At 45.2% G+C, this 40,968-nt stretch carries 34 protein-coding genes; 18 read left to right on the top strand and 16 right to left on the bottom strand.

Annotated elements, in window-relative coordinates; translation table 11 throughout:
- Positions 1-175: 175 nt before the first annotated feature.
- Positions 176-1,102, bottom strand: coding sequence for a LysR family transcriptional regulator (locus tag AC4IE7_RS00495; RefSeq protein WP_490774837.1), 927 nt, complete (start codon positions 1,100-1,102; stop codon positions 176-178).
- Between the two features lie 183 nt (positions 1,103-1,285).
- Here AC4IE7_RS00495 and AC4IE7_RS00500 point away from each other — a divergent pair, with 183 nt between their 5' ends.
- The 4 genes from AC4IE7_RS00500 (at position 1,286) to AC4IE7_RS00515 (ending at position 4,027) form a co-directional block, all read left to right on the top strand.
- Complete coding sequence (locus tag AC4IE7_RS00500) at positions 1,286-2,131, top strand: pirin family protein (protein ID WP_490774838.1); 846 nt, start codon at positions 1,286-1,288, stop codon at positions 2,129-2,131.
- A complete protein-coding gene (locus AC4IE7_RS00505) occupies positions 2,131-2,736 on the top strand; it encodes a cytochrome b (protein ID WP_490774839.1) in 606 nt (201 codons plus the stop codon). The genes AC4IE7_RS00500 and AC4IE7_RS00505 overlap by 1 nt, the downstream gene beginning before the upstream one ends.
- On the top strand, positions 2,733-3,332 hold the full coding sequence (locus AC4IE7_RS00510) for a flavodoxin family protein (protein WP_490774840.1): 600 nt from the start codon (positions 2,733-2,735) through the stop codon (positions 3,330-3,332). The genes AC4IE7_RS00505 and AC4IE7_RS00510 overlap by 4 nt, the downstream gene beginning before the upstream one ends.
- A 119-nt stretch (positions 3,333-3,451) precedes the next feature.
- Positions 3,452-4,027, top strand: coding sequence for a YceI family protein (locus AC4IE7_RS00515; protein ID WP_490774841.1), 576 nt, complete (start codon positions 3,452-3,454; stop codon positions 4,025-4,027).
- A 57-nt stretch (positions 4,028-4,084) separates the two neighbouring features.
- Here the strand turns inward: AC4IE7_RS00515 and leuA are convergent, their stop codons facing one another.
- A complete protein-coding gene (leuA, locus tag AC4IE7_RS00520; protein WP_490774842.1) occupies positions 4,085-5,752 on the bottom strand; it encodes a 2-isopropylmalate synthase in 1,668 nt (555 codons plus the stop codon).
- Between the two features lie 351 nt (positions 5,753-6,103).
- On the opposite strand from leuA, the gene AC4IE7_RS00525 reads away from it, so the two are divergent.
- On the top strand, positions 6,104-6,565 hold the full coding sequence (locus AC4IE7_RS00525; RefSeq protein ID WP_490774843.1) for an Lrp/AsnC family transcriptional regulator: 462 nt from the start codon (positions 6,104-6,106) through the stop codon (positions 6,563-6,565).
- 12 nt (positions 6,566-6,577) lie between these two features.
- Here the strand turns inward: AC4IE7_RS00525 and AC4IE7_RS00530 are convergent, their stop codons facing one another.
- Complete coding sequence (locus AC4IE7_RS00530; protein WP_490774844.1) at positions 6,578-6,973, bottom strand: SpoIIAA family protein; 396 nt, start codon at positions 6,971-6,973, stop codon at positions 6,578-6,580.
- Between the two features lie 214 nt (positions 6,974-7,187).
- Between AC4IE7_RS00530 and tfpB the strand changes: the two genes are divergently transcribed.
- From tfpB to AC4IE7_RS00545, 3 genes are all read left to right on the top strand, one after another.
- Positions 7,188-8,972 carry a type IV pilus assembly ATPase TfpB gene (tfpB, locus tag AC4IE7_RS00535; RefSeq protein WP_490774845.1) on the top strand — a complete coding sequence of 595 codons (1,785 nt, stop codon included), beginning with the start codon at positions 7,188-7,190 and terminating at the stop codon, positions 8,970-8,972.
- A gap of 370 nt (positions 8,973-9,342) precedes the next feature.
- The gene (locus AC4IE7_RS00540; protein WP_490774846.1) at positions 9,343-10,158 is read left to right on the top strand and encodes a DUF5666 domain-containing protein; all 816 of its coding nucleotides are present in this window, start codon (positions 9,343-9,345) and stop codon (positions 10,156-10,158) included.
- 237 nt (positions 10,159-10,395) lie between these two features.
- Positions 10,396-11,508, top strand: a complete 1,113-nt coding sequence (locus tag AC4IE7_RS00545) for a GGDEF domain-containing protein (protein WP_490774847.1) — start codon at positions 10,396-10,398, stop codon at positions 11,506-11,508.
- Between the two features lie 116 nt (positions 11,509-11,624).
- Here the strand turns inward: AC4IE7_RS00545 and AC4IE7_RS00550 are convergent, their stop codons facing one another.
- The 3 genes from AC4IE7_RS00550 to argE form a co-directional block, all read right to left on the bottom strand.
- Entirely contained in the window at positions 11,625-12,086 is a 462-nt protein-coding gene (locus tag AC4IE7_RS00550) for a bacteriohemerythrin (protein ID WP_490774848.1), read from the bottom strand.
- 778 nt (positions 12,087-12,864) lie between these two features.
- Positions 12,865-14,196, bottom strand: a complete 1,332-nt coding sequence (gene argA / locus AC4IE7_RS00555; protein WP_490774849.1) for an amino-acid N-acetyltransferase — start codon at positions 14,194-14,196, stop codon at positions 12,865-12,867.
- A 22-nt stretch (positions 14,197-14,218) separates the two neighbouring features.
- On the bottom strand, positions 14,219-15,364 hold the full coding sequence (argE, locus tag AC4IE7_RS00560) for an acetylornithine deacetylase (protein WP_490774850.1): 1,146 nt from the start codon (positions 15,362-15,364) through the stop codon (positions 14,219-14,221).
- A gap of 536 nt (positions 15,365-15,900) precedes the next feature.
- Here argE and AC4IE7_RS00565 point away from each other — a divergent pair.
- Together AC4IE7_RS00565 and trhA are read left to right on the top strand one after the other, a co-directional pair.
- The gene (locus AC4IE7_RS00565; RefSeq protein ID WP_490774851.1) at positions 15,901-16,320 is read left to right on the top strand and encodes a PilZ domain-containing protein; all 420 of its coding nucleotides are present in this window, start codon (positions 15,901-15,903) and stop codon (positions 16,318-16,320) included.
- A 230-nt stretch (positions 16,321-16,550) separates the two neighbouring features.
- The gene (gene trhA, locus AC4IE7_RS00570) at positions 16,551-17,219 is read left to right on the top strand and encodes a PAQR family membrane homeostasis protein TrhA (RefSeq protein WP_490774852.1); all 669 of its coding nucleotides are present in this window, start codon (positions 16,551-16,553) and stop codon (positions 17,217-17,219) included.
- A gap of 8 nt (positions 17,220-17,227) precedes the next feature.
- Here the strand turns inward: trhA and AC4IE7_RS00575 are convergent, their stop codons facing one another.
- Positions 17,228-17,548 (bottom strand): hypothetical protein, encoded by a 321-nt coding sequence (locus AC4IE7_RS00575; RefSeq protein ID WP_490774853.1) that lies wholly within the window; start codon positions 17,546-17,548, stop codon positions 17,228-17,230.
- 391 nt (positions 17,549-17,939) lie between these two features.
- On the opposite strand from AC4IE7_RS00575, the gene AC4IE7_RS00580 reads away from it, so the two are divergent.
- From AC4IE7_RS00580 to AC4IE7_RS00595, 4 genes are all read left to right on the top strand, one after another.
- Entirely contained in the window at positions 17,940-18,329 is a 390-nt protein-coding gene (locus AC4IE7_RS00580) for a DUF302 domain-containing protein (protein ID WP_490774854.1), read from the top strand.
- 236 nt (positions 18,330-18,565) lie between these two features.
- Positions 18,566-19,129 carry an outer membrane beta-barrel protein gene (locus AC4IE7_RS00585; RefSeq protein ID WP_490774855.1) on the top strand — a complete coding sequence of 188 codons (564 nt, stop codon included), beginning with the start codon at positions 18,566-18,568 and terminating at the stop codon, positions 19,127-19,129.
- A 616-nt stretch (positions 19,130-19,745) separates the two neighbouring features.
- Complete coding sequence (locus AC4IE7_RS00590; protein ID WP_490774856.1) at positions 19,746-20,705, top strand: DUF535 family protein; 960 nt, start codon at positions 19,746-19,748, stop codon at positions 20,703-20,705.
- A 180-nt stretch (positions 20,706-20,885) separates the two neighbouring features.
- On the top strand, positions 20,886-22,214 hold the full coding sequence (locus AC4IE7_RS00595; RefSeq protein ID WP_490774857.1) for a M1 family metallopeptidase: 1,329 nt from the start codon (positions 20,886-20,888) through the stop codon (positions 22,212-22,214).
- 762 nt (positions 22,215-22,976) lie between these two features.
- On the opposite strand, the gene dbpA is transcribed toward AC4IE7_RS00595, so the two are convergent.
- Complete coding sequence (gene dbpA, locus AC4IE7_RS00600) at positions 22,977-24,356, bottom strand: ATP-dependent RNA helicase DbpA (protein ID WP_490774858.1); 1,380 nt, start codon at positions 24,354-24,356, stop codon at positions 22,977-22,979.
- A 151-nt stretch (positions 24,357-24,507) separates the two neighbouring features.
- Positions 24,508-25,179, bottom strand: a complete 672-nt coding sequence (locus tag AC4IE7_RS00605; protein ID WP_490774859.1) for a cysteine hydrolase family protein — start codon at positions 25,177-25,179, stop codon at positions 24,508-24,510.
- A 500-nt stretch (positions 25,180-25,679) separates the two neighbouring features.
- On the opposite strand from AC4IE7_RS00605, the gene AC4IE7_RS00610 reads away from it, so the two are divergent.
- On the top strand, positions 25,680-27,377 hold the full coding sequence (locus AC4IE7_RS00610; RefSeq protein ID WP_490774860.1) for a hypothetical protein: 1,698 nt from the start codon (positions 25,680-25,682) through the stop codon (positions 27,375-27,377).
- Between the two features lie 137 nt (positions 27,378-27,514).
- Complete coding sequence (locus tag AC4IE7_RS00615) at positions 27,515-27,946, top strand: hypothetical protein (protein ID WP_490774861.1); 432 nt, start codon at positions 27,515-27,517, stop codon at positions 27,944-27,946.
- A 138-nt stretch (positions 27,947-28,084) separates the two neighbouring features.
- On the opposite strand, the gene AC4IE7_RS00620 is transcribed toward AC4IE7_RS00615, so the two are convergent.
- A complete protein-coding gene (locus AC4IE7_RS00620) occupies positions 28,085-28,876 on the bottom strand; it encodes an SRPBCC family protein (RefSeq protein ID WP_490774862.1) in 792 nt (263 codons plus the stop codon).
- A 507-nt stretch (positions 28,877-29,383) separates the two neighbouring features.
- Positions 29,384-30,220: a MipA/OmpV family protein gene (locus tag AC4IE7_RS00625; RefSeq protein WP_490774863.1), complete on the bottom strand. Its 837-nt coding sequence runs from the start codon at positions 30,218-30,220 to the stop codon at positions 29,384-29,386.
- Between the two features lie 433 nt (positions 30,221-30,653).
- Between AC4IE7_RS00625 and AC4IE7_RS00630 the strand changes: the two genes are divergently transcribed.
- Positions 30,654-31,625, top strand: coding sequence for a TAXI family TRAP transporter solute-binding subunit (locus AC4IE7_RS00630; RefSeq protein WP_490774864.1), 972 nt, complete (start codon positions 30,654-30,656; stop codon positions 31,623-31,625).
- Between the two features lie 63 nt (positions 31,626-31,688).
- On the top strand, positions 31,689-33,410 hold the full coding sequence (locus tag AC4IE7_RS00635; protein WP_490774865.1) for a TRAP transporter permease: 1,722 nt from the start codon (positions 31,689-31,691) through the stop codon (positions 33,408-33,410).
- A 461-nt stretch (positions 33,411-33,871) separates the two neighbouring features.
- Here the strand turns inward: AC4IE7_RS00635 and AC4IE7_RS00640 are convergent, their stop codons facing one another.
- The 5 genes from AC4IE7_RS00640 to AC4IE7_RS00660 form a co-directional block, all read right to left on the bottom strand.
- On the bottom strand, positions 33,872-34,225 hold the full coding sequence (locus tag AC4IE7_RS00640) for a copper-binding protein (RefSeq protein ID WP_490774866.1): 354 nt from the start codon (positions 34,223-34,225) through the stop codon (positions 33,872-33,874).
- An 11-nt stretch (positions 34,226-34,236) separates the two neighbouring features.
- Positions 34,237-37,428 (bottom strand): efflux RND transporter permease subunit, encoded by a 3,192-nt coding sequence (locus AC4IE7_RS00645; protein ID WP_490774867.1) that lies wholly within the window; start codon positions 37,426-37,428, stop codon positions 34,237-34,239.
- Between the two features lie 30 nt (positions 37,429-37,458).
- On the bottom strand, positions 37,459-39,075 hold the full coding sequence (locus tag AC4IE7_RS00650; protein ID WP_490774868.1) for an efflux RND transporter periplasmic adaptor subunit: 1,617 nt from the start codon (positions 39,073-39,075) through the stop codon (positions 37,459-37,461).
- Complete coding sequence (locus AC4IE7_RS00655; RefSeq protein ID WP_490774869.1) at positions 39,072-40,301, bottom strand: TolC family protein; 1,230 nt, start codon at positions 40,299-40,301, stop codon at positions 39,072-39,074. The genes AC4IE7_RS00650 and AC4IE7_RS00655 overlap by 4 nt, the downstream gene beginning before the upstream one ends.
- Positions 40,302-40,393: 92 nt before the next feature.
- Entirely contained in the window at positions 40,394-40,744 is a 351-nt protein-coding gene (locus AC4IE7_RS00660; protein ID WP_490774870.1) for a hypothetical protein, read from the bottom strand.
- Positions 40,745-40,968 lie beyond the last annotated feature (224 nt).

Consider the following 40,968-nt stretch of genomic DNA (forward strand, 5'->3'; position numbering starts at 1 on the left):
GATTGTCAGTATGGGATCGTGCCACACCACTAACTGATGAGTGATCGTTTAGCTTAATTGGTGGGGCATGGCCCCACCCTACGCCTATACGGTCAGGGGAATGACCCCACCTATACAGTCAGGTAGGATGGGGCCATGCCCCACCATAAATTGCCATGCGTAACCTGTGCAGATGTTAGTCGGAAGTGGTGATCAAACCCTCATCCCAATATGGCCGATCACCAAACTGTTTACGTAAAAACTCTGCCAGTACCCTGACTCGTTGTGGAATGAAACGACGGTTCGGATATATTGCATAAGCATTAACCGGGGGTATGGAGTAATCGGTGAGTATCGGGGTTAATCTGCCATCGAGTACAGCTTGATATGCGATAAATGTAGGAGAAAGAGTGACGCCTTGGCCAGCAATAGCTGCTTCCAACAGAATCTGCCCATTGTTCGCCTGCATGTGGAGCGGTATACGGATCGACTGGGTTCGTCCCGACTCATCAAGGAAATGCCACTTTTGTGGTTCAGGAATATTGCGATAGCAAAGCCCTCGATGTTCTGCCAGTTCATGAGGGGTTTTGGGTCTTCCCTTTTTCTTCAGGTACTCAGGGCTTGCACAGACTACGAAATGTATTGGTGCCAAAGGGCGGGCAACCATGGTGGAGTTTTCAAGTGGACCGATGCGTAGGGCCAGGTCGATTCCTTCCTTTACCAGATCCACCTCACTGTCATTGAGATCAATGTCCAGGATTACCCGTGGATGCTCTTTGTTGAATATGGCCAGGGCAGGGGAGAGGTGTAGAAGACCGAATGACAGTGGAGCGGCGAGGCGGAGGCGTCCGCTGAGTTCCTGTTGTGAACGGGAGACTGACTGTTCCGCTTCATTAAGGTCTTCGAGCACCTGAACTGCTCTTGGATAGAATTCGCGACCAGCGTCTGTAAGCGAGAGCTTTCTTGTTGTGCGTTGTAGCAGGAGCGCACCAAGGTGCTCTTCAAGTTCCGACACACGCCGGCTGATGACAGACTTACCTATGCCAAGTCGCTCTGCAGCAATACTGAATTGCCCGGATTCAACAACAGCAACAAAACTTTCAAGACACTCCAGTCGATTCATGTTTTTTCTACCCTTACTAAGCCTCTGCAGCTCACTTTGAAATAGTCACAGATCCAGTCTGCCATTCGATTGTTGCAGTTTGAGCAACAGTGTTTCTCATATATATACCTTTATATCAAAAAATAACAATCTACAATGGTACATAACCAAGCAGAATTATAGGTATTTGTTAAGGAGGCTCATATGTCAGAAGTAGTCAACAAGGTTCGTTCCGTTCAGCAAACACTGGCCGGTCAAGAGACTGCAGATGGTGCAGGGGTTCGGCTCACACGTCTCATAGGTGGGGGGCAATTACCACAACTTGATCCCTTTCTGTTACTGGATGATTTTCGATCAGACAACCCGGATGACTATATTGGTGGCTTCCCACCCCATCCACATAGAGGTTTCGAGACAGTTTCCTATCTATTGGCAGGTAAGCTTGAGCACCGGGATAACGCGGGTCACACTGGAATTCTCCAGGCCGGTGGCGTGCAGTGGATGACTGCCGGTAGAGGTGTTATCCACTCAGAGATGCCACAGCAGCAGGATGGATTGCTGGCCGGCTTTCAGCTTTGGGTCAATCTGCCGGCAAAACATAAAATGACTGAGCCCCGCTACCAAGAGTTTGAGCAGGAGTTGATCCCTCAAGAGCAACGAAGTGACGGAGTAAAAATAATCGTGGTGGCTGGAGAGACCTCACAGCACACACGTGGTGCGGTGACTGAGTTAATGACACCGGCGCTCTTTTTCGATATCTCACTGGATGCAGGTGCGAAGTTCATTGAGCCGGTTGAAGAGCACTTCAATGCCTTTATCTATCTGCTGCAGGGCAGTATTGATATAGGCAATAGCCCGCTCAAGGGTAGAACCCTTGCCGTGTTGGGTAAGGGCGAATCGATTGAGATAACCGCAGATGAACCAAGTCGCCTGATATTGGTGGCGGGACAACCTCTGGATGAACCCATTGTCAGGGGTGGACCTTTTGTGATGAGCAGTGAGGATGAGTTAAAGCAGGCTTTCAAGGACTATCAAGAGGGACGCTTCTGATGAGAATGTTGAACGATAAGGCTCAATACGGTGCGGTAGCGATCGCTATGCACTGGCTTGTTGCCTTAACAGTCTATGCGCTTTTCGGTTTGGGATTATGGATGCGCAGTCTGGATTATTACGATAGCTGGTACCAGTTAGGGCCCTGGTGGCATAAAGGTATCGGGGTGATGTTGTTTTTAGCGCTGCTGTTCAGGGTGTTGTGGCGTTTTGCTAATTCCAGACCGGATCATCTGCCAACCCATAAACCTTATGAACGGGTCTCAGCATTGTGGGTGCATCTTTTGCTTTATCTGATTCTTTTTGTGCTGATGGTTAGTGGTTATCTGATTTCAACTGCTGATGGTAAGCCACTAGAGGTTTTCGACTGGTTTGTCATACCCGCCACTATCAGCGGTTTGGAACATCAAGAGGATATTGCTGGAAAAGTCCATCTCTATCTGGCTTGGAGCGTGGTGGTGCTTTCGCTATTGCATGCGCTGGCGGCATTTAAACACCACTTTTTCGATCATGACCAGACTTTGCTACGCATGTTGGGTGTGGCGGGGCGGCGTGTGAATTTATCAAAAACAGAACCTATTAACGATGAGGAGAGATACCAATGACAACTGTGGCGATCATTTATCACAGCGGTTTTGGACATACCAAGTTACAGGCCGAAGCTGTAGAGAGAGGTGCGGCGAGTATAGACGACGTTGAAGTAGTTCTATTGACGGCTGAGGAAGCAGGTGCAGATCTGGACCGGCTCGACACTGCTGATGCAATAATTTTTGGTAGCCCGACCTATATGGGCAGCATGTCAGCCGAGATGAAAAAGTTTCTTGAAACTGCGGCGGCCAAATGGTTTACCCAAAGCTGGAAAGACAAGGTTGCAGGTGCTTTTACCAACTCGAGTTCTTTTTCAGGCGACAAAATGAATACCCTGGTTGGGTTGATGATCAATGCAATGCAGCAGGGCATGATCTTTGTGAGTTTAGGTATGCATCCTGCTGCCAGTGACCCTGAATCGATGAATCATATCCAGGGCCCGGGGCCTGAAGTACTCAATCGGCTTGGTTCTTATATCGGGCCGATGGCTGCCAGCTTTCAAGTTGATCCTGGAGATGCACCATCCACTGGGGATCTCGCTACAGCCGAAGCCTATGGTGCTCGGGTTGCCACTATTACACAGCAGTTAGTGCGAGGGCGGGCTGCAGCATAAGTATATTTTTCAAGTTTTCTTTCAATGGGGAAAAACCCCAACTTACTATTCAGGCCATTCTTGTAGCTCTGTGTGTCAAGATTCCAATAGTCTGGATAGTACTACCTTAGGAGTGAGTGATGATGTTAAAAAGATATTTAGTTTTGCTTTTACTTTTATCTGCAGTGGCTCTGCCATTACAGGCTGAAGAGTATGTGATAGACAAAAAGGGAACCCATGCATTTATCCAGTTCAAGATAAAACATTTGGGCTACAGTTGGCTGTTTGGTCGCTTTAATGATTTCAGCGGTCGCTTCAACTATGACGAGAAAAACCCCTCTGCAGCAGATGTGTCTGTAGATATCAATCCAGCGAGTGTGGATAGTAATCATGCGGAACGTGACAAGCACCTGAGAGGAGAGGATTTCCTTTTTGTAGAGAAGTATCCAACGGCTAAATTTGTATCCACCGCTTTCATGGAGCAGGGAGAAGGTAAGGCCACCCTCAAAGGGGATTTGACCTTGCGCGGTGTAACCAAGTCTGTGGAGATTGACGTGGAGCATATTGGCCATGGTAAAGATCCCTGGGGGGGATATCGTCGTGGGTTGTACGGTACTACCGAGATTGCCCTGGCCGACTATGGGATTACATTCAATCTTGGGCCTGCTTCTACAACAGTTCAGCTTGAACTCTCAATTGAAGGAATACGTCAATAGAGATAAGAGATATCGGTGACCTTTTGGTTGTCTGGCTCGGGTCACCGATGTCTGTATCTATGCGGCTTGCTTTTCTGTTCTTGCAAAGTTAAGTGCAGACAATACAGCATTCAGTGAGGCGTTCACCGTATCGCGGCTAATGGCTGCACCAGCAGTGCGTTGTCCCATGTAGTTCATCAAAATATAGGCCGCCGCTTCTGCATCAGCGCCTTCGCCAATGGCATGTTCCACATAATCGATCACCTGTATAGGCAGACCTTCAGCGTTGGAGAGGGCGTCGATAAAAGCTGATATCGCCCCCTTGCCATGACCTTTGATGGTCATCGTCTTTGTACCATGCATCACTTCAGCTTCAATCTTCTCTTCTCCCGATCGATGATCGATTCGATAGCTGGTGAGTTGGTATGGTCCCTGGCCTGTCACGAAATGTTGCTGAAACAAGGTGTGAATAGTCTCGCTGCTGACTTCTCCCAGATGCTGCTCCGATTCACTTTGCACTATGTTGGCGAGTTCCACCTGGAGCCATCGCGGTAACACCAATCCATAGTCCCGCTCCAGGACATAGGCAACGCCGCCTTTCCCGGATTGACTGTTAACTCTGATCACGGCCTGGTAGTCACGACCGATATCCCGTGGATCGATTGGTAGATAAGCTACCTGCCAGGGTTCCCGCTCCTGTTGAAGGTGCAGGCATTTACGAATTGCGTCCTGATGTGAGCCGGAAAAAGCGGTATAGACCAGCTCTCCTACCCAGGGGTGGCGTGGGTGAACCGGCAACCCGGTGCAATCACGATAGATCTGGATGATCTCATCAGGGTTGGATAGATCAAGAGAAGGGTCGACGCCTTGGCTGTAGAGATTCATTGCCAGTGTAATGATGTCCATATTGCCGGTTCTTTCACCATTACCCAGCAGGGTGCCCTCTACCCTGTCGGCACCTGCTAGTAAGGCGAGTTCTGCAGCGGCTACTGCGCTGCCACGATCATTGTGGGTATGCAGAGAGATAATAACCGAGTCTCGCTTGGAGATATGCTGGCAAAAGTACTCCACCTGGTCTGCGAATAGATTGGGTGTGGAGCTCTCTACGGTTGCTGGCAGGTTGATAATGCAAGGGGAGGTTGGCGTGGGTTGCCAGACATCGATGACCGCCTCGCAGACATCCACGGCGTAATCCCACTCTGTATTGGAGAAACTCTCAGGTGAGTATTGAAAAACCCACTCAGTATCAGGATAGCGAGCGGCTTCATTGCGCACTAGCTCAGCGCCTCGAACTGCAATGGACTTGACTCCTTCCATATCACTCTTGAATACCCGCTCTCGCTGTACAGTTGAGGTGGAATTATAGACATGCACAATTGCTCGCCGAACCCCCTTCAAGGCCTGGAAGGTTTTGCTGATCAGCTCCTCCCGAGCTTGCACCAGAACTTGTACAGTGACATCTGAGGGGATCATGTCATCTTCGATCAGTGATCTTACAAAGTCATAGTCGGGTTGACTGGCAGAAGGAAAGCCGACTTCAATCTCTTTCAAACCCAAGTTGACCAGGAGTGTCCAGAGACGACGTTTTTGCGCTACATTCATGGGTTCCAGGAGGGCCTGATTACCATCTCTCAGGTCGACACTGGCCCAGATTGGGGCATTCTCGATGGTGTTGTCCGGCCACTGTCGCCCCGGCATAGGGTGAGCAGGATTGGCTTGGTATTTTCGGTGATCAAAACGCTTCACTGTTTGCTCCTGGTCTTTCAATGTTGGCATAAGCTGTCATTGGTTGTGCTGGCTCTCCATCCTGCCCTTGTGGGGTGGATGGGCCACAGAAACTTGTGGTTTCGTGGTTAACTGACCAGACCATAAGTAGCCTCAGACATTTTTTTAATATTTAACTACGGCTGAGTGTCGGGATGCTTATGGTTTGGTCGCTAGCTTCAGGCTTGTGGCCTATGTTGAAAGAGTAATACAAAGTGCTTGGCAGATGCTTGCGAAATATATCCTAATATTTTAAATAATTAGTAAAATATTGCTATTAATTATAAAAAATTAGTAGAATATATCCATTAAAGTGATTAAGTGGATATTTATGTGACATTAGATAGATATGACAAACATATTCTGCAGGTGCTGCAAATTGATGGGCGTATCAGCAATCAAGAGTTGGCGGAACGCATCGGTCTATCGCCGTCCCCCTGTCTGCGAAGAGTGCGTGCCCTTGAAGAGTCCGGTGTCATAGCCGGATATCGTGCTCATCTGGACAGAAAAAAGCTCGGATTGAATCTCATGGCTCTGGTACATATTTCGATGGATCGTCATACTCCAGAGAGGTTTGATAACTTTGAGAAGCAGATTCATACCATGCCTGAGGTGCTGGAGTGCTTGCTGATAACGGGTCAGGACGCCGATTATCAGGTGAAAGTCGTTGTTAAGGACATGGATGACTATCAGGCGCTACTTTTAAATAAGATCACGAGAATTGAAGGGGTTACAGGAGTTCATTCAAGCTTTGTACTGCGCCGTATTGAAGATAAAACCGCATTGCCCCTGTGAATGAAACCAAGGTTACTCTTCGGCAATAAGTGGTGAAGTTGCGTAATTTTGTTTCAGCCACTCTACAGCTTCATCTTTGTCGTAGAATGATTTGACTTCTATCTCCTTGAAATAGGTACTGGAAGCGATGCGGGTCATCAGAGCATCCCTATGGTTCCGCTCTACAAATGCCACTGCCTTCAAGCGGCTTTTTGTCTGTTGCATCAGGACGATCTGCACCAGTACAGATATTGAGTAGTGGCCTTTACGTTCAATCAATACAGGGATAGGTTCGTTGAATCTATCCAGATAGTCGGTAATCTGTTTTACGTCATCCTTCACCAGCTCGCCATTGGTGTAGATAACCGCTGCGACATAACGATTATCTTCAATCGTGAGGGTCAATTTGCCGGTGTCAAGATCGTGCATACCGTTCAGTATAACTGGCTTTGAGGGAGATCTGTATAGAGGGTTAGACGTTACCCTATAATTTAAAGAAACTAAAATTGGCCGTTAATATATGGGTAACTATTAACTGTGTGAGTTTCAACTATGTCGTTTTAGAGGGGCATATGAAAATCGAACGGTGTCTCATCACTCACCAAGGTAGAGGGATTATGTGGGCAGTAATGGGTAGGGATAAATGATTGTACAAGCAATGAATGACAAGCAGTTGGATTTGAGTGATCTGCTCGACTGGCTAGTGGAAGATGGATTAATCCAGAAGCAACTGGCAAAAACGGTACAGGCTGTCAATCAAGGGACGAAAAGAACCTCCCACCCACTGGTGATGATCGCTGAGCACAAGTGGCCGGATCAGCGCAATCCCCAAGCGATTTTGGATCTTGATCTGCTGACAGCCTGGCTGGCAAAAAGGGTTAACCTGCCTCTGGTTCATATCGATCCGCTGAAAATCAATGTGCCCGCAATCACTTCAGTAATGTCGTACGCCTATGCTAAACGTTTCAACATCATTGCACTTGAAGTCAAGCCGGATGAAGTTGTGATCGCAACAGCAGAGCCTTTTTTCAATGAATGGGAGGTGGAACTCACACCTATTCTTAATAAAGCGATCACCAGAGTGATTGCTGACCCAATAGAAATCGAACGGTATCTGGTCGAATTTTATAGCCTTTCCCGGTCGGTGCGGGCAGCACATGACGACAGTCAGGAAGCAGGCCCCTCTGGTGTTCAGAATCTTGAGCAGCTGATGGAGTTGGGGCGTAGCGGTAAGCTTGATGTTGACGATCAGCATGTGGTGAATATCGTCGATTGGTTGCTGCAGTATGCCTACAGTCAACGTGCCAGTGATATCCATATTGAGCCTACCCGTATTCAAACCAATATTCGCTTTCGCATTGATGGCGTCATGCAGATGGTCTACCAGATTCCTCCCTCAGTTGGAACTGCGGTGACCTCAAGAATAAAGATTCTGGGTCGTATGGATGTTTCTGAAAAACGTCGTCCGCAGGACGGTCGCTTAAAGACCCGAGGCAATATGGGAGCAGAGGTTGAGTTACGGCTCTCCACCATGCCTACTGCCTTTGGTGAAAAACTGGTAATGAGAATTTTTGATCCGGAAGTGCTGGTCAAAGATTATCGCGCATTAGGCTTTTCTCAGGCTGAGACAAGTCAATGGGGCGATATGATAAGTCGTCCTAACGGAATTATATTGGTTACCGGCCCGACAGGTTCCGGTAAGACCACGACACTCTATACCACGCTCAAGGAGTTGGCTAAACCGGAAGTGAATGTTTGTACCGTTGAAGATCCCATTGAATTGGTGGAACCAAGCTTCAACCAGATGCAGGTACAGCATAACATCAATCTGGATTTTGCCAGTGGAGTGAGAACTCTGTTGCGGCAGGATCCGGATATCATCATGATCGGCGAGATTCGAGATAGAGAAACAGCAGATATGGCGGTACAGGCCTCGCTTACCGGTCACCTGGTTTTTTCGACCCTGCATACCAATGACGCACCCTCTGCAATAACTCGATTGTTGGAGATAGGTGTTCCGCCCTACCTGCTCAAAGCAACGCTGCTCGGTGTATTGGGTCAGCGGCTTACTCGAACCCTCTGCCCACACTGTAAAGAGCGGGTACCCCTCAATGAAGAGTTGTGGGATACCATGATTACACCACTGCGTGCCAAGACCAGTCCCAAGACAGTTTGTCAGCCGGTGGGTTGTTTGGAGTGTCGCCAGACAGGGTTCTACGGTCGAGTGGGTATATACGAGATGATGGTTGTTTCCCTGGCAATAAAGCGGTTGATAACCGCTGATTGTGATACTAATCAGTTGCGCCGACAGGCCATAAGTGAAGGTATGCGTCCACTGCGGCTGAGTGGCGCACAAAAGGTAATGAAAGGGCTTACAACAATCGAAGAGGTCTTAAAAGTTGCACCGCCAGAGAGTATAGAGATCTAGTGTGGGCCTTGTTAATGGGGCAACCATTGACAAGGGCTGTGCCTTGACTTGAGTCATTTGTGGGTCTCTAAAAACGTCAAACAATATAGGACACTGCACTAAGCCTGTTAACAGGCCCTGGTTAAGCTTATTCGCTTCTGTCATGGATCGACTATTCAGGAATCCTCCTTCCGTCAGTGATTTAATCTCGATTCTTTTGTATTTACTGTGTTATCAATAGCTTAGTAGTTAATTATTTGAGAGATTTTGAGCTTGAAGAATTGCTGAGGGAAGCTATAATTACAAAAAATGGGCATAAATTCCCAAATACTCCAGAATATCCCGGAATTCTTAGCAGTAACCATCTGGAACCTCACAGATAGGTGAAGAGATGAAGCAAACACTAAAAACCTCATGCCTGAGTATTGTACTTGCCGTATTTGTGAGTTCATTTGGGGATGAGATGAGTTATGGCCCCTCACTGACCTCTCATGAGGGTGGGAATTGGTTGGCAAGTGCAACTGCGGGAGGCGTCGAATATAATTCTGATCGGGTGCGACAGCAACATATTGGAGATCAAAAACTTGATAGTGGTTCTCAAGGGGAGGAGACCTTTGAGCATGCCAGCGGGCGGGTTATTGGTGATCGTAGTACAACAGATGTGGATCATGTTCTGTATGACGGTGATCTGGAGGGACCGGTCAGTGGTGGGAGTCTTAGGATAGGCAGGCATAGTGCTACATTTAATATCCTGGGTATGACGGTTCGGGCAGATACCGACAAAACTGTCTACAAAAACGGCGCCAGCTATGAAGGATTGGCAGAGGGGCAGGAGTTGAAAATCAGCGGGCTTTTTGACGGTAACCAGATTGTGGCCTCCCTTATCGAACTGCAATCTGATGGTAAGGACGATTACGAAATAATGGGAACTGTAGCTGCTTATGATAGTGATGGCGTTGCCTTAGTTCTGCAGAATGGTGTAATTGCCGGGCCATATCCTTTGAGCAACAGGGTTGTGTTGCACATACCACCAGATCCGGTGGGTTTATTCGTGGAAATGGAACTTGAAAACCGTGGTGGCACTGTTCAAGTGGTGCATATTGAAAGTGATTCAGGGCGTCGTCCTGGGAGTATAGGTGGGGCGAGGTATTCATACAGTGCCGTGACGTCGTATCACCATGCATGGCTCGTAAGTCAGAAGTATTGAACTATCTGCAATGAGTTGAAAAAAAATCTTACTTATAATTATCAAAGATAACTATTGATAGGTAGAGAAAACTACTATTTCTTGGCTGGCACAAAAAATAAACCATAAAACTACAGAATCTATGACGAGGTACAGTAGTGTATACTATACTGATCTGAGTACCTTGGATGGTTATAATAAATGTCTCTAATCCAATCTTATATTAAGCATCTTGGAGTCAATTCGCGCATATATTCAATGCAGGAATTGGATGACCTGCTCTCTGCTGAAGATCACCCGGACTACATGCGCAAGCACCGAGCGATTTTACTTGGTGATCGAGTTAGATTTGTAGCTTCACTTTTTACGCTTCTGATGCCGCTGTGGATTGTAGTTGATTATTTACTACTTCCAATGGAGACACTGCTTCCCATTCTTGCTGTACGATTGGTTTCTACAGGTCACTTTTTCTATCTGTCACGTCACCAGACTGAAGATCAGGACCTCAGGAAAAGCATATTTTTATTGGGTGGGATGTTGATCAACCTGCCACTTACCTTTTTTATATCAGCACATTTTTTAACAATGGCATCGGTAGATGGGCTGGATCCGCTGGTTATGCAGCTCTACACCTTGTTGCCTTATGTTGCTATCGGCTTGATTGGTTTGTTTCCCATGACGCTTTTAGAGGGCATGTCAGTAGCCTTTTTACTGGTGATGTTGACAGTAACTGGTTGGAGTTACTATTCAGCTATCCCGATGGATCAACTGCTTCCAATGCTGTGGTTGCTCTGTATTATTGTTAGCGTGGTAATATTTGCATCGACTCTACAGCTGCAATACATGATTACTTTGATTACCCGCGTAGATCATGATCCTGTTACAGGGGCTCAGACAAGAAAGTCGGGCATGCAAAGTCTAGCAAAATCCTTCCAGCAAGCGCATATATTGAACGAAAATATAAGTGTTGTTTTAATCGATCTTGATAACACAGAAAACATAATTACTGAATTCGATTACGCAACTTACGACCATGTAGTGCAAGAGGCCGCTGACATTTTGCAAGATGACCTTCGGCATAATGATATGTTGGTAAGATGGGGTGAAAAGGTATTTTTGCTGATACTGCCTGGCACCGATTGCAAGGGTGCAGAGATTACAGTGAAACGAATCTACACTAATGGTTTGGGTACCCTGCCAGATGGCAGTCCGGTAACTGCAAGTATCAGTGTAAGTGAGCGTGTAGCTGATAATATCGAAGAGTGGTCAAGAATGCTGGAGGTGGTGAATATTCGAAGAGATGGTGCGAAAAAACAGGGCAAAGATCGCTACCTGCTTTGTGGGGATAAGGTTCTGGATCAGGTCTCCTGAAATGTTACATGTTAGAACTAAACCTGACGGTAGCAAATAGTACCTTTAGCTCTCTGAGGGCAGATAGTTTATTGGATAAGCCTGCTTCTGGATTTTAGTGAGTTATCTAGTTCACTTCATTTAAAAAATTTCTTAAATGACTTTGCTAGCCAGCCATTCTTTTTATCATCGCTGGTCATTGAGATTATATTGTTTTTAACCGCCTTAACGTAGGCCGCGTCATCATTGCGTATATGGTTGAAAAGCCAACGTGCCAGAAGGTCATGCAGCTCTTCAGAAATATCCTCACCTTTCTTGAAACGTTCCTGAAATTCAGAAACTCGCCGTATGAATAGTTCATGGACTTTTTTATGGGGGCGGACAAATTCATATCCAGCATCTTCTATGAGCGCTTCTTCAAAACTGAAATGAGAGAGAGTGTAGTCAACGGTTGCATCAATAATATCCGAGATTGCAGCCTTGTCTTTGTTGATTCTGGCGTCGTGGAGTTTGTTGATATAGTCGACGATGCGTTCGTGTTGACCATCAATGACTTTAATTCCTGTCTCTAAATCGGCCGTCCATAGTAAACGTCCCATATGAATCCTCCCTTAGAGAATCTCCGATAAATTATTCCTGCAAATTTATAATAATCATACTTTGTTCAAAAAGCTAGATGGTGATAAGAAGTAATAGTATTGAATTGTTAACAGCAGATAATGATTATTTTAATTTCAATCAGCTTATTAACCCGGGGACTAAGTATGTTGTCTTCAGCCGAAGTGTGCCTGCCTGCGGTCCGGAATAAATTCAAGCGAAATCGTAGGGTGTGGCCCTGCCGCACCATGCCCAATAGAAACAGGGCCGCTTGATGAGCCGGTTAATATCAGCTCCTATGGTGCGGCAGGGTCACACCATAGATCACACATCTAATATCCCGGTGATCTAATAGTAATCGTTGAGGGGCTGGTACTGTGAAGTTGCATCGTCTTCTCAAATTGGTGTCCAGCAGAGACAGTCTACTGTCTAAAAATATTTTTTTTAGATTGAATCTTATGCTTTGTTTAAGAAAGAGCTTTTAGTAAAGCCTTAAAAATTCAGGTATCAGCAGAGGATTACCTGACAATACACTGATATGACTGATCGCTAACACAATAAACCCTAGTGCCAATAGGGAGTACCCAGCTATTTGTTGAGCATCCAAGTGTAAACAGTTCATGTTCCATTCCTCACTATTTAGTGACTCCTGGTTACATTATTAGCAGACAGGCCAGATGAAAAACAGAGTAAAATAGTAAGGATATTGGAAGTGTGCTGTTATACCCCGGAGCTGACCCTATTATTGGCCAGGCAACATAGTATGAGCATGTAGTTTGCTCAGAGTTGTTTGATAAAGACCTTGGAGTTTCTGCGGTAGTTATAGAGATCTCTCTTCAGCATTGGGATATCTCTTAGATCCGCCAGGGTGAATCCCCGTTCTTTGAACCATTGTGCAGACTGGGTAGTAAGAATGAAGAGTCTCTCTATACCAAGCTCTCTTGCTACATTTTCCATGTGACTCAGCAGCCGATCACCCCGGTCATCGCCCCGATATTCGGGATGAACCACGACACAGGCAAGTTCCGCCATTGATTCCTCAGGATAGGGATAGAAGGCGGCGCAGGCGACTACCATGCCGTCTCTTTCCACAAGGGTGAAGCTCTCAATTTCAGTCTCGATCAGCTCCCTTGATCTTCTTACCAGTACGCCATTCTGTTCCAGAGGTTCGATCAAGTTGAGAAGGCCGCCGACATCATCAATACATGCGGTACGTGTCTCTTCGTAAGGTTCAGCAGAGATAAGTGTGCCAATACCATCTCTTGTAAACAGCTCTTTGAGTAGGCCGCCATCCATTTGCCGATTGATTAAATGGCAGCGTTTAACGCCGCTTCGAGTAGCAGATACTGCAGCGTTGAGGTTTTGTTTGAGCTCATCAGGCAGACGTTTGCGTTTTTCCAGTAAGGTGTCTACTTCCCGTGGTGTGAGGCTGGTAATCAGCCGCTTACGTGAATCGGTTACACCTTTAGCCTCAATAAGGCAGATTAATTTGTCCGCGCCAAGTGTGGTGGCCACTGATGCAGCAACATCTGCAGCACTGAGATTAAAAACTTCACCAGTTGGAGAGTATCCAAGAGGAGGCACTATGGCGATTGCACCCGATTCAAGACGTTGCTCAATGGCCCCAGCATCTACTCTGCGGACTACGCCTGTATGGCAATAATCTATTCCCTCTTTGACGCCGATTGGTTTTGCGGTAACAAAATTTCCAGAGGCGGCTCTAATGCGTACTCCAGCCATAGGGGAGTTAGCAAGCCCCATGGAGAGTAACGCTTCAATCTCTACCCGAGCAGCACCCGCAGCCTCTTTAACGCATGTCAGTGCGGCATCATCTGTAATCCGTAACCCCTTTACGAACTGGGTCTCTACGTTTCTTGTTTTTAGTCGTTCCTCTATTTGAGGACGAGCGCCGTGAACCAGCACCACTCTTATTCCAAGTCCATGTAGCAGCGCAATATCATGAATCAGATTGGCGAAGTGGCTGTCAGCCACAGCTTCACCGCCAAAGGTGATGACAAAAGTACGTCCGCGATGTGCGTGAATATATGGTGATGAACCACGAAACCATTCAACAAAATTGTCCGGTAGCTTTTGATCGTGTTTTTTCATCATGGGATAAGCCACTTTCTAGGCACTAATAACAAAACTCCTTAACCACGGACTGTATCAGGTTAATCGCAGGTTGAATATGCTCTAGGGGTATATACTCATCTGGTTGGTGAGCTTGATCGATACTACCTGGACCGCATATTACTGTTTGCATGCCCATGCTATTCAAATAGGGGCCTTCTGTACCAAATGCCACTGCACCGGCCTCAACTCCGGTAAATTTTTCTACTGCCCTGACTATCTTGGCATCTCTTGCTGTCTCCATTGCAGGAATACCGTCAAATACCGGGACACTCTCCCAACTCAGGTCGGTCTTAGAGAGCGCGCGAGCAACTCTTTCATGCAGTTCGTCTCTTAGAGACTTTAAACTCATTCCCGGCAATGGTCTTAGATCAAACTGCAGTTCACATTTTCCACAGATACGGTTGGGGTTGTCTCCACCATGGATGTGGCCCAAATTAAGTGTTGGTACATCGATCTCAAAAGCTGGATTCTGATACCGATTTTGTAAGTCTGAGCGCCAATTGAGTATTTCTCCGATCACCAGGTGCATGCCGTCCAGGGCATTGATGCCAAGGGATGGATTACTGGAGTGTCCCGATTTACCGGTAAGTTTGACCGACTCCATTGAAACTCCCTTATGCATCCGAATTGGTTTCAGGCTGGTCGGTTCACCGATCATGGCATGGCGGCCTAATTGGCGATGCAGTTCTGTGAGGGATTTTGCACCACACATGTCGCTCTCCTCATCTGCCGTTGCGATGATCACAAGAGGGTGTTTAAGTTGATCTAGAGGTAATTCTCGAATCGCTTCGATAACAACTGCGAAAAAGCCCTTCATGTCAGTGGTGCCGATACCGTATAGACGGTTCTCCTTTTGTTGTAGTTTCAAAGGATCTGAACTCCATTTCTCTTCATCAAATGGCACTGTGTCTGTGTGTCCTGAGAGTACTAGGCCGTCACTACCTTGGCCGTAGGAGGCAATTAGATTCATCTTTCCTGGACGACCTGGTATCTGTTGTATCTCAGTGTCAAAACCTAAGGAGCTGAACCAGTTGTTCAGTAGCTCAATAACCTCGCCATTACCCATATCCCAGGTGGGATTTACACTACTTACAGAGGCTGCGCCCACAAGACGGGTTAACATTTCTATATAATTTGGAATTTTCATAGATCAGATTTTGTGGCTATAGCCTGGAACAAGCAAGCTGAACGTCTTTTAATATTTAACTATTCTGAGATTTCGAAAGTAACTAATGCTATCTATTTTGCAGATAAGCAGATTCACCCACTGCTTTTATTAACCCGGCGACTAAGTATGTTGTCTTCAGCCGGAGTGTGCCTGCCTGCGGCAAGGCATCAAAACGCCGCTGTAGCTCTCCTACAGCAAGTTTTGATAATGCAGTCTGCAGGCAGGCACACTTCGGCCTCTCTTTTAAAAATCATATTGTTAGGGGGGCAAGCCTGCTCTTGCTCGGTGTTGCGGCTCTTGGCAAGGGAACAACCATTGCCTGCACCCCAAGGGCGCTTCCTGCGGGGCGCGAGCCGCGCCTTGATCAAGGGCAGGCTTGAAACCCTGAAGACGACATACTTAGTCGCCGGGTTAATAGATGCTATGATGTTAAGATATTAGTCAAATTAATCCTGTAAGTTCTGATACCTCTAGCGATATAAGTGCTCTGAGATTACTGAGTAACCGATAAATCAATGCGTCTATACATCAGACATCCTACCGACGTCCCCATCGATTTTCAGTTGGGTGGCCGGGCATCGGCTCACAGAAAAATGTTGACCAATTATAGCGAAGGGGGTCTTTGCTTTCTTGCCGATGATGAAATAGAGGCCGGTACAGAAATCCACATTGCAATCCCTATTACGCCTCCGCAATTTCATGCGACAGGTGTGGTTGTCTGGTGTCGACAGGAAGATAATTGTTTTCTGGTTGGTGTAAAGTTTGTGGAAGAGCAGACGGCTTATGCAGTACGCATGATTGAGCAGCTCTGTTATATCGAACACTACAAGCAGACAATAAAAACAAGGGAAGGGCGGATGCTTTCCGGGGAAGAGGCTGCGCTTGAGTGGATTGAGAAATATGCAGGGGATTTTCCAGTTCAAACAGAAGATTAAGCTTGGTTTTACTAAATAGTGATCAGTAGTTTTCTATGATATTCTCAGTGTCCGGTGATTTAAAAAGTTATTAAATGATATTCCTGCTTTATACGGAAAATCCTCATTAAATCCATATAATACATATACTTAATATTTAACATGCATGGGATTTGTGTTCTATAACTCTGCATGAATGCTGGGGTATGATTTGAGTGCCAGATATACGCGTAGTTTCTAGGAGACCTGCTATGCAGACCGAATTTGCAGGAAATCGGTACACACTGGGCGAGGAGATAGCCCATGCTGTAACCCATGGTATAGGCATTCTGTTGAGTGTTGCAGGGTTGGCGTTGCTGGTGACATTTGCTTCACTGTATGGAGATGTCTGGCATATCACCAGTTGCAGCATTTACGGTGCTACGCTGATCTTGTTATACACCGCCTCCACCCTATATCACGGTATTCCCTATCCAAAGGCTAAAAGCCTGCTACAGCGTTTTGATCATGCTGCCATTTTCTTGCTCATTGCGGGCACCTATACTCCCTTCACGCTCGTAAATTTGCGTGGTAGTTGGGGCTGGACGCTATTTGGTCTGGTGTGGGGAATAGCCCTTGTCGGTGTTCTGCTGGAGATATTTCGCTACAACCGGCTAAAGTGGCTCTCTCTTACACTCTATTTGGGATTGGGCTGGCTGGTAGTTATCGCGATCAAGCCGTTGATTGATTCAGTTGAAACTGGAGGAGTAGCGCTGCTGCTCGCCGGAGGTCTTTGTTACTCCTTAGGTGTGATCTTCTACATATGGAGGCGTTTGGCCTATCACCACGCAGTTTGGCATCTGTTTGTCATGGCAGGGAGCGTATTGCACTTTTTCTCAGTATTTTTCTACGTCGTACCATCTGCGTCTGGTGCCTCCTGATTTCTATCTCATGCCATATAGTAACCTGCAGCTGCTGAGCATAGTCCCAAAATAAAGAAGATTGTTGCCGAAGACTTCCACATTGTGTAGTTGAGGGTCAGGGCATTTTTATTGTGCAGTGCAATAGTTAGAATGCCGGAAACGAAAAATATAACGCTGGCTACATAAGCAATAATTTGAAGATACTCAATTTTTACCTTGCTTGATCCCTGCACGCCTCCTCCAATAGTCTCGAATTTATTGGCCAATAGGGGATCACTCAGCAGCAGTAGAGTGAAAAGTAGTATCAGAGGGATCCAGGGTAGAATATTTTTCGATTGCGGTTTCATTGTCCTCTTCTCTCAGAGCTGCCAAAACCTCTGACTATATATATAGGCCAAAACCTCTGACTATATATATAGGTCTGTTTAAAGTAGCCCTCCCTGTTTTAAAGCCTCCTGCTGACGTGTGGACGCCAAACATAGAAGTATTTCCATGTAAATAATGATATTTATAGTGAGTTTATCGACAGTTAGCCATTTTTATTGAGTTTTTTGGTGTCATGCTCAATAAGCTTGAGATGATTACGCTACTTGAGAGGCATCTGTTGGTCTGATTTTACTTATTAACCCGGCGACTAAGTCAATAATCAGGATACTCAAGCCTATAGATATTGTGTCAGAATAGGGCACAAATACCGATATGTGTCGGTGACTATAAGAACAGTTAGGAGATTGCCCGATGTATAGTTTTAAATCACGTCTCGATGGTGACATTGAAGCCATTGAGCAACGTGTTGTAGAGGCACTGAAAGTTGAAGGTTTTGGCGTTCTGACAGAAATTGATGTCAAGGCTACTTTAAAAGCAAAGCTTGGTGTTGAAAAGAGGCCGTACAAGATTCTGGGGGCCTGTAGTCCACCTTTAGCAAATCAAGCGATAGATGCTGAGCCCGATATCGGCTTGCTTTTGCCCTGTAATGTGGTCATCCGGGAGGAGGAGGATGGATCAGTGGTGGTGGCTTTTATGGATCCTGTAGCTGTATTGAAATTGGTTGAACAACCTATGATTGGTGACCTGGCCGTAGATGTGAGGCAACGCTTGGAGCGTGTGCGTGATGCAATAGAGAGATAACATTGTGATAAGGTGTCTTTAAACTGCTGATAAATCAGTTTATTAGTAAGAAATACGCCGCTACTGGCTTGTGTATGATCACAGTAGCGGCCTCTCTTGTGGGGCTGTGATCACTACCCATAGACCTCTATTTGATATAGACAATTAATTATTGACGAATAATTCACAAAATATCTGCACGTATTCATATATTATCGTCGGGTTTGATTATTAAGTAACTATTTCGGGAAGAAATTATGAAAAAATCTATCATAGGATTGATAGCGGTCGCTGGATTTATCTCTACAACCCCACAGGCTTGGGCAGATAGTGACTGGAATTTTTTACCAGTAATGAGTGATGGTTTTAATCCTGACCTAACGCTCTCGGTCACTGGTGGCATCATGGATCCGCAAACTCATGGTTTGGACACCGATTTGGTGTTTGGATTAGAGTTGTCGATGAACTGTCTATTACTCGATCCTCCTCTAGGAACGATTCGTCAACAATTCAGCTTTTCCCACTATGATGATGGTGGTCTGGAAATTACAAGCTTTGAGATGAATCCTCACTACTTATATAAGGTCGACAACAAATTTTCTATTGGCTTTGGCCCAGGTATTGGCTATGTAGATGCCGATGGACGGAATGTAAATGAAGGTACGCTGGCTTTACAGGGTGGCATTAGTCTTCACTATAAAATGAGTGATCAAATCTTTCTGGGCGCGGAAGCTCGTTATCAATGGACAAAAGATCTTGACGATACCAAAGACGATCTAAAGAACGCACGTATATTCGGAAAAGTTGGCTATCGTTTTTAAGCTTGTTTAACTCCAGAGTGCCCCCTTCTATCAAGAGAGGGGCATTTAAAAATATTCTTTTGGAATAGTTTAAAGATATTAGTTCTAAGGTGATTTATTTTCGTTAATTTCATTTTCTTTCGTGAATCCTTCTTCTTTACTATTATTTAATATAAATTCTCAACGTTCCCCATTAATTTCGATCATTATCGTGTTAACTGCTTTCCTTTGCCAAAGAGTTACGAGTAATAAAAAGGACTATACAGCAGAAAATAAGAGGGCTAAAAATACAAATCATCAGAGTGTCATATAAGATTTAATTTCTCCAAATGTATGACACTCACCCTCTCCCCAGCCCTTCTCCCATCAAGGGCGGGATGGGTTAAGGCTGATTGTTGAGGAAAGGTGTTTTATCGGGGTGGCGACGATAAATTCTAGAAATATTAGAGTTATATTATGTGTTCGGATATACAGTAATGTAGCTGATAATTTAGTAATTTGGATTTAATTTAAAATGATTATCTAAGTCGCATGTGGATTGACAGAAATAATTAGGTAGTAATTTAAATATTAACCTAATTAAATAGTAAGTGTTTTTTCTTGTGCATGGACTTAAATAAATGGAGCTATATCGTTGTTGGATAAGTTAAATTTAATTATTAAAATATCTAATGCTATGACTGTTGACCCGGAAAATAGAAAGTCACAGTTGAGTCCGATAAAGTATGACTACATTAAAGGCCGAGTCGCATATTATATAATGGTGTTACTCAACGCTAAAGAAATCGCACGTCTGTCCAAAGATGATCTGGTTCAGCTTGAATATTTATTTATTAACCATCAAGAAGCGCTTCCAAGTGTGTTTTGGCCATATCAGCACTCAGAGTGGGGTCTTAAAAAACGTCTAAACGCTTTATATAATCATTTCAGAACGCAGTTATTGGTAAATGATATATTTATCATTGAAAGATATAGTAGTAAGACTATTGCTTCACTGAGCGAATTTTATGATGGAATGGATCTGGTAGTAGACCGTAACGGTATCTTTTTAAGGGAGGGGATGATTACGCTCAGTATCAATATATATGATGAAAGAATATTTTCAATTGCTTTTTCATTAATGGAAGATGAGCTATCCAATCTGGTTTCTATAGTCGGTGCAATTCAAGGTCGAAGGATGGTTGATATTAACCCACTATATCATGACATCACAAAAAAAATGTTCGGTATAAGGCCACGCGATCTTACGGTTGAATTATTTCAAATGATTTGCAGAGCGACAGGAATCAATAAGATTTATGCAATATCTGAGATATATCGTCAACAGATGCACTACTTTTACAGCCTTAAAGACAAAGAAGATTTTTTGAAGTTAAATTATGATGAGGTATGGTCTGAAAGAGGTGGTGAATGTTGTAAAAAAGGATTTTATGAAATTCCTGTTCACCCAAAGAGAAGAGCAATTGAAAGTATTGTCGCTAAAAAAAGGTCTATGTATAAAAAAAGATATGAGCTCTTAAGTCGTGTTGAGAAAAAAATAGCAGAAGATATGAATGAAGGGTATGACAGTATCAGTTTAAGTGAAGTTATTGGCTGATATTTTATAGTTTATATTTTATAAAATTAGACAGTATATTCAATGTAGAGTAGAGTTTTTGTAACGTCCTGTTTAGGATTGGGTAGGAATTTATAGTTAAAATATCATTATAGATATTTTAAATCTGTAGAATGTGCTATTAAGGGTAATAAATCATTAATTAGATCAAATGGAATTTATATGAATTCAGGCCGTCTCTACTATTCGGAATCTGGTATAGGATGTCTGTTGTTTATATTTGTATTACTAACTGGATGCAATAGTAATTCTGATTCGTCATCAAAAGATAATTACTCTGACCGGAATAGAAATATACATTTCAATGATATCGCTCTTGATATACAGAAGAGGCGAGGAGAGGCGCAACTTACAGTAGCAGGTTCATATGTTAGTCAGGGAATCTCATTGGATGTAGGGGATCTTCTGATTGATGAGGTGTTAGTAAATGGAAGCGAACCTGATTACCATATTAGTGTTGACCGCTTAGATATTAGACTACCTAAAACAAGCCAAGACGTCGTTGTTTCTGTAAGTTATACTTTTCAATACCACGAAAAATTTAATGGTGTGAGTAGTGCTGGTCACTCATTTACCTGGCCTTATTATTGCGGGAATGTTTTTCCGTGTCATACAAATCCTTCCGGTGGCAGTAAATATAAATTGAAGATAAGTGGAGTACCTGATGGTTTACAGGCAGTCTATCCTATCGAAATAAATACTGAAGCTCCTTCATATATGCTTGGTTTTTCTATTGATGACTACAGTTACTTGAATCTTGGAATAACTGAGCATGGCACTGAAGTAGGTGTCTACTATCGATCAGAAGAGTATTCAGAAGCAGTTCAAGGAACACTCGATCTTAAAGAGATTATTAACTGGTTTGAGCAGAATGTTGGTGCGTATGCATTCGGTGATCATATGGCCAGTGTATCTGTGGCCTGGAAAGATGGGGGTTACGGTGGTATGGAACATCACCCATATTGGCATATCAGTAATACAGCACTCGCGAATCTATCTGTTCATGTGCATGAAGCGATACATGGATGGTTTGGTAATAGCGTTAGAATATCGTGTTGGGAAGAATTGGTTTTATCGGAAGGTATAGCTTCGTACCTTACAGCCAGAGCTATTAAAGAGATAGTAGGCGAAGCTGAAGCAGATACTGTCTGGAGTAAATACTACACACAACTGCAAAACCTTCAAAATAGTAGTGATAATAAAATAGCTTGGCCTGACGGGTGCGGTAAACTCGACATATTCGAAGATGAGCTTTTTGGTGTAGCTCCATATATGAAAGGTGCGTTTTTTCTTAAAGATCTGGAAGGTGTAATCGGGACAGAGTTATTAGATCAATCACTGCGAACACTCTACATGACAAAAAGAGGGCAGGCCGTTCGTTTCTCGGAATTTCTCGATATAATAGATCGTGAAACAGGATTTGATCCCAGGAATTGTGCATATGGGTGGTTAAGGTCAGAGTCACTGCCTGAGAATAATAACTGTGGATAGCTATCATTACCAGGCAACGAATATCCCAACTTGTTGGGTGCAATACTGCCGCTTCGTACAGGAATTTCTATCAGAGGTTCTCTAAATAGATGAGAACTCAATGTAATTCCTGCCACCTTCTTTGGCTTTATAAAGAAGTTTGTCACTTGTATGAATTACTCTTCTATATCTGAGTCAAGATCGGGGTATGTAGTAACTAGTCCAATAGATAAGCTAATAGTATTACTGATCGGTGAATTAGGGTTTGGTATTTCTAACTTTCGAATATCATCCATAGTTCAGTAGTAGAGTGACACGGGTACTCTAAAATAAAATTCAGATCTTTTATTATCGATTATTTCTTGAATAATATCAGCCAGAGAGATAATGTTATTATCACCATCGATACTACAACTCTCAATATATTTAACACCAATCCACTCTTTCTGACTGGGTATGCCATTATTTATTCCAAAATCAATCCAGCTTTAATTTACATAGACGATCACGCCACTCTGATCAAGCACGGCAATATGATCAGGAATGGTATTTAAAATGGAAATGTGAAAATTACTTGTTTGACTCATGTTTTTAGAATTAAAGACTACGTCATCATGTAAAGTTCAGTTGTTAGAATAGGTATATTTACTACCATATTCTTGCAGTTTAGTACGTATTTATACTGCCAATTGAGTGGTATTACCCTAAATATTGTCATATTTTGCTTCGGTGTATAAAGTTACTGAAGCACATGGAGATTGATTCTAGAGTGATACTTTAGGATTAGCTAATCATACGTACCTTGAAGCGTCTACCCTTGATTTTGTCTTTTGAAAGTGTTCTGAGGGCAATCTTTCGGATACTTCGGTCAATCGCTACATAAGCAATATGGTCGAAGATATCTATCTTTCCTACCTTGTTTGACGGGATGGTCTTATCTGCTGTAAGTGCGCCAAGAATATCGCCAGGGCGTAACTTTTCTTTTCGACCGCCATCAATACAAAGCGTAATATTCTTTGCGTTTAAGCTGAAGCCCTCTGGTAGTTCAAGAGCTGGGGACTGTTCCAGTCTAATATCACTCTCTAAATAGTTTTCGATAGCATTAACCCTACTTGCTTCAGAAGAGATAAACAGGCTAAGCGCAAGTCCCTTGCTGCCTGCTCGCCCGGTTCGGCCGATTCTATGGACGTAGATTTCAGGATCACGTGGTAATTCATAGTTAATTACTGCGCCAAGTTCCTTGATATCAAGTCCTCGGGCAGCGACATCGGTTGCAACCAGGACAGGCACACTACCGTTAGCGAACCTTACAAGAACCATGTCACGATCTTTTTGATCAAGATCGCCATGTAAGGCAAGTGCTTGAATCCCGCTCTGTTGTAATATTTCAGATACCTCCTGGCATTGGAGCCTAGTCTGACAAAAAACAACGGTAGAAGCGGGTTTGTGATGTGCTAGCAGTGAACTAAGTGTTTGATTACGTTTTCCTTTTCCTACCTCATAGAAGAGTTGTGTAATCTTAAGATCTGTATGATGAGTGTCAATAGTGACCTCAACAGGATCAACTTGAAACGACGAACTTATATCCGCTATTGATTCCGGATAAGTTGCAGAAAATAAAAGTGTTTGTCGTTGTGAACGAGTATGTTTGATGACCTCTGTAATGTCATCATTGAAGCCCATGTCGAGCATTCTGTCCGCTTCATCGAGTACGACACATCGAATACTTCCAAGGGATAGTGTGCCTTTGGATAGGTGTTTAAGAATTCGCCCTGGGGTACCGACAATAATTTGCGCTCCATGTTGTAGAGAGCTGATCTGTGGCCCGAAGGGTTTCCCGCCGCAAAGTGTGATTATTTTTGTATTTGCATTCGTTCGAGCGAGGCGTCTTAACTCCTTTGCAACCTGGTCGGCTAGTTCGCGTGTTGGGCAGAGAACAATTCCTTGTGCATTGTAGGTACTTTGATTAAGCGCATTGAGTAAACCAAGCCCAAAAGCGACTGTTTTTCCACTACCTGTCTTGGCACGGGCAATGAGATCCTTACCGGCAAGAATATGGGGCAAGCTGGCAGCCTGAATGGGGGTCATTTGGTGATAACCGAGAGACTCTAGATTACTTAATAAAGAAGAGTTTAGGCTCAAGGTGGAAAATCTATTTGTCATGGGTTGATGGTCTGGTAGTCAAAAAGGCGGAATAAATCGTTGACACTCTATTGTAACATCTAAGCAGCTCGATTTATGTATTAGTATTAGAACTAGGAAAATTAAAAGTGGCTCGAAGGATTAATCGCAACACGGATTAGAAATTGTATAGTTACAATTTCATGATCTCGAATAATTCTGAACTTGACACTACATGACAATATATCATGTTAATTATTTCAAGCTCTCTGTAATGAAGTTCATCAGTCCCTGCAGCGCAGCAATCTTCCACAACGATAACATTAAAGCTCTCGTCAGCGAGGCTTCTTACAGTTGAAGAGACGCATTGGTCAGTAAATATGCCACATAGAACAACATTCTCAATGCCCATATTCTGAAGAATAAGTCTAAGATTAGTACCTGTTAGTGCACTGTCAGTGGTTTTAGTAACAACAATTTCATCTTTGATCGGTTTTAGTTCAGGAACAATCTGCGAGTCATTACTATCCTTAGGTAGCAGTAGGTAGTTCCAGCCAGGTTTCTTCTGACTGAGTGAGCGGTCACGGCCGTCTGGAAGCTGGCAGGCAATTCGTGCATGTATTACGTCAATATCATGCTGACGAAAACGTTTCTGTATATCCTGGGTAGTAGGGATGACAATCTCACGCATGCGCTTTTGAAATGGTGCCCATCGCTTATATTCAATCGGATCTTTTGAGGGTTGAATATATGTGTTTTGTATGTCGATCGTTAATAGCGCAGTTTTATGGTATTCAAGGTTGAGGTCTTCAGGTTCAGGAGCGCCCTGGTAGTAGAAAGAGCGATAAGCATTTTTCCAGTTCATTGATATGCCTTAATGTTGCCTATAGACAAAGAAGAGCCGAGCAAGGCTACCAGTCAATGTCAACTATGTGGAATTTTAGACCTATTTTCATATATCTGTTTATATTAAAGAGTCGTAATTTAATATGACGACAGTATGGCCATAGAGAGTCAACTAAAAAAGTAAATATGGTGACTTGTCAAAACGCTTAATAGTGGCTCTGGTGTCGTGAAATCCTACATCTGCTCACGTGTGCTAAATGCATCTATAGTTGTTCGTTCGAAATAGTAGCATCATCAGTCTCAAATACGAAGTAATCGATCTAATAAATGCCTGTTATACAGTGACTTGTATATAGTGCAAAGTGCCACTCTAGAATGTCGGTTTTAGCTATATTGAGTGTTATAGTGGTTGGTTTTGGTAGTGTAGCAATAACTTCATCCAGGGTGGGGTATGTGTCAGTGGAAAGTCGCTTTGTATTACACATATACTATTTATGTCCAATTAGAATAGAATTAACTATGAAAAATATAATCTTACTGAAACGACAATTCCATCTGCCTTATCTGCTGACTGCCGTGATGCTACTCACTACACAGTCATTTGCTGAAGATAGTGCTGTAGAGCCGCTTACAGAAGATAGTGGAGAGAAGGCTACTCTTACAACACTTAGGGATCTTGTAAAACTACAGGCTAATCTCAAGAGTGATATTACAAGTCTCAGTAAGGAGGTCAATGCCTCATCGAATTCTGATGCAGATAAGAAACGATTGCTCAAAGAGTTGGAAAAACTAGAAAATGACCTCAAGACAACAGGCGCAAATCTTGAAAATATCGCAGCTGGTGTTGATCTAAGTACTCTTCGAGAACAGGAAGATATCAAATTCAACATACAGGAGGAGCTTTTTGCACTACTGAAACCAGCGCTTGATGAAATGAAGGAGATGACAGTACGTATTCGTCAGAAATCAGATCTGAAAGAGAAAATTGGATACTATTCTGAGAGGCTGGAAGTCGTAGACACAGCGCTTCACAATATTAATGAATTGCAACAACAAAGCGAATCAAAGAATCTGAAATCTGCACTTGAACAAATAGCAGAGAGGTGGAAGAAAAAACAGGCTTTTATGAAAAGTGAATTGCAGTCGGCACAATTCCAACTTGATAAATTGCTGGCTTCAGAGGCCTCGATTACTGAGGCATCCCAAAGTTACCTTAAATCTTTTTTTCAAAAACGTGGTCTCTATTTGACAGAGGCGTTGCTAACGGTAATTGCTATCATGTTACTGTCTCGTCTCAGCTATAATACCATGCAGCGTTATATCCCAGGTTTTCGAAAAAAACACCGTAGCTTTAGAATTCGAATGCTGGAACTCGTGCATCGGTTTGTGACTATCCTGCTGGTTATCCTTGGTCCGATGATTGTCTTCTACCTGGTTGAAGACTGGGTATTATTCAGTTTAAGTATACTTCTGTTATTAGGTTTGGCTTGGACACTCAGACAAGCTGTTCCGAGATATTGGTATCAGGTTCAGCTTTTTCTCAATATAGGTTCAGTTCGAGAGGGTGAGCGAATAGAGATGGAGGGCATACCTTGGCTGGTTGAACAGATCAATGTCTATTCGACATTGATAAACCCGACAGCAGGCATCAGGCAGCGCGTACCTATCGATAATCTGGTTGGGTTGAAGTCGAGGCCTGGTCACCCAGATGAACCTTGGTTTCCATGCAGAAAAAATGATTGGGTTCTACTCAGTAGTGGCGTTCGAGGTAAGGTATCAGGAATTTCCCACGAAATGGTTCGCCTTATTGAACGGGGTGGGGCACAAGTTACTTATCAAATGTCTGATTTTCTGTCAGGTTCGCCAAGAAATTTGTCAAAAAATTTCCGCCTCAAAGAGATTATAGGGATAAGTTACAATTTACAACAACAGAGTACGTCAGTAATACCCCAAGCTCTTGAAAAACATATACAAAAATGTGTAGAAGAGGAGGGATATGGTGAGCATCTTTTAAACCTGCGTGTAGAGTTTGCGGCAGCTAACAGCTCCTCACTTGATCTGGTGGTAATCGCAGATTTCAGTGGAGAGTTGGGAGATCTATACAATCGCCTGAGACGTGCAATTCAGCGTTGGTGCGTTGATGCTTGCAGTGAAAACGGGTGGGAAATACCTTTCCCTCAAGTGTCTCTGAGTGGTGGTGTAAAGCATATTGAATAAGGTTAAATATAAGGGCTCTACTACTACTTATTATTAATCTCAACGATGAGAGAATTATATTCTTCATTTCTGGTTCAGGTTTCGTTCATCTAGGTGTAAGTATTATTGCCATACAACCTAGAAAAACGGAGTCTATGATGAAACATTCTGCCCCTATCACCTTAGTATTATTTGTTCTTCTTTTATTTGCCGGTTCAGCTTCTGCAAAGAGCAATGCCTATGATCAAGGATATCAAGCTGGATATGGTGATGGCTTGGAGGACGGCTATGTCAAAGCATACAAACGTAGTTATCGTGAAGGGTATAGAGATGGATCGAACACCTATCGAAGTATGCACAAAGATCAATCATTTTCAGAACGAGATTATATTCGTGGATACAAAGTAGGTTATGAAAATGGTTATCGTAAAGGAAGCAAAAAAGGTGATCGCCATGGTTATAATGATGGCTACGATGAGGGACGTATGGATACATTGAGAGATAAAATGAGAAAGAAAATGCGTCGCAAGCACTGTTACCATTCACATCGTACTTTCGGAAAATATCGAAACTATGAGTGTTACGACTAATGTTAAGATAAACAAATATCCCGAGCTGCTCGGGATATTTGTGTCTAAAAATAGATTAGATTTATTATAAATGACTATTATAGGCGGATAGGGTTATCTGAATGATTCATTTAGTGATTACTCTTCTAGCTGAGTTATTTAATATGAATTATAAAATAGAAGGTTCTCTTGTTCTAAAGCAGCCTCAATCCTCTTCTTCATTTCACTTCTCGTTGCCTCAATAGAGTACTTGTCCTCTCGAACCATGGCTATCATACCTTTCAGGGATAGAAAAGAGGCTTTTCTTGTCACACTATTTGTGATGAAACCGGGAGCAAAGCCCCCAGGGTCTGAAAAGAGAGTAAAGGTTACTTTTGTATTATCGCGATCAACCATACGTAGATTCCAGCTACCTCTGAATTTATTCATCCATAGACGATTATCTCTCTTAATATCCAGCGGGTGATGGAGTGAGTTAGAGGCAGCTTTTTGAAATTTAATGGTATATTCTCTGTTGCTCAAATTTTCTTTTGTTGTAGCTTCTAATACTACATCACGATCACGACTGTTAAAGGGTGCGCCTTGAGCAAGGTATAAAACCATGGATGAGCCTTGCTCGTTCAATAGAGTGGCTTGCTTACATTCATGCATCCATTTTGGATATGAATCAACATCCTTCAATACTTGATATATCACTTCCACTGGGCTTTCAATAACTACTTCAGCACGTGATTCTATATACTTTGAGTTGATAACATTTCGTTCATATCCGACTAACCCATTCTCCCTCTTGTACTCATTCCACGGATAATCCTGCTCACTATGTTTGTCTGCTTTTGCTGATACTGTGATAAGCAGTATTATTAAAAATAGTATGAAGGTCAATCCTGCTGGAGTAGGTTTTGTGTGAGTTTGCACTATCAATATTTCTCCTAAGTTATTGAATTCCATTTTATCCTTAGGCGGTGTGTCCTCTCTGTCCTACAAAATAAAAAGACTATACTTAGTGTAAAATAACTTCTAAATTACCAATAATAAAGATAGAGCTAGTAATAGCAAAGGGTATTGCGCTAAGCAACAAAATAAGTATTAGAAAAACTGAGAAATCTGACCGTATAATCGCAAGAGTAGATAAACTTAAACCTACAAGACCAAGTGCTAGTGCAGCGAAGTAGTAGTTCCTAACGCACTCGGATAGGCATGTACGCGTTTCAAAGTATCCTGATAGTAGATTTGAAAATGTCATTCCCAGAAATGTCCAGGATGCAATTGCTGCTACGAGCGCTAGCGGAATAGTTGGATTCATGGCATTCACCGGTCATGGTCATTTGTATTACAAATATTGATCTGACCGGGATTCTTTTCAACTCGGTATATCTTGTGGTATTTGATCGAGTTAACTTGCGAAATAGAAACTTCTCTTAATACCTCAAAAGCAGAATCATGGGTGGTTATAGACTAATCAATAACATTAACCCTTGTTTTGGATTCACTAATAATCCAGCTGATTGCAATACCAGCAGCTAAAAAGCTGTCATCAGTTATCAGCGGGCTATCCTCGAAGACGGCATTGCTCAGAGTGTCGTAACGTAGGAAAGCACCAACCCAAAATCTGTCATATCGTTTGGATAGTGACATCAGAAACTGGCTTCCGCTGTAGCCGCCATCTACCTCATAGGCAGGTCGACTGCTTGTGGCATACTCAGGTGCAACACCATAAAAGTATTCGTGCTGTCTTTCAGATCCATAGATAGGGCCTGCGATCACACCAAAATTCCAGCCTGGCATGGCGGGTAGGTCTGTGATGTCGAGGTTCAATTTCGGGGAGAATACCCAGCCAACCGATTCTGGAGAGCGTTCGACAGTGAGTGCGGCGCGGGCAGGCAAGCGTAGTTTGAGACTGCGTGTGCTAGCCTCATTCTGCCAGAGCTTGATGTCGACCTGAGGACCGAACTCAAAAGTTGTCTTGAGGTCCGGCATACCCTCCCGTGCATCTATATCATCACTGTTGGTAGGGGGAGAGGCCGAGAAACTAAGGGTCAAGTCCACTACCTTTGATTCAAACAGACTGCCTCGAATGCCATGGCGGTCAGCTTTAAAAAAGTCACCATGATAGACAAAGTAGGGTACAGGAAGCAGGAAGTTGTGTACCTTGTCTGAACCACGGTAGGCAGGGAAGCTCATTGCGCCTACGCCTATCCCAGCCTCCCAAAGTGGCTTCTCTTCGGCATAGGTAAGCATGGGAAAAAAGAGCGCAATGGCCAGAATAATGTAATAAATAGTCGTAAATTTCATGTGGCAATTCTAGAGGAAACACGAAATTATAGCTTCACTTTGTTAGCCTGCCGGGTTCAGCTGGAATCGTGGTTCAGTGCTTTTGTATAGTGGACCGTTTTCCCGACAGCATGGACTATGCTACTCGAATGGCTGGTGAGGGGCTAGTGGACCATGTGCTAAATATAGAATCTGTACCATATGTGGTGATTGAGTTTAAACAATCAATACATTTGCTTGACATACATCATTGAAAAACGCCTCTCAGATCTAAAAGTTCTTCTATTTCAATCATTACTGATCTAAATCTAAGGATAAGGCCCCGGTATTTCGTTATTTAATGCCAGGAAAAATTCAATTCCGAAATCGAGCAGTGCTCGTTGAGAAAAACAGGAGATTCACTTATCGGAGCGTATAAAAACTATCGGTCATAGCAGTTATAGGAGAGATAGTAATGAGAATGCACCGGAGATCATTTCTTATCAGTACAGCGGCTGTGCTCAGCGTGGCCCTGTTTTTTCCAATATCATCGTTCGCAGCCAAGAGAATTGTCTTCAGTGGTGGACCAGCTGGTGGCACCTTCCAGGTGGTTGCCAATGCAATTCAGGTCTACGGGCCGGTGAAGAAAAACAAGGCGTTCAAGGTCAAAGCGCAATCTTCAGCCGGCTCTATAGAGAATCTGCGTAAAGTCGACAGGGGTAAGGCAGACTTTGGTGTTGTCTATTCAGGTCATGTCTATCTGGGTCGGAATGGTCAGCTTAAAAAAGATACCAAAAAGTATGAGAACGTACTGGCAGTCGCCTATCTGTATGGTGCACCTGCACAATTGGTAATCCGCAAGGGCTCCGGCATAAAAAGCGTCAGTGATCTTGTTGGCAGGAAGGTGGGTGTTGGTAATGCTGGTTCGGGTGCATATGCAAACTGCGAACTATTCTTTACTCATATGGGGGTTTGGGACAAGATTGAGCAGAATGCTCTTGGTTATAACGATGCAGCTGCAGCATTCGGCAATAATCAGCTTGATGCCTTCTGGCTTTTTACCGCCTTCCCCAGTGGTGCTGTAATCATGGCAGCCCAAACCAATGACATAGATCTGGTAAATGTAGGGCAGGATGCGCTGACAAGCGGCTTTTATGAAAAATATCCCTACTTTTCAACACTGACAATCCCCTCGGAAACCTATCGAGGTGTCGATTATGATACACCTTCATTTCAAGATTCCGCTCTATGGGTTGCCAATGCCAATCTATCTGACGAAGTAGTCTACGATCTACTATCTATGATCTACACCGAGCAGGGACTGGCTCATATGCGATCCCAGAAGAAGACATTCAAAGAGATGAAAATCGAGGATGGCCCGAAGGGAATAGTTACACCAATGCATCCTGGTGCGGTCAAGTTCTGGAAAGAGAAGGGCGTGCTATAGCGTCAACGGTGCGGGAGGATAGATTGTTATTCTCCCGTAGCCTCCGCCAGCTGGACTCGAAACATGCTCTACGAGAAATTACACAGAATAGAGAAGTGGCTTTTCGATCTGTTGGCACTGGTGTTGGTTCTCTTCTATTCATATTCCGCAGTGGTGGAGCCGGCTGCAACCCAGTATCACCGCGGCATTTACATCATCATAACCTATGTATTGGTATTCTTGATCTACCGCTCAAAAAACACCTTCGGACGTGTAATGGATTACGTTCTGATTCTTGCGTCAGTCGCCTCAATCGGTTACTGGATGCTGAACTTTCAGGATATCAACTATCGGGCTGGTGCTGAGACCGAAATAGATAAAGTATTTGCCATGGTTGGGGTTTTGCTAGGGATTGAATTAGCCCGCCGGGTGGTTGGTGTTGTTTTTGTCATCATCGGTTGTGTTATGTTGCTCTACGGTGTGTATGGTGATTACGCACCGGAACTTATCTCACATGCTGGCGATACTTTCCCTGACCTATGCACCAGCATTTTCTACAAGAGTGATGGTGTCTTCGGTATCATGGCGAATGTCCTTGCCACCTATATCTTGTTGTTTGTTCTGTTTGGCGCCTTTCTAGAGCGTAGTGGGGCGCAACGTTTCTTCATCGACTTTCCCCTGGCAGCAGTGGGCCACAAGATTGGTGGTCCGGCAAAGGTTGCTGTAATTGCCAGTGGTCTGTTCGGGTCTATATCAGGCAGCGCCATCGCCAACACGGTATCGACGGGCTCGTTTACTATTCCGATGATGAAGAAGGCGGGTTTCAGGCCCCACGTGGCGGGAGGGATAGAACCGGCAGCCTCCATCGGTGGCATGTTTATGCCACCGATCATGGGGGCAGGTGGCTTTATTATGGCAGAGCTGACCGGAGTGGCCTATTCCCATATCATGCTGGTTGCACTGTTTCCCGCTGTGATGTACTTCTTCAGTGTGTTTGTAATGGTGCACTATGAAGCCAAGCGATATCATATTGTTGGTCAACGGTCTGAGGTTAGGGCGACAGAGATCCTCAAGCGGGAGTGGTTCTATATTCTACCGCTGGTGTTGATTACTATATTGATGTTGAGGGGTTACTCACCAGGGTATTCGGCCATTGTTGGCATAGGTACCTGCATCATCGTCAGCTGGTTCCGTAAGGAAACGCGGATCGATGTAAAAGGCTTTATTGAAGCCTCGCGCAAGGGTGCCGAGAACAGTTTGAAAATCGGTGCTACTGTGGGTGTAATTGGAATCATTATTGGTGTGCTCACATACAGCGGGCTGGTATTGACCTTTGCCGATATCGTGATTGAGTTGGCTGATGGGCGACTCTTTCTGACTATCCTGTTAATTGCGCTGGCCTCTTTGGTGCTTGGTATGGGGGTGCCAGTAACGGCGGCCTATCTGATAACCGCGGTTGTTGCAGTGCCGGCGTTGACACATCTTGGTGTGAACGAGATCGCAGCCCACATGATCGTCTATTGGCTTTCACAGGATTCAAATATCACACCTCCAGTCTGTATAGCTGCTTTTGCTGGTGCTACAATTGCCAAAGCCAATATGTGGCGAACCGCTTTTGCTTCATTCAAATTCGCAAAGTTTCTCTACTTGGGGCCGTTTCTTTTTGGTTATGTTCCAGAGTTTTCACTCAACGGTTCACCGCGGGATATAATAATAGTATTTGTGCTTATTTTAATCGGCACCTGGGCGTATGGTTGGCTATTGAGTGGAATCTGGTTGAAAGGCTTAAAGAATAAAAATAACTAATTTCTTCTTTACGTCAAGACAACTATGAAAACACATGAGTAATGTAATCCAAATGTTCTATTGAGTGGGCATCGGATATCAAGAAGTGCAGAATATAAGGAAGAGTTTGAGCGCAAAGGTGTGACTATAGAGAGCTCTTATGTGGAGTTCGGAAGGGTGCTTTCAATCTTCTCAGAACAACTCTGAAAGCCCCTCTCCCTTTACGGGAGAGGGGAGTTTCTCTCTCCACCTATTTAAGATACTGATGACTTGTAAGTTTTTTCTAGCCGTCACCCTCTGCTTTTTCATGTCTCTATTCTCAATCAACAATAGAAACCAACAGCAATGAATCAGTTACAACCGTAATAGTTAAAGTAATGGGGCAGCAGTAATTTAATAACTATCATTATCTACATCCTTGTCCATACGGATTCGGTGAGCTTAAGTGGCCGTTATAGACCACTGATTAAGTTATACTGAAACTACTCAGCGACTTTCATTGTTGAGATCCTGAACTGTTTGTCCCGACCTTTTTTCAATGTGAAGTGCACTTGATCCCCTGCCTTGAATGCAGATAGATCGACACGCTTGGTCACCGCTAGATCCATGGTCATTGCTGGCCAGTTGAGAGACGGTATTGGTTGATGGGTAAGATTTACTGTTTTTTTCTCAACATTAACCTGATGAATGACACCCATACCCATGACCTGACTGGCATCGCTGCTCATCATTGAATGGTCATGCGCAGCATGACCCTCATGGTTGGCTGCAATTAGAGTTGTGTTGATCAGAGTTGTTGTGATCAGGAAAAAATAGAGTCCAATTGGCTTTTTCATATTAATACCTCTTAGGTTTGTTTCGATGCAATAGCATCCGCTTTGGAAGTGGGGGCTGTAGCTGGTAGGTGGCGAGACTCCCAGATCAGATAGATGACTGGAATCACAATCAGGGTCATTACTGTTGTACTTAACATGCCGCCCACCATAGGCAGGGCAATGCGCCGCATGACATCTGATCCGGGGCCTTCAGTAAAGAAGATTGGAAGAAGGCCTGCAATGATTACCGAAACAGTCATCAGTTTTGGACGTACACGCAGTACTGCCCCAGCCATGATGGCTGAAAATAGGGTTTTGTGATCGACCGGTGGCAGGTTCCTTACCTGCTGATCGATATAGATCAACATCACAACTGCAGTCTCAACAGCAATACCACCTAATGCGATAAAGCCCACTGCAACTGCAACAGAGAGGTTGTAACCGGCAAAATAGACAGCCCAGAGACCACCAACCAATCCGAAGGGCAGTGCAGTCATCACCATTACCGTGCGATCACTACGTCCGAAGTGAATCATCAGCAGTACCAGGATAATTGCTGCAGCAGCAGGAATGGCGATTTTAAGTCGCGTCCGAGCCTCCAGTATCTGCTCATATTGGCCGGACCAGGTAGTGGCATAACCGGGTGGAAGTGCTACTTGATCAGCAACACGCAGGCGCGCTTCGTCCACATACCCACCAATGTCCCGGCCGTCGATATCGACAAATACCCAACCGGTCAGCCGTGCATCTTCTGATTTAATCATTGGTGGTCCAGGTGCGTATTCAACTGTTGCCACTTCACCCAGGGGGATATGCATGCCGCCTGGTGTTGGCACCAGAATATCGGTAAGTTGGTGCATCGATTCCCGGAAGGGTCGGTCATATCGAAGCATGATGTTATAACGCTCACGTCCCTGAACACTCTCTGCAACCTTCATCCCACCCAGTGCGGTCTGTATGATCGATTGAAATACGCCAAGGTCGATATTGCGCCTGGCGAGTTCATTCCGATTGGGGATGATCTCCAGATATTTGCCACCAGTCACCCGGTCGGCAAAGGCGCTGCGGGTACCCTCTACCTCCTTCACTACCCCCTCCACATCGAGGGCGATTCGACCGATTTCATCCAGATTAGGGCCTGAAATTTTTATCCCCACTGGTGTACGTATACCGGTTGAGATCATGTCCATACGTATCTTGATGGGATAACCCCAACTATTGACCAGCCCAGGGAACTTCACCCGTTCATCCAGCGTATCTGTCAGGTCGTCAATGTTCATACCTTGTCGCCACTGCTCTCTGGGTTTAAGTCGTATCCAGCTTTCGATCATTGAGATTGGCGCAGGGTCGGTTGCAGTATCTGCGCGACCAACTTTGCCAAACACCTGATCCACTTCAGGTATTGTGAGGATCAGTCGGTTGGTCTGAGCCAGAATCTCTTTTGCCTTGCTGATGGAGACGCCGGGGAGGGTAGTGGGCATATAGAGCAACTCACCCTCGTATAGAGCAGGCATGAACTCGGTACCCAGCTTAGTGTATGGATACCAGAGACTACCGATACCAATAGCTGCCATCAGCAGGGTGATCCAGCGCTGCTTCATGGAGAAGCGCAGAATAGGCTTATAGAATGCGACGAAAAAACGGTTGAGCGGATTTACCTCTTCCCGGTGTATTCTACCCCGAATCAACCAAAGCATCAGGATAGGCACTAGGGTTACCGAGAGAATGGAGGCGAAGCCCATGGCGTAGGTTTTGGTATAGGCCAAGGGTGAGAAGAGTCGATAACTCTCACCGGTAAGCGCAAACACCGGCAGGAAAGAGACGGTAATGATCAACAGACTGAAAAAGAGTCCGGGACCTACCTCTTTTGCAGACTGAAGCAGTGCTGCATTGCGGGCCTTGCTCCCTACTGAATCAGGCATGTCGCTCAGTTTACGATGGGCGTTCTCGACCATTACTATGGAGGCGTCCACCATTGCACCGATTGCGATGGCAATGCCTCCCAGGGACATAATGTTGGCTGTGATTCCCTGCGCTGCCATGATTGTAAAAGCACCCAGAACACCCAGAGGCAGGGTGACGATGGCGACAAATGCGGAGCGTACATGAAGCAGAAAAATGAGGCAGACCAGGGCTACCACAAGGCCCTCTTCCAGGAGCTTGTGGTTGAGATAATTCACCGCTCCCCGGATCAGGGGAGCCCGATCATAGACAGTGCGGATCTCCACCCCTTCGGGCAGGCCTTGTTGCAGGGTCTCGAGTTTCTTCTCCACGGCCTCGATGACATTCAAAGCGTTCTCACCAGAACGCATCACCACGATACCGCCGACTACTTCACCTTCACCATTCAGCTCGACGACGCCGCGGCGTAACTCTGGCCCCTCGATCACCCGCGCCACATCGGTCAGCAGAACCGGAGTGCCGTTTCTTGCCTGCACTACAACCTGCTGTAGATCCTGCAAAGAGGTAATGTAGCCACGGGATCGAATCATCAGTTCGGTCTCGGCCCGTTCCAGCACCCGGCCACCCACTTCCATACTGGCTGCTTTTACTGCCTCCCGTACCCGTATCAGAGGAATATCAAAGGCACGCAAGCGATTCGGGTCGATCAGCACTTGGTACTCCCGCACAAATCCCCCAACTGAAGCCACCTCTGAAACCCCCGGTACGGTGGCAAGTTCGAAGCGTAGAAACCAATCCTGCATTGCCCTGAGGTCAGCCAGATCGTGTTTGCCACTACGATCGAGCAATGCATATTGGTAGACCCACCCCACCCCTGTAGCATCAGGGCCAAGTCGTGGCGTGGCGCTTTGTGGTAGATCTTTCTGTACCGTCGCCAAGGCTTCAGCAACCCGGCTTCTGGCCCAGTAGTCATCTACGCCATCCTTAAAAATGACATACACAAAACTGGTGCCAAACATGGAAAAGCCCCGTACCGCTTCAGTTTTCGGTAACCCCAGCAGTGTGGCGGAGAGTGGGTAGGTCACCAGATCCTCGACGATTTGCGGTGCTTGACCGGCAAAATCTGTACGGATAATCACCTGGGTGTCCGACAGGTCGGGTATTGCATCCAGCGGGGTTCGTTCCAGTGCCAGTAGGCCTGCAACAGCCAGGGCAGCGGTAAAAATAAGAACGATCAGTTGATTTTGTACCGACCAGTCGATCACGTGGGCGACGAAGGATCGTGATGGATCCTTTCCTGCGATATCTTTGTGGTCATGCATGAGGAATGGCCTGTAGTAGGTTGCGCGGCATCACTGCAGTAGTTCTCCCGCAGACTGACCATAGGGATTTAACGGCTGCCCAGCCATCTGCAACCAGAGTCGATCATCCGATTCATTGCGATAGAGTTGAACCCCCAGCTTCTGATAGTGCTCTTTTCGCCCGCTTACCACCCAGGGTTGTAGTTCGCTGACCAGTCTATTCAGTGCTTCAAGTAGAGCGCTCTCAGAGCGAGATTGCTGTGCCTCTTCAATTGCTCTGGATGCACCATCCAGGATCGGTCCCAGTCGGGTATCACCAAATTCGGCCCATAGCAGGTCACGAATCTCCCGTGCTGGTTGCAGTTGATCTGCAGTTACATCGTAACCATCCACCTGCGCCTCGTGGAGATAGAGGGCCGCATCGATAAGATGGTCCACCATTGCCAACTGATTCTGGCTCAAAGGTAATCCATCCAAAGTCAGTTTCAGGCGTTGAAGCTTCTGGAAGGATTCACGCAAGGAACTCTCGGAGTCGATGAGAAACTGACCGGAAACCACGATCAGGTCACTGCTGTCGACCCCCTCCACCAGCTCTGTGAAGCCCCCGTTGCTCAATCCTGTACTGACTCTGCGCGGCTGAAACCTGCCCTCCCCAAGAGACACCACCAGATAGGATCCATCCTCTCCGATTAGCAGAGCACTATCGGCTATGGCTAGCCGCTGATCCATGCCAACCTCGAACAGCACATCGGCATAAGCGCCAGGCCGAAGTTGACCATCTTCGTTGGACATCGCTAACCTGACTGTGCCGGTACGGCTATTGGAGTCTACTGTAGGGTGGATATAGTCAATACGACTCTCGATCACCCTGCCTGGAAGATTGGGAAGAATCACCTCTACCGGTGTATCGAATGTCACTTTTGCCAGGTCTTTCTCCGCTATCGCAGCATTAATCCAGACCGTTGAGTAGTCCTGCACAACTGCGAGTGTGTCTCCGGGCCGTACATAGGCTCCCTCTCTGACATTGAGATCACTCAGGGTGCCACCGGTTGAAGCGTAAAAAGGAACCCGTTCCACCAACTTTCGTTGCTTGCGCAGCCTTTGTATAAAGCTCTGGGAGACACCAAGTGCCTCCAGTCGGATAGCAGCGGAAGCTATGCGTTGCTCACTGTTTCTCTCCAGAGCACTGAGATAGTCTTGTTGTGCAGTAACCAGATCTGGACTGAAAAGACGATATAGAAGATCGCCTCGCTTTACCTTATCACCCACTGCTGTAACGCCGAGGGTCTCAACCCAACCGGGTACCCGGCTGGAGACCTCACTGCGTAGACGTTCATTCTCCGCCACCACCCCATAGGCTCTTATGCGGCTACCAAACCTGGTCATCTCTGCGTGGCTATAGCGTACCCCCATATTCTGGATCGTCTCCGGTGAAATGGTGACCACAGCCCGTCCGTTGGGCTGATCCCCACCCTCATCCAGAACCGGGCCACTCTGCAGCTGCACAAGATCCATACCGCAGATTGGACAGCTACCCATCTCTTCAGCGATATAGTGTGGATGCATAGGGCAGGTATATTGCTGTGACTTCTCCTGCGACTGAGCCAGAGTAAAAAACAGCAATAGAAAAATCGTAGCGATCTGCTTGACCGATAGACTTGATTTCATAACATCTCCTCCACAAGCAAGGCATTGATCCGTGCGGCAGCTATGGTCTGTTTGGTCTCTGCGCCGGCTAGATCCAGATCGAGTTCTGCAAGCTGCATTGCCGGACGTATCACCGATTCCAGGTCGATATCTCCCGCTTCATAGCGACGTCGGTTTGCAGCCTCCAACGCTTGCAGTCGACTCTGCCTCTCCCGCATAGCATGTCTCAGTTCCACTGCAGTGTTGTAGTCTGCTAATGCAGTTTCGTAGTCACTCCTGGCAAGGCGTAACTGTCGATCCTGTTGGGCCAATACCATGGTGACTCTGGCTTCTGCTGCTTTCAGTTTTGGCGTCTGATTGGTCGATGACCAAAGTGGTAGGCTGGCAGTGAACTTCAGGGTGAACCAGTCATCTCCGTCGAAGCTCTCTCCCGATTCTCTTTGTTGCCAGGCAGCACTGAAGGCGTAGTCGGGGTTGAATGCAGAACGACGCTCCTCTACCTGTGACTGAGCGACAGCCAGCTTGGCTATCGCAATCCTGACTTTGATCAGATCATCTGGATTACCTGACCACCTGCCTGGCTGGATCTGCGGTAGGGTTACTGTCGATGGCACTCTATCCACCAGTGATCGAAGTTCTGATCCCCATCGTCCAGCCTCACCGATCAGAGTCAGTTTTTTCTCTTCGATCTTGCTCTTCTGAACATCCAGTTCATCGAAGCGGCTGTAGACCGCCCCACCACCCGCCATCTCTCCTTTCAGCCACCGCTCAAGCTCGGACAATAGTGACAGCTGCTGATCCAGGGCTGCTTTTGAGTGGCTGATCCTGCGTTGTTGTGCAAGCGCCGTGATCAGCCGTTTACGAAGCTCTGCCATCACCATCTGACGCTCTATTTGAGCCAGAGTGCTACGAGCGAGATGAGTGCTGCGAAGCGCCTCTCTGCCTTTAAGACTGGGAATTGACTGTTTGAACTCCAGGCTACGGCTACTGGGTAAATAGCGATCAAAGCTGGTCGGCTCATTAACAGGTAAATTATTGAATCCAAATGTGAAATTAGGGTTTGGCAGAGACAATGCAGCATCGGCACTGGCCAGCCATTGCTGTTGTTCTGATGAAGAAACAAACAGGGCTGGGTGGTGCTGCAATCGAGTCAGTAGATCTGTAAATGCAGCATGCTGAGCATTTTCATCTGCATAGAGATGAGTAACTGCGAATAGCGCAACCATCAGTAACTGCAAATCCAGCATGCGGTTACATCTCCATGGAAACAGAGACAACATGGAACGTCTCCCATATAGAAAGATTCGGTCAGGTAAAGACCGAAAAAAACGAGTAGGGCTTATACGAAGTAGGAGACTATAGGGGGGCGTAGCTCAACTGGCTGTTCTGACCGTGGAGGCGCAGGGAAGCTCGGCTCAGCAATATAAAGGACGTGGGAGACAGTAAGTGTGACTGCAGGAAGATCGAACTGCACGGTAAATCCACAGAAGACACAGTTCATGTTTTCGCAGTCAGCCAACTCAATTGCAGATTCAACTTCATGACAATGTGTATGTATCTGCTCGCTCATCTGGTTCATCACTTGATCATTAGTTGTACCACAACCATGAGACCAGGCCATCACTATGGGGGCCTGCAGCAGTAGTAGCGCTAAGAGCAGTACGCTGATTCTGTGTCTTTGCAGAGTCATAACTTTTAATAATGGACCATCATAAGAGTGGCGTCAATATTAAACATTTTCACTCACTGCAGTCCCATTAACTTTTAATCTCCTCAGAACAACTCTGAAAGCCCCTCTCCCTTTACGGGAGAGGGGTTGGGGAGAGGGTGTACGCGAAGCGTTTCATCTGGTTGAAAGATAAAACCGCATTGATCGTTCATATTTATCTTGCTGATTGTTGGAGAAAATAGGGT

Source organism: Candidatus Thiodiazotropha sp. AKAK3 (genome assembly GCF_058244645.1).

Coding starts and splice junctions, on each gene's coding strand:
- AC4IE7_RS00635 (WP_490774865.1), top strand. CDS start 31,689: ATGCTCTACGAGAAATTACACAGAATAGAGAAGTGGCTTTTCGATCTG.
- AC4IE7_RS00495 (WP_490774837.1), bottom strand. CDS start 1,102: ATGAATCGACTGGAGTGTCTTGAAAGTTTTGTTGCTGTTGTTGAATCC.
- AC4IE7_RS00575 (WP_490774853.1), bottom strand. CDS start 17,548: ATGAAACCGCAATCGAAAAATATTCTACCCTGGATCCCTCTGATACTA.
- AC4IE7_RS00655 (WP_490774869.1), bottom strand. CDS start 40,301: ATGCTGGATTTGCAGTTACTGATGGTTGCGCTATTCGCAGTTACTCAT.
- AC4IE7_RS00625 (WP_490774863.1), bottom strand. CDS start 30,220: ATGAAATTTACGACTATTTATTACATTATTCTGGCCATTGCGCTCTTT.
- AC4IE7_RS00505 (WP_490774839.1), top strand. CDS start 2,131: ATGAGAATGTTGAACGATAAGGCTCAATACGGTGCGGTAGCGATCGCT.
- AC4IE7_RS00615 (WP_490774861.1), top strand. CDS start 27,515: ATGAAACATTCTGCCCCTATCACCTTAGTATTATTTGTTCTTCTTTTA.
- AC4IE7_RS00585 (WP_490774855.1), top strand. CDS start 18,566: ATGAAAAAATCTATCATAGGATTGATAGCGGTCGCTGGATTTATCTCT.
- trhA (WP_490774852.1), top strand. CDS start 16,551: ATGCAGACCGAATTTGCAGGAAATCGGTACACACTGGGCGAGGAGATA.
- argA (WP_490774849.1), bottom strand. CDS start 14,196: ATGATGAAAAAACACGATCAAAAGCTACCGGACAATTTTGTTGAATGG.
- dbpA (WP_490774858.1), bottom strand. CDS start 24,356: ATGACAAATAGATTTTCCACCTTGAGCCTAAACTCTTCTTTATTAAGT.
- AC4IE7_RS00595 (WP_490774857.1), top strand. CDS start 20,886: ATGAATTCAGGCCGTCTCTACTATTCGGAATCTGGTATAGGATGTCTG.
- AC4IE7_RS00660 (WP_490774870.1), bottom strand. CDS start 40,744: ATGACTCTGCAAAGACACAGAATCAGCGTACTGCTCTTAGCGCTACTA.
- AC4IE7_RS00650 (WP_490774868.1), bottom strand. CDS start 39,075: ATGAAATCAAGTCTATCGGTCAAGCAGATCGCTACGATTTTTCTATTG.
- AC4IE7_RS00500 (WP_490774838.1), top strand. CDS start 1,286: ATGTCAGAAGTAGTCAACAAGGTTCGTTCCGTTCAGCAAACACTGGCC.
- AC4IE7_RS00640 (WP_490774866.1), bottom strand. CDS start 34,225: ATGAAAAAGCCAATTGGACTCTATTTTTTCCTGATCACAACAACTCTG.
- AC4IE7_RS00530 (WP_490774844.1), bottom strand. CDS start 6,973: ATGCACGATCTTGACACCGGCAAATTGACCCTCACGATTGAAGATAAT.
- AC4IE7_RS00550 (WP_490774848.1), bottom strand. CDS start 12,086: ATGGGACGTTTACTATGGACGGCCGATTTAGAGACAGGAATTAAAGTC.
- AC4IE7_RS00610 (WP_490774860.1), top strand. CDS start 25,680: ATGAAAAATATAATCTTACTGAAACGACAATTCCATCTGCCTTATCTG.
- AC4IE7_RS00620 (WP_490774862.1), bottom strand. CDS start 28,876: ATGGAATTCAATAACTTAGGAGAAATATTGATAGTGCAAACTCACACA.
- AC4IE7_RS00630 (WP_490774864.1), top strand. CDS start 30,654: ATGAGAATGCACCGGAGATCATTTCTTATCAGTACAGCGGCTGTGCTC.
- AC4IE7_RS00580 (WP_490774854.1), top strand. CDS start 17,940: ATGTATAGTTTTAAATCACGTCTCGATGGTGACATTGAAGCCATTGAG.
- AC4IE7_RS00545 (WP_490774847.1), top strand. CDS start 10,396: ATGCAGGAATTGGATGACCTGCTCTCTGCTGAAGATCACCCGGACTAC.
- AC4IE7_RS00510 (WP_490774840.1), top strand. CDS start 2,733: ATGACAACTGTGGCGATCATTTATCACAGCGGTTTTGGACATACCAAG.
- tfpB (WP_490774845.1), top strand. CDS start 7,188: ATGATTGTACAAGCAATGAATGACAAGCAGTTGGATTTGAGTGATCTG.
- AC4IE7_RS00645 (WP_490774867.1), bottom strand. CDS start 37,428: ATGCATGACCACAAAGATATCGCAGGAAAGGATCCATCACGATCCTTC.
- AC4IE7_RS00515 (WP_490774841.1), top strand. CDS start 3,452: ATGATGTTAAAAAGATATTTAGTTTTGCTTTTACTTTTATCTGCAGTG.
- AC4IE7_RS00565 (WP_490774851.1), top strand. CDS start 15,901: ATGCGTCTATACATCAGACATCCTACCGACGTCCCCATCGATTTTCAG.
- AC4IE7_RS00605 (WP_490774859.1), bottom strand. CDS start 25,179: ATGAACTGGAAAAATGCTTATCGCTCTTTCTACTACCAGGGCGCTCCT.
- AC4IE7_RS00540 (WP_490774846.1), top strand. CDS start 9,343: ATGAAGCAAACACTAAAAACCTCATGCCTGAGTATTGTACTTGCCGTA.
- argE (WP_490774850.1), bottom strand. CDS start 15,364: ATGAAAATTCCAAATTATATAGAAATGTTAACCCGTCTTGTGGGCGCA.